Origin of the sequence: Ruegeria atlantica (genome assembly GCF_013032505.1) — a bacterium.
Lineage (GTDB): Bacteria > Pseudomonadota > Alphaproteobacteria > Rhodobacterales > Rhodobacteraceae > Ruegeria > Ruegeria atlantica_F.
Genome location: NZ_WQCG01000012.1, coordinates 1 through 57,671 on the forward strand (window position 1 = coordinate 1; position 57,671 = coordinate 57,671).

The 57,671-nt window shown below is 53.4% G+C and carries 57 protein-coding genes and 1 pseudogene (1 of these 58 running past the window's edge); 20 read left to right on the forward strand and 38 right to left on the reverse strand.

Annotated elements, in window-relative coordinates; genetic code table 11:
• Positions 1-590 (forward strand): calcium-binding protein (locus GOW92_RS23230; protein ID WP_368040320.1); only part of this gene is annotated, 590 nt, incomplete at its 5' end.
• 82 nt (positions 591-672) lie between these two features.
• On the opposite strand, the gene GOW92_RS25230 is transcribed toward GOW92_RS23230, so the two are convergent.
• The 3 genes from GOW92_RS25230 to GOW92_RS25040 all read right to left on the reverse strand — a co-directional run bounded on the left by GOW92_RS25230 (position 673) and on the right by GOW92_RS25040 (position 1,669).
• Entirely contained in the window at positions 673-798 is a 126-nt protein-coding gene (locus tag GOW92_RS25230; protein ID WP_302477328.1) for a hypothetical protein, read from the reverse strand.
• 356 nt (positions 799-1,154) lie between these two features.
• Entirely contained in the window at positions 1,155-1,280 is a 126-nt protein-coding gene (locus GOW92_RS25235; RefSeq protein ID WP_302477329.1) for a hypothetical protein, read from the reverse strand.
• A gap of 14 nt (positions 1,281-1,294) precedes the next feature.
• The gene (locus GOW92_RS25040; RefSeq protein WP_368040321.1) at positions 1,295-1,669 is read right to left on the reverse strand and encodes a DNA-processing protein DprA; all 375 of its coding nucleotides are present in this window, start codon (positions 1,667-1,669) and stop codon (positions 1,295-1,297) included.
• A 786-nt stretch (positions 1,670-2,455) separates the two neighbouring features.
• Between GOW92_RS25040 and GOW92_RS23240 the strand changes: the two genes are divergently transcribed.
• From GOW92_RS23240 to repC, 4 genes are all read left to right on the forward strand, one after another.
• Positions 2,456-4,333, forward strand: coding sequence for a calcium-binding protein (locus GOW92_RS23240; RefSeq protein ID WP_170565742.1), 1,878 nt, complete (start codon positions 2,456-2,458; stop codon positions 4,331-4,333).
• A gap of 317 nt (positions 4,334-4,650) precedes the next feature.
• Positions 4,651-4,896, forward strand: a complete 246-nt coding sequence (locus GOW92_RS24745; protein ID WP_174822606.1) for a ParB/RepB/Spo0J family partition protein — start codon at positions 4,651-4,653, stop codon at positions 4,894-4,896.
• Positions 4,881-5,093 carry a helix-turn-helix domain-containing protein gene (locus GOW92_RS24750; RefSeq protein ID WP_368040322.1) on the forward strand — a complete coding sequence of 71 codons (213 nt, stop codon included), beginning with the start codon at positions 4,881-4,883 and terminating at the stop codon, positions 5,091-5,093. Before GOW92_RS24745 ends, GOW92_RS24750 begins: the two co-directional genes overlap by 16 nt.
• A 43-nt stretch (positions 5,094-5,136) precedes the next feature.
• Positions 5,137-5,427, forward strand: a complete 291-nt coding sequence (gene repC, locus GOW92_RS23250; RefSeq protein WP_170565745.1) for a replication initiation protein RepC — start codon at positions 5,137-5,139, stop codon at positions 5,425-5,427.
• Positions 5,428-5,887: 460 nt separating this feature from the next.
• Here the strand turns inward: repC and GOW92_RS23255 are convergent, their stop codons facing one another.
• On the reverse strand, positions 5,888-6,694 hold the full coding sequence (locus GOW92_RS23255) for a hypothetical protein (protein WP_170565748.1): 807 nt from the start codon (positions 6,692-6,694) through the stop codon (positions 5,888-5,890).
• A gap of 312 nt (positions 6,695-7,006) precedes the next feature.
• Between GOW92_RS23255 and GOW92_RS23260 the strand changes: the two genes are divergently transcribed.
• Positions 7,007-8,479, forward strand: a complete 1,473-nt coding sequence (locus tag GOW92_RS23260; protein ID WP_170565751.1) for a restriction endonuclease — start codon at positions 7,007-7,009, stop codon at positions 8,477-8,479.
• Positions 8,480-8,892: 413 nt separating this feature from the next.
• On the opposite strand, the gene GOW92_RS23265 is transcribed toward GOW92_RS23260, so the two are convergent.
• Together GOW92_RS23265 and GOW92_RS25480 are read right to left on the reverse strand one after the other, a co-directional pair.
• Entirely contained in the window at positions 8,893-9,942 is a 1,050-nt protein-coding gene (locus tag GOW92_RS23265) for a hypothetical protein (protein WP_170565754.1), read from the reverse strand.
• A 155-nt stretch (positions 9,943-10,097) separates the two neighbouring features.
• On the reverse strand, positions 10,098-10,307 hold the full coding sequence (locus GOW92_RS25480) for a hypothetical protein (RefSeq protein ID WP_170565757.1): 210 nt from the start codon (positions 10,305-10,307) through the stop codon (positions 10,098-10,100).
• A 335-nt stretch (positions 10,308-10,642) separates the two neighbouring features.
• Between GOW92_RS25480 and GOW92_RS23275 the strand changes: the two genes are divergently transcribed.
• Both GOW92_RS23275 and GOW92_RS23280 read left to right on the forward strand, forming a co-directional pair.
• Entirely contained in the window at positions 10,643-11,383 is a 741-nt protein-coding gene (locus GOW92_RS23275; protein WP_254453129.1) for an ATP-grasp domain-containing protein, read from the forward strand.
• Positions 11,384-11,715: 332 nt separating this feature from the next.
• Positions 11,716-12,264, forward strand: coding sequence for a hypothetical protein (locus tag GOW92_RS23280; RefSeq protein ID WP_170565763.1), 549 nt, complete (start codon positions 11,716-11,718; stop codon positions 12,262-12,264).
• 454 nt (positions 12,265-12,718) lie between these two features.
• Here GOW92_RS23280 and GOW92_RS23285 read toward each other — a convergent pair whose 3' ends face one another.
• Entirely contained in the window at positions 12,719-13,354 is a 636-nt protein-coding gene (locus GOW92_RS23285) for a tyrosine-type recombinase/integrase (protein ID WP_170565766.1), read from the reverse strand.
• A gap of 122 nt (positions 13,355-13,476) precedes the next feature.
• Here GOW92_RS23285 and GOW92_RS23290 point away from each other — a divergent pair, with 122 nt between their 5' ends.
• From GOW92_RS23290 to GOW92_RS23310, 5 genes are all read left to right on the forward strand, one after another.
• Positions 13,477-13,722, forward strand: a complete 246-nt coding sequence (locus GOW92_RS23290; RefSeq protein ID WP_170499169.1) for a type II toxin-antitoxin system ParD family antitoxin — start codon at positions 13,477-13,479, stop codon at positions 13,720-13,722.
• On the forward strand, positions 13,722-14,012 hold the full coding sequence (locus GOW92_RS23295; RefSeq protein WP_170565769.1) for a type II toxin-antitoxin system RelE/ParE family toxin: 291 nt from the start codon (positions 13,722-13,724) through the stop codon (positions 14,010-14,012). The genes GOW92_RS23290 and GOW92_RS23295 overlap by 1 nt, the downstream gene beginning before the upstream one ends.
• 306 nt (positions 14,013-14,318) lie before the next feature.
• A complete protein-coding gene (locus tag GOW92_RS23300; protein ID WP_170565772.1) occupies positions 14,319-15,551 on the forward strand; it encodes an alpha/beta hydrolase family protein in 1,233 nt (410 codons plus the stop codon).
• Positions 15,552-15,798: 247 nt separating this feature from the next.
• The gene (locus GOW92_RS23305) at positions 15,799-16,932 is read left to right on the forward strand and encodes a thymidylate synthase (RefSeq protein ID WP_170565774.1); all 1,134 of its coding nucleotides are present in this window, start codon (positions 15,799-15,801) and stop codon (positions 16,930-16,932) included.
• Positions 16,933-16,956: 24 nt separating this feature from the next.
• Positions 16,957-17,892: a hypothetical protein gene (locus GOW92_RS23310; RefSeq protein ID WP_170565776.1), complete on the forward strand. Its 936-nt coding sequence runs from the start codon at positions 16,957-16,959 to the stop codon at positions 17,890-17,892.
• 1 nt (position 17,893) lies between these two features.
• Here the strand turns inward: GOW92_RS23310 and GOW92_RS23315 are convergent, their stop codons facing one another.
• From GOW92_RS23315 to GOW92_RS23350, 8 genes are all read right to left on the reverse strand, one after another.
• Entirely contained in the window at positions 17,894-18,997 is a 1,104-nt protein-coding gene (locus GOW92_RS23315) for an ImmA/IrrE family metallo-endopeptidase (RefSeq protein ID WP_170565778.1), read from the reverse strand.
• Between the two features lie 731 nt (positions 18,998-19,728).
• Complete coding sequence (locus tag GOW92_RS23320) at positions 19,729-20,751, reverse strand: hypothetical protein (RefSeq protein ID WP_170565780.1); 1,023 nt, start codon at positions 20,749-20,751, stop codon at positions 19,729-19,731.
• A 646-nt stretch (positions 20,752-21,397) separates the two neighbouring features.
• Entirely contained in the window at positions 21,398-22,351 is a 954-nt protein-coding gene (locus GOW92_RS23325) for an esterase/lipase family protein (RefSeq protein WP_170565782.1), read from the reverse strand.
• Entirely contained in the window at positions 22,348-23,679 is a 1,332-nt protein-coding gene (locus GOW92_RS23330; protein WP_170565784.1) for a hypothetical protein, read from the reverse strand. Before GOW92_RS23330 ends, GOW92_RS23325 begins: the two co-directional genes overlap by 4 nt.
• A 653-nt stretch (positions 23,680-24,332) precedes the next feature.
• A complete protein-coding gene (locus tag GOW92_RS23335; protein WP_170565786.1) occupies positions 24,333-24,860 on the reverse strand; it encodes a hypothetical protein in 528 nt (175 codons plus the stop codon).
• 7 nt (positions 24,861-24,867) lie between these two features.
• Positions 24,868-25,266, reverse strand: a complete 399-nt coding sequence (locus tag GOW92_RS23340; RefSeq protein ID WP_170565788.1) for a hypothetical protein — start codon at positions 25,264-25,266, stop codon at positions 24,868-24,870.
• Between the two features lie 961 nt (positions 25,267-26,227).
• The gene (locus GOW92_RS23345) at positions 26,228-26,965 is read right to left on the reverse strand and encodes a hypothetical protein (protein WP_170477049.1); all 738 of its coding nucleotides are present in this window, start codon (positions 26,963-26,965) and stop codon (positions 26,228-26,230) included.
• A gap of 95 nt (positions 26,966-27,060) precedes the next feature.
• A complete protein-coding gene (locus GOW92_RS23350) occupies positions 27,061-28,734 on the reverse strand; it encodes a sulfatase-like hydrolase/transferase (protein WP_170386664.1) in 1,674 nt (557 codons plus the stop codon).
• A 276-nt stretch (positions 28,735-29,010) separates the two neighbouring features.
• Here GOW92_RS23350 and GOW92_RS23355 point away from each other — a divergent pair, with 276 nt between their 5' ends.
• The 7 genes from GOW92_RS23355 to GOW92_RS23385 all read left to right on the forward strand — a co-directional run bounded on the left by GOW92_RS23355 (position 29,011) and on the right by GOW92_RS23385 (position 36,910).
• A complete protein-coding gene (locus tag GOW92_RS23355) occupies positions 29,011-29,967 on the forward strand; it encodes a helix-turn-helix domain-containing protein (RefSeq protein ID WP_170565790.1) in 957 nt (318 codons plus the stop codon).
• An 818-nt stretch (positions 29,968-30,785) separates the two neighbouring features.
• Positions 30,786-30,983, forward strand: a complete 198-nt coding sequence (locus GOW92_RS23360; RefSeq protein ID WP_170565793.1) for a hypothetical protein — start codon at positions 30,786-30,788, stop codon at positions 30,981-30,983.
• Between the two features lie 819 nt (positions 30,984-31,802).
• Entirely contained in the window at positions 31,803-32,150 is a 348-nt protein-coding gene (locus GOW92_RS23365; protein WP_170565796.1) for a hypothetical protein, read from the forward strand.
• A gap of 104 nt (positions 32,151-32,254) precedes the next feature.
• Positions 32,255-33,133, forward strand: coding sequence for an ArdC family protein (locus GOW92_RS23370; RefSeq protein ID WP_170565799.1), 879 nt, complete (start codon positions 32,255-32,257; stop codon positions 33,131-33,133).
• A gap of 67 nt (positions 33,134-33,200) precedes the next feature.
• Positions 33,201-33,737, forward strand: a complete 537-nt coding sequence (locus tag GOW92_RS23375) for a hypothetical protein (protein WP_170565802.1) — start codon at positions 33,201-33,203, stop codon at positions 33,735-33,737.
• Between the two features lie 930 nt (positions 33,738-34,667).
• A complete protein-coding gene (locus GOW92_RS23380) occupies positions 34,668-35,105 on the forward strand; it encodes a hypothetical protein (protein WP_170565805.1) in 438 nt (145 codons plus the stop codon).
• Positions 35,102-36,910 (forward strand): relaxase/mobilization nuclease domain-containing protein, encoded by a 1,809-nt coding sequence (locus tag GOW92_RS23385; RefSeq protein WP_170565807.1) that lies wholly within the window; start codon positions 35,102-35,104, stop codon positions 36,908-36,910. Before GOW92_RS23380 ends, GOW92_RS23385 begins: the two co-directional genes overlap by 4 nt.
• A gap of 155 nt (positions 36,911-37,065) precedes the next feature.
• Here GOW92_RS23385 and GOW92_RS23390 read toward each other — a convergent pair whose 3' ends face one another.
• The 23 genes and pseudogenes from GOW92_RS23390 to GOW92_RS23500 form a co-directional block, all read right to left on the reverse strand.
• On the reverse strand, positions 37,066-38,277 hold the full coding sequence (locus tag GOW92_RS23390; protein WP_170565810.1) for a hypothetical protein: 1,212 nt from the start codon (positions 38,275-38,277) through the stop codon (positions 37,066-37,068).
• A gap of 20 nt (positions 38,278-38,297) precedes the next feature.
• Positions 38,298-39,341: a BtrH N-terminal domain-containing protein gene (locus GOW92_RS23395; RefSeq protein WP_170565813.1), complete on the reverse strand. Its 1,044-nt coding sequence runs from the start codon at positions 39,339-39,341 to the stop codon at positions 38,298-38,300.
• Positions 39,338-40,000: a hypothetical protein gene (locus tag GOW92_RS23400; protein ID WP_170565816.1), complete on the reverse strand. Its 663-nt coding sequence runs from the start codon at positions 39,998-40,000 to the stop codon at positions 39,338-39,340. Before GOW92_RS23400 ends, GOW92_RS23395 begins: the two co-directional genes overlap by 4 nt.
• A gap of 6 nt (positions 40,001-40,006) precedes the next feature.
• Positions 40,007-40,972, reverse strand: coding sequence for a transketolase family protein (locus GOW92_RS23405; protein WP_170565819.1), 966 nt, complete (start codon positions 40,970-40,972; stop codon positions 40,007-40,009).
• Positions 40,962-41,834 carry a transketolase gene (locus GOW92_RS23410; protein ID WP_170565821.1) on the reverse strand — a complete coding sequence of 291 codons (873 nt, stop codon included), beginning with the start codon at positions 41,832-41,834 and terminating at the stop codon, positions 40,962-40,964. The genes GOW92_RS23405 and GOW92_RS23410 overlap by 11 nt, the downstream gene beginning before the upstream one ends.
• A 13-nt stretch (positions 41,835-41,847) precedes the next feature.
• Positions 41,848-43,161: a DegT/DnrJ/EryC1/StrS family aminotransferase gene (locus tag GOW92_RS23415; RefSeq protein ID WP_170565824.1), complete on the reverse strand. Its 1,314-nt coding sequence runs from the start codon at positions 43,159-43,161 to the stop codon at positions 41,848-41,850.
• Complete coding sequence (locus tag GOW92_RS23420; protein WP_170565827.1) at positions 43,158-44,339, reverse strand: MFS transporter; 1,182 nt, start codon at positions 44,337-44,339, stop codon at positions 43,158-43,160. The genes GOW92_RS23415 and GOW92_RS23420 overlap by 4 nt, the downstream gene beginning before the upstream one ends.
• Entirely contained in the window at positions 44,336-45,325 is a 990-nt protein-coding gene (locus GOW92_RS23425; RefSeq protein ID WP_170565830.1) for an L-histidine N(alpha)-methyltransferase, read from the reverse strand. The genes GOW92_RS23420 and GOW92_RS23425 overlap by 4 nt, the downstream gene beginning before the upstream one ends.
• A 17-nt stretch (positions 45,326-45,342) precedes the next feature.
• Positions 45,343-46,095 carry an SDR family NAD(P)-dependent oxidoreductase gene (locus tag GOW92_RS23430; RefSeq protein ID WP_170565833.1) on the reverse strand — a complete coding sequence of 251 codons (753 nt, stop codon included), beginning with the start codon at positions 46,093-46,095 and terminating at the stop codon, positions 45,343-45,345.
• Entirely contained in the window at positions 46,076-47,185 is a 1,110-nt protein-coding gene (locus tag GOW92_RS23435) for a M20/M25/M40 family metallo-hydrolase (protein WP_170565836.1), read from the reverse strand. Before GOW92_RS23435 ends, GOW92_RS23430 begins: the two co-directional genes overlap by 20 nt.
• Positions 47,175-48,041, reverse strand: coding sequence for a [LysW]-aminoadipate kinase (locus GOW92_RS23440; protein ID WP_170565839.1), 867 nt, complete (start codon positions 48,039-48,041; stop codon positions 47,175-47,177). The genes GOW92_RS23435 and GOW92_RS23440 overlap by 11 nt, the downstream gene beginning before the upstream one ends.
• 2 nt (positions 48,042-48,043) lie before the next feature.
• A complete protein-coding gene (argC, locus tag GOW92_RS23445) occupies positions 48,044-49,072 on the reverse strand; it encodes an N-acetyl-gamma-glutamyl-phosphate reductase (protein WP_170565842.1) in 1,029 nt (342 codons plus the stop codon).
• A 2-nt stretch (positions 49,073-49,074) separates the two neighbouring features.
• Complete coding sequence (lysX, locus tag GOW92_RS23450; RefSeq protein WP_170565845.1) at positions 49,075-49,914, reverse strand: lysine biosynthesis protein LysX; 840 nt, start codon at positions 49,912-49,914, stop codon at positions 49,075-49,077.
• Between the two features lie 80 nt (positions 49,915-49,994).
• Positions 49,995-50,165 (reverse strand): lysine biosynthesis protein LysW, encoded by a 171-nt coding sequence (locus tag GOW92_RS23455; RefSeq protein WP_217356579.1) that lies wholly within the window; start codon positions 50,163-50,165, stop codon positions 49,995-49,997.
• Positions 50,166-50,367: 202 nt separating this feature from the next.
• Positions 50,368-50,559 (reverse strand): annotated as a pseudogene (locus GOW92_RS25485) (IS30 family transposase); the annotation flags it as partial.
• A gap of 264 nt (positions 50,560-50,823) precedes the next feature.
• Positions 50,824-51,879: a hypothetical protein gene (locus GOW92_RS23465; protein WP_170565851.1), complete on the reverse strand. Its 1,056-nt coding sequence runs from the start codon at positions 51,877-51,879 to the stop codon at positions 50,824-50,826.
• A 17-nt stretch (positions 51,880-51,896) separates the two neighbouring features.
• The gene (locus tag GOW92_RS23470; RefSeq protein ID WP_170565854.1) at positions 51,897-53,561 is read right to left on the reverse strand and encodes a type IV secretory system conjugative DNA transfer family protein; all 1,665 of its coding nucleotides are present in this window, start codon (positions 53,559-53,561) and stop codon (positions 51,897-51,899) included.
• Between the two features lie 208 nt (positions 53,562-53,769).
• Positions 53,770-53,934, reverse strand: a complete 165-nt coding sequence (locus tag GOW92_RS23475) for a DUF4177 domain-containing protein (RefSeq protein WP_170565856.1) — start codon at positions 53,932-53,934, stop codon at positions 53,770-53,772.
• 11 nt (positions 53,935-53,945) lie between these two features.
• The gene (locus GOW92_RS23480) at positions 53,946-54,959 is read right to left on the reverse strand and encodes an ATPase, T2SS/T4P/T4SS family (RefSeq protein WP_170565859.1); all 1,014 of its coding nucleotides are present in this window, start codon (positions 54,957-54,959) and stop codon (positions 53,946-53,948) included.
• A gap of 355 nt (positions 54,960-55,314) precedes the next feature.
• On the reverse strand, positions 55,315-56,148 hold the full coding sequence (locus GOW92_RS23485; protein ID WP_170565861.1) for a TrbI/VirB10 family protein: 834 nt from the start codon (positions 56,146-56,148) through the stop codon (positions 55,315-55,317).
• Between the two features lie 11 nt (positions 56,149-56,159).
• Positions 56,160-56,858 carry a hypothetical protein gene (locus tag GOW92_RS23490; RefSeq protein WP_170565864.1) on the reverse strand — a complete coding sequence of 233 codons (699 nt, stop codon included), beginning with the start codon at positions 56,856-56,858 and terminating at the stop codon, positions 56,160-56,162.
• Entirely contained in the window at positions 56,855-57,670 is an 816-nt protein-coding gene (locus tag GOW92_RS23495) for a TrbG/VirB9 family P-type conjugative transfer protein (RefSeq protein WP_170565866.1), read from the reverse strand. The genes GOW92_RS23490 and GOW92_RS23495 overlap by 4 nt, the downstream gene beginning before the upstream one ends.
• Positions 57,670-57,671, reverse strand: partial view of a virB8 family protein gene (locus GOW92_RS23500; protein WP_170565870.1) — a 2-nt sliver only. Its footprint extends 643 nt past the window's final position; a 2-nt sliver of its 645-nt coding sequence is all that appears in the window; its start codon lies beyond the right edge, outside the window — the gene reads right to left on this strand; its stop codon straddles the right edge of the window (only 2 of its three bases are visible, at positions 57,670-57,671). Before GOW92_RS23500 ends, GOW92_RS23495 begins: the two co-directional genes overlap by 1 nt.

A 57,671-nucleotide genomic window follows, 5' to 3' on the forward strand; every position in this document is an offset into this window, starting at 1 on the left:
AACTCCGAGACACGGACGGGGATATTTTCCATATCTACAACGCTCACAAGATCGAACTCTTCGAATTCGAGACGGAGAATCTGGTCTTCAACTCGTTCTGGGTTGGAACATCGGCGATGTCGAATGACGTGATTAATCTGCCTGGTTCGGGCAATGACATTGTTCTGGGCGGCGGCGGTAATGATACTATTTTCGGCAACGCCGGAAATGATGTCCTGCGCGGAGATGACGGTGATGATCATCTTCACGGCGGCAATGGTAATGACATTCTGGTGGGCGGAAACGGTGACGACCGCCTATATGGTGGCTCAGGGCGTGACAGGTTGGATGGAAACAACGCCAGCGACGTTCTCACTGGAGGTTCTGATGCCGACGTGTTCGTCTTCCATACGCAATGGGATACCGGCAATGATATTATCACGGATTTCGAATTGGGTGTTGATGAACTAGAAATGCGAGGCCTTACCTTTGTCGAACTCGATTTCGAAAATACCGGTTCAGGTTCTCGGGTTAACTGGACCAATGGCTCAGTTGAACTCGAAGGAATCAGCATTAGCTACCTGACGGAAGACCAGTTTACATTCATTTAACGCCCGTTCACGCTCTATGCCTAACTAGGAGCAAGACTCATAGCCAGTGTTTTGTAAGCGGCGGCTGAAGACCGTTGGGTTTTTATGCCTTTTTGAAGACCAACAGGCAGGCAAGCCCTGTGCGTCCGAGCGTGACAACGTCATCAACAAGCGTGATCTTAGGTGCTGTAACCGGCAACACGTCCTTGTTCACGCGTAGGCTGTCCATGTGTTCGGGTATGAGTGGGCGTTCGTCCGCGCTCTTACATGTAGATGACTTTCGAACGGCCGTATGCCGCATCAGGCAGGGTATCATGTCGACCGCCAAACCTTCGGACAGAAGCGCTTCAGCGATTGTCTTTGCCGGCCAGGGAACACCCCGTCTCTGTGGCCTGCTTCGCGGAATCGGCACAAGGGCGTCTTCGCTGTTCAAAAGCGGCACAACGGTATCCCTGTAATGTCTGATCAGGCGGAGAATCCAGTCTTGGCGCGCGGACTTCAGGTTGCCCCGAATTCTTCGGGACTCTCCGGCTTTTTTTGAAGAGCCGTTTGGCGAATAATTAATGAGGCTGGAGTAACGCAGTTTCACGCGGATTCGCGAAACGTGAATAAGCTGTCAGGCAATGCCGCAGCATGGGTCACGGGCTCGATCATGTCGAGCATGTCTCCGAGTGTCTTGCGGTTCAAAACTTCGGCACCATATTCGAGCATCTCTGCGGGCCATGTCAGGTCTGGATTGGCGGCGACGTTTTCCAGCAAAAAAAGGAGCGGTTCAAACGCAGGGCTTCCCAGGCCTGATGCCGTGTTCCACTGGTCTCGGAGGCATCCACAACGATCGTGGCGTCAGTCAGGAGCGCCATAGTCCGGTTTCGGCGCGGGAAATTGTCCTTCCGAACGGGGTGATCCTCGGAAAACTGGCTCACTGCGAGGTGATCTCGTTTGATGGTGTCGAGCAGCGCGGCGTTGTTGGCGGGGTAAGGTTTCGATAGGGGCGTTCCAAGCACGGCCACCGTGTGGCCTCCCGCCTCGATAGCGGTTCTGTGTGCTGCCGTGTCAATGCCTTCAGCCAATCCGCTGACAACAATAATGTCTCGCGCCACAAGCTCGCGGGTGATAGCGCGCGCGGGAAAGCGCTTCCTGGGACGCTTTGCGGGAACCTGCCACGGCCACTCTGCGATGCTCGGTCAGAAGTGTCTGATCGCCTGCCAGCCAGAGCGTGTCAGGAGCATGCTTGAGTTCGTTCTCTTCAAACCCGGGAAGTAGTGCCGTGATCGAGTGTTCGCGCATCAACTACAGGTAAGGTAACCCAAAGCACAGCTTCTGCTCGGCTGGGCGACATCTTCGTTGTTCAGCTCGCGGCGAAACACGGCCCGGATACCCGGATGCGGGAGGCTCTCACCGAGGTGCGCTGTCATCAATGCGGTCGTGCTGCGGATATGGACAGGGTTTCGGTGGTGAGCTGACGCCGGTCCCCATCCAGGCCTGATCGCAAGATGGATTGACATTAATGTCGTGACTTGCAAAGGTTGAGTCTTAATCGAAAGTTAAAAGACAGGTCGGATGAAACGCCGCGAGGCGAGACTTATTCAAGACCAGTGGCATTTTCAGTGACAGAAATCCGACCCCAAGCCTGCCTCTGCGTGTGAACCGGTAAGATCATCCGGCAATGGAGAGGATTGGCACCTCGACACGGCCAGAGGCGTCCTGAGGAGTTTCGTTCAACAGGGCAATCCCTGACACCTTGCCTGATGGCGGAAACGCTTTTTCAGGACAGGTCTGAATGTATGTGATCTGTGGCTGCGCGATAGCCCCAATAAAGCGTCAGCCCCGTTTACCACGCCTTTTGCCGAAACCAGCCAGACATCACCCAGCGGAGGGCTTCACACATGACAACCCCTGTACCCATCGGCTCCGAATTTCGGATCAATTCAACCACGTACGGCACCCAGACTGTTTCCTCTGTGACGGCCCTTGAGGACGGCGGCTTTGTTGTCACGTGGCTCTCTTTCGGTCAGGACGGGAGCGGCTGGGGCATTTACGGCCAGCGCTACGCTGCCAATGGCATTGCACAAGGAGCTGAATTCCGGGTCAATACAACCACCCAGGACTTTCCCTGGTACTCCTCCGCGACGGCCCTGGCGGATGGCGACTTTGTTGTGACGTGGGAGTCCTTCAGCTGGGACGGGAGCCGCTGGGACGTTTACGGCCAGCGCTACGCGGCCGATGGCTCCAAACAGGGGACCGAATTCCAGGTCAATACACACACGACAAATGATCAAGGGGACCCCTCTGTCACGGGCCTTACGGGCGGCGGCTTTGTTGTGACGTGGGACTCCTTCGGCCAGGACGGGAGTGGCTATGGCGTTTACGGCCAGCTGTACACTGCCGATGGCACCAAACAAGGCTCCGAGTTTCGGGTCAACAAGACCGCGCAGGACAGTCAAATAAACCCCTCTGTGAACGCCCTGGCGGATGGCGGCTTTGTTGTGACGTGGGACTCCGACGGTCAGGACGGGAGCGGCTTCGGCGTTTACGGCCAGCGCTACGCGGCCGATGGCTCAAAACAGGGTTCCGAATTCCAGATCAATACACATACGAAAAATGATCAGAGGTTCGCCTCCGTGACCGCCCTGGCGGATGGCGGCTTTGTTGTGACATGGAATTCCTGGGGCCAGGACGGGAGTGGTTTCGGCGTTTACGGCCAGCTCTACACTGCCGATGGCACCAAACAAGGCTCCGAATTCCGGGTCAATGCATATACGCTGGGCCTTCAGTGGTTCTCCTCTGTAACGGCCCTTGAGGACGGCGGCTTTGTTGTGACGTGGCAGTCCCACGGCCAGGACGGGAGTGGCGACGGCATTTACGGCCAGCGCTACGCTTCCGATGGCACCAAACAAGGCTCTGAATTCCTCGTCAATACAACCCTGACAAGCAATCAATTCGACCCCTCTGTCACGGGCCTTGCGGACGGCGACTTTGTTGTTTCGTGGCAGTCCTGGCACCAGTATGGGAGTGGCTGGGGCGTTTACGGCGAGCGTTTTGCAGTACCGCTTGCCTCTGAGGTGGGAACGGAAGGCAATGACACCTGGAACGGGAATGAAGAGCCCAACCGTTTTTTTGGACTTGGCGGAGATGATATCCTCACTGGCCGTGGTGGCGATGACAGGCTTTATGGGGGTGCGGGCAACGACGTGCTGGAAGGGGGAGCGGGCGCGGACGTGCTGGATGGCGGCGCGGGCAGCGACACGGCGCGCTACACGTCCTCTGACGCAGGGGTGATGGTGAGCCTGGCTGACGGCGCTGGCATTGGCGGCCACGCCCGGGGCGACAGGCTGCGCCATATCGAAAACCTCGAGGGCTCGAGATATGATGATTGGCTGTTCGGGGATGCGGGAAACAATATCTTATCCGGAGCCGGGGGTGACGATACCCTCTTCGGCGGTGATGGAGAGGATACCCTCAAAGGGGGTGCGGGCGATGACAGGCTCATATGCGGCCGGGGAAACGATATACTGAGCGGTGGAGCAGGCGCGGATGAATTCTTGTTCTATGCTTCCAATCAGGGAGACAATCGGATCATGGATTTTGCGGATGGCGAAGATAGAATCCAGTTTTTAAGCAGCACTTCAGGCAGCCTGTCGTTTGATGATCTGACCATCGCGGACGACGGGCAGAACACCACGGTGACGTGGCAAGGCGGCAGTATCACACTTGAAAACGTGCTATCGAGCTACATCACAGAGGATGACTTTCTGTTCCACTAACAGCAAAAGAGGCTCTTGTTACGGGGATGACGGAGGCGTTTGGCACCATTTCTGAGCATTTCCGCAGGCCATCTCAGGTCGGGATTGGCGATGAGGTTGTCCATCAGAAAAAGCGGCCGGTTCAATCGCTGGGTTTTTCCGGAAATCGGCCTGGTGCCGCTGAACGAACTTGCCGCCCGGCGCGGCGCGGAATTGTGGCCTGAAGGCGGTCTGTTCAACCGGTTCGTGTTTGTCAGCGCCTCTCTCCGAAAGTGGGAGGGAGGCGTTTTGTCGTGTGATTTCGATTGTGAAATCAAAGTCATGACAAGGAGTTAGATATGACCACGACGACGAAATTCGAAATGATCCAGGTTCCGCTGGGCCGGTTGGTGCCGCATCCGGAGAATGTGCGGACGGGCAGCGAGACGGCCTATACGGAGACATCCATTGCCGCGCTTGCCGCCAATATCCGCGAGGTGGGGTTGTTGCAGCCGCTGCTGGTAAAAGCCACGGACAAGAAGAGTTATGGCGTGCTGGCCGGGGGTCGCCGCCTGTCGACAAGTGGGAAGTGCTGTCCGCGCTGACCACGGCATCAGCGGATTTCGACATCTCTCATCGCACATTGACCGTACTGAAAGCCTTGCTGACCTTTCTACCGGACCGGGACATTCCGACCGAGCCGGGCATGGCGGTTGTGTTCCCCGCAAACCGCACCCTGTCCGAACGTCTGAACGGGATGCCCGAAAGCACCCTGCGCCGCCATCTGGCGCGGCTGGTGTAGCTGGGTCTTGTCAACCGTCACGACAGCCACAATCGCAAGCGGTATGCCCGTCGGATGCCCTGCCCCGCGGGACTTCGTGATCGCCGCGATCGACAGGCTTGTGCCCCTTGGCATTCATCCCTCGGCCTGGCAGGAGGCCGTAGACCAGATGGGAGACTTCGCAGCCGCCCTGTGCGTCCTCATCATCGACAACAATGTCGATCACCCCGATACCCCAATCCAATCCCCCGGCGGGGTCCTGCGCGCCATGACCGCGCGGCATCAAGCCGGACAGCTCAGGCTCAACCAGAGCCTCGTCGCCATCAGGAAAAGGAAGAGAAAACGGGTTGAGTAAACCAAGATGGCGCCGCCGATCACCCAGATAGGGGTGTTCGCATCACGTCATTCTTGGCAACCTTCGCCTTCGTAGGTGGCTGCAAGTTTCGGGAAAAGGCGCCACCAAGCGGCCATTCGCTGCGGTTGCGGCACTGTTTCCAATTGGCGGCAGCTTTGCGGACAAAGCGGCCAGGCGCAAGGTCGGGGCACACGGGTTGCGGCGTAAGCTGGTCAATGCCGCGCAGCGGGAGTTTGATATTGAGAGGTTTCGCATCAAACTGCTGGTCGGGCACAAGCCCGATGCGAACGACATGACGGCGCGAAATTAAATCGACCTATCCAACCTAACTTTCCTTCACCCCGTCATTGAGACCTTGGGTGAACGAATCCTGCAGAAAGGCCGGATCGCTGCAGGCGAGAACGTTGTGTCGCAATGGGCGTGAATGGCAGAGTGAATAATTTGAGCGCTGTCGGTGCGATCACTCGCACTTCTGATCGGAAAATCCCTCTGGTCTACCAATATAGCGGGTCTTTGTATCCAACAACGGAAGTTCGACTGCGTCAAAGGCGTTTATCATCTTGGTTTCTACAAACGTCTTTCCGGCATCTCCCATAGGACCGTGATAGTAGTAGGTTAGGGACTTGGTCTCCTTCGGTTCGACGCCGCCAGAAACAGAAAAGGAGCTACCATCTTTGTTAATTGGCACTGACCTGCCTTCTTGCTTCACAACGTATTCGAACTGAACCCCGCTGATTGCAAATGGCAGATTGTTTGTTATATCGAAGGCTAAATTATTGGAGAAGTCTCCTTCTTCTACACGAATGTTCGAAATAACAATCCGCTCATCCAAACACTTCTGTTGGGCAAAAAGCGCCTCTGCATCCTTTTGTTCCTCAGCTTCGGCTTTCGCAGCAACGCCCGCCTGATCTGCTTTTCGCGTAGCAATTTCAGCTGCTTTCACTTTCACGTCGTCGACCGTAACCCCGGACATCCAGACGCCCATGCCATTGTAGAATTTGTCGCCAAGCTGTCCCATTGCCATGAGTTGAGGCAGGCCGGGTTCGACTGCACTCGTAACTGGATTGTTCTCCAATAGTATCGCAATCAGCGCTTGCCCAAATGCCTTCTTGTCGTCGGGCGACATGCTCTCAGTCACTTCTTCGAGTGATTTCTGCATCGTTTCAACCGAGGAAAAATCTAGCTCGTTATCGTTACCCCAAGGCCAAGCGATGGCGGGGCCGACGAGGGTCAAAGATGCAATAAGCGTGAGTGCAACAAATTTCATTAGAATCTCCGGCTGATCATATCTTTCAAAATGGGTGACTACTTAGCGTCGTGCTTCGGCGGTTGGAATGGCGGAAAGCGCGACTCGGATCTCGACCTGTAAGAGTTGAATAAGGCTGGATTAGGGCAAAGAACTTCCATGCGTAGAAAGAGCTTGCTCGACCTACGTGAGGCAACGAATAGCGGACTTTGCAAGGTTTGGCGAACGTCCCAAGCCGAAAATTAAAGCAGCGATTGTGTGTAACTCCGCGGCACCTGCAATGCGGGCATTGGCCGTTTCTAGATTTCGCAGAGACTGCTATTGCTTCTGGCTATGAGCAAAGCAAAACCTACGAGAACAACAAACCCGATACACTTTGAGGACCTGGACCCGAAGAGATTTGAGGACTTGGTACGTGAGCTAATCTACGACTTCCGTGATTGGCAGACGATTGAAGCAACCGGCAAGGGTGGCGATGATGACGGCTTCGATATCAGGGCCTATGAGCGCGTAACAACGACCACGGTAGATGACGAAGGCAAGGAGGTCATCCGACCAATGGATGGCAACCTTTGGATGATTCAATGTAAGCGGGAAAAAAGGGTGCCGCCGAGCAAGATAAAGCAAATCCTAGCTGACATTGATCCGGATAACCCCCCTTACGGATACATCTTGGCGGCGGCGACGAATTTTTCGAAGAAAACTTACGATACTTTCCGCGATCAGCTTACAGAGCTTGGCGTTTTGGAGTTCTACCTTTGGGGCAACTCCACCTTAGAAACCGAACTCCACCAACCAAAAAACGATAGAATTCTATTCACCTTCTTCGGGATATCGAATGTTCGGCTACGCCGATCACGCTCGACAGAAATTCGAACTGAAGTCACGAACAAGAACCGCGTAATGAGGCTGCTTGACGACAATTCTAGGCATTCTTGGATTCTGGTGAGGGACTCCAAGGATCGGCACTATCCCTACAAATCTGAGTATGCTGATTTTGACGAAAGACCCCGTTGGAAGAGCTATGAGGTTACTGAACTTCACCCGCGTGGTGTAATCATTTTACTCAAGAGGTGCTATGCATTTGTTGATGAAATCGGGAAGACTTTTGATTTAGCCGACCCCCCGCATCCGCTTCAAAACCCCTACGACCATCACAGACAAGAAACGCAAAGTGAACGTGAAATACGTGAGAAGCTTGGACTGGCTAGAGACTATTGGGAACGGCTGCCTCTAAAGAACCAGGCCATGTTTACCCTCGACGGCATCATTCGCTACGAAGACATGCTGGTGATTGATGACAAGGGTGATAAGTGGAATGATCTACCGCACATTTATGTAGACTTCAAAGACGGGTCTCCTGTGTCAGGTACGCTTGCTCTTTTGGAAAAGGACGAGCGGCAGATAGAACTGGACGAATTCAAGCGCGAGGCCGTTTTCCCGAAGTCATTTTCGGAACCAAAATTTGGAACAGTCTACGACGATGAAACGTTACCTCTCCCAGGCACCATCAGTGAGCAGTATGTGAACTTTCGAGGAGGCGACCTCAAAACTCTCTACGATGTAGACGGGCGGCTTGACCACCTTGAGGTGGATGACGTTGGTGTGGTTCGGTTCGGCAACAAAGACGAACGTTTCCTTCAGGTAACGCATCGATACAAGTTGGCTGGTGAAGATGTGCTCAGAGATCAGCCTCAATTGGCTTGGCAGGTGAGTCTGCAGATCGGACGGGAGCCAACATCTGACGACATGATTGAAGTACTTGAGGTGCGCGAGTGCTACAAGCATCAATGGAAAGAGCGCTAGCGTTACGCAAACGGTCTCAGGTATTCCGGCAATCGCACAAATGTCCACTTTGTCCTGCGACCTGCCGAAGTACTCGCAGCGCCCCAATTGCGCGGGGAAGGCCGGTACGGGCTCTTTCGATATGTTGATGCCTACTGCAGAAAACGACCGCATCGAGCCCAGACTTCTAGTTTTCGGCAGCGCGGCGAACGGCAGCTTTCTAAAACCAAACGGTTGGATCGGCGCAACGCATGGGTGTTGACCCCGCGTTCCGGCGATCGCGTCGAGATCGACGGCGAGGCCTTCCTCATCCAGGGCTAGACGATCGGCGGTCGCGAGCGGCTCGACCGCGACGCAGAGCAGGCGCGTGACAGCGTACCGGGGTTGATCGTGGCGAACTGGGTGGTGGGGAGGCAACAGCCACTTGGTGCCGATTATCCCTGCGAAAACTCACGACCGGCAGGGCCCGCCAACAGGAGCAGCGGCCACGCCACCCTAGCGAGCAGTATGACGGTCACTGTCAATCCGCTTCCGAAAGGTGCTGCTTGTGTTGCCTCGACGTACACCGTCCAAAATATTTCTGGCCCGCCAGCATAGCCGAGCGCAGCGGCGCCCGTGACGATCAGTATCGCCTTGTAGACCATGCCGACCATAGCAATTGGAAGTGAAACACCTGCTGCCCACGCAAGCTGCTTGCTTTCGCCTACGCGGCGGAGGAGAGCGTGGAATGTCAGCAGGGTGGCTGCATCTGCAAGCCCCAATAGAAGTGGAATGAAATATAAAACTGACACGGTCGGTCCGCTAACTCCAAAGCCTAACCCAATGAAGAACGAAGCGCCAAATACGAAGAGCAGGCCGCCATGTGCTCCGCTGCCGGAAATCGCGGCGACAAAGCCGAGCGCCTTCTCCATTATCCGTCCGATTCCCTTACCTGTTTCGTTCCAGATTTTTTCTGTTTCCGCGGCCGCCTCGTCAGGATCAACGCCCAACTCGACAGCTCTTTTCCGCGCAATTTCCTGCTGTTTCGCAAGAATTCGCTTGTCACGTTCGCTGTGCGGATTCGGCTTGACCGCCGCAGACATCAACTGAAGAAAACCACCGGTCAGAACTCCAACCAACGCGATGGACGAAAGGTCTTGAAGGAACGAATTGCAACCTGTCCCCAAGAAGGCGGCCAAAAAGAGCCCACATACAACAGCGGCCGTGCCGACAAGCGCGAACAATCCCACAAAGATCCCTCGCCTCTGTGTTATTCGGGTTAGCCAGGCTTCCGGTTTGGGGGCCAGCGAGGAAAGTAGGAATAGCATCAGCAAGAACGACAAATAGATGATTGCGCCAATGGCTACGTTTGATGCCGTTATTGGGGCACACCGGAAAGAGAGGACGCTGCTCCCGTCGACCGTATCTGGTCCGCCCATAGCCCAGCCAAGCAAAAAGGCCGCGAGAAAGTACAGTAGGGCGGGCAATACAGATGCCTGAAACACTCGGAGAAAGAATTTCGCCGAGCTTGTTGTGGGCGCGGGGGATGCATCAGAATTTGACATCAAAATGCTCTATCTCGACTATCCCGCATTCGTTGCGGTGCCACCGGTGTCATGAATACTCTAGCTTTTTGGCGATCCAGACAAGATTCTAATGCTCACTTCTCGTGAAACCATTCTTGCCGCGCAGCACGCACGGCTCTCGGTGCTGCCCGCCACAGCCCTACGCGGCGAGGTGCTGTCAGAGCCTCTCCATCGAGACCGGCATGCCGGAAGTGCCGCGCTACGCGATGTATTTGCGCTTCGTACTCGACCAGCTGCCCTGTCAGATGCGGCGTCCGCAGCCCACAAGCGAAGGAGTATTTCATCGATAGCTGCCGTTCGGCCAACGTAAGCTTTGTCCGCCTACCTGCCATCCGAAACTGGGATCTGAACGTCCGGAATGGGCGGTTTTGCGTCTTGCTGCACAAGCGAGACTTTGGGTGTTGTCAAATGTCCGGTAAGGGCTCTTACGCACCAGTTTGGGCACGGCGCAGAGAAAGTTGGCAGTGAGCCTAAACCTAACGGGTTCCCCAAAGTTCAAATGTCTGCTGTTGAGCATTTGGCAGGATGGTGTTCTCTATGTGCAGAACAACGCTTTCGGATTTGAGCCAAAACAATGCAATGGATACTTCAGGATTTTGAAGACACTCGGAAAATGGCCATGGCACTTGATCGGCTGGATATTCCGTACACATGGCACAAAGTCGTTCCGTTCATCGGCGAACTGACACCAACACCGACCATCAACGATCCGAACGACGTGGTGATGTTCGGTTCTTATACGCTATGGCGATACGCGCAGGCCAACGACCTAAAACCCGGGGTATTCAAGATAAGACCCTTTGTTCATGAAGAGCCTTGGCAACCGTTTCTTCTCAATGGCGCGGATGCTCTTTTCTTAACGCTGCGAGACGTTCCCGAACAACTTCACGATGATGGAAAAGACTGGTTCCTACGCCCAGTAGAAGACAGCAAGGAAGAGCCGGGAAACGTAAAATCTACTGGCGAAATCATTGAGCTGGCAAACAAGGTTCTCGCCCTAGAAGAACACGAGATACCTAGAGGCTCACTTCATCATGATACAGAAATGATGTTCACGAAGCCCGTTCGCATTCAAAAAGAGTGGCGATTGTGGGTGGTCAGAGATGAGATTGTAACTTTCTCTCTCTACAAGGAAGGCTCGCGCGTCGTTTACCGGCATGAAATCGATGACGATGTCTTAGAATTTGCCAAGAGGCTGGTGGAGGCAAACCCAGATTACGCACCCGCTTACGTTATCGATATATGTCGCACGGACGACGGGCTGAAGATGCTTGAAACGAATTGCATCAATGCCGCAGGTTTTTACGAGGCCGACCTATTAAAGCTTGTTTCTTCAATCGACGAGTTTTCAGTCGGCTAGCTAAAGCTGACATTTGCACGAGCGCAGAGTTCTGTCGCTTTGCCCGCTCACCAACCATCTGAAACTTGATTTTGCACGTCTGGAATGAGCGGTTCGCGACTTGCTGCACGAGCGAGACCTTGGGTGTTGTCGAAGGTCTGCTCAGGGCTCGACGCAACGGAAGTTGCAGGGGCACCAAGCCGCTGTTCGCTGCCCTTTCAGTACCTAATAACTTTAACGACAGGTTTGCGCAGGAGTTTGGATTTGCGATGTCTGCGAACCCAAGCGTTGAGGCCCCTTCGAAACCTGCTAACGTGATGCGAAGCAACTGACTTGAAGGAATAATTTTAGATATGAGCGACGAGCAGAACGAAACAAAATACGATATTGTCCGCCAGCAATTTGCGGAACGCGAAGATGCAAAGCGAAAGTATATTCAAGAAAACACCCAATTCGCAGCGATGGTAGCGGATGGATTCCGGGACTTTTTGGGGATGCCCACGAATTACGAACACACGAAAGACGGCACCACGACATTCCGTAGTTACGTGCCGCTCTACAGCTTAGAAGAAGACGGCTCATTTTCAGAGCAAACCATTTGGAGCGATGCAATTGGCCATTACAGCGATGGCGATTTCAAATTCGGACTGGGCATCGTTCTTGAGCTGAAGCCAAATTCATACCCCAAGCAAATTGTGCAGGTGAAGGTTGAGTGCACTCGCAAACCTGGCGCCGTGGAAGTGACGATTGCGGGAGAAGCCGTCACGTGCGCCTTTGACGGCATGAAGTCCTCCGACATCTCGACGGTTCACGATCTGCTTTACCGGCTTTTGAACAAATGGCTAACGTCGCGTTGGGGCGATCCTGAGTCCAAACGCTCAATCGGCTTCAATCTCGGTTAGGCGCCCCATTTAGCACAATCATCGACGCTTTAGGATGTGTTGAATACCCGATCGGGTCTCTTCGGTTAGGCAACTGACCGACCCCCGATGAATGTCCGGTTCCGGCTGTTTGAGGCTTGCTGCACGAGCGAAGCGTCAAAGCATCGTGAAGGTCTGGTAAGGGCTCATTCGACTAATTGGGGACGTCGCAGAGAATGGCTGCACCGAGGATAACTCGGATTAACCAAAGTTCTAGCTTTGGTGGTACACGAACAGATTTGCCTTGGTTTAGGATCGAGCTTTGAGCTGAAAACCCAAGTCGGTACCGCGCGCTTCGCGGCCTATGATTTCGAATGTCTGCTTCGCAGAAGCTGCATTGCAGCACCACATGTCGCGGCGAAGGTCCGCAAGGGGCCGTTCCCTGAAAGTCGTCAATTGTAGGGCAATGGGCCGTCCGCGACGACGGCCCGCTGGACTAGATTTCAATGGCTTCCGCGATGGCAAGAGCATCTTCAAGTTCGACGCCCAGATAGCGAACAGTGCTGTCCATCTTGGTGTGTCCGAGTAATAGTTGGACTGCTCGAAGGTTGCCCGTCTTTTTGTATATCTGCGTAACCTTCGTCCGCCGCATCGAGTGGGTTCCGTAGGCGCTTGCTTCCAGTCCGATAGACGTGACCCAATCGCGGACAATCCGTGCGTACTGCCTTGTTGAAATGTGTAACCGCTCATGGCATCGCCCTGGCCAAAGAAATTCCGAGCCGACCATCAAAGGATCTTGAATCCACTTCTTGACCGAAGCTCGAGTTCCCTGCGAGATTTCAAACCGCACTGGTTTTTGCGTCTTGGATTGGAGAACAGAAGCGCGTTCCTTGATCTGCCCAGACGCCATGATGTCGACCACTTTCATCTTCACTAGATCACAGCCACGTAGCTTGCTGTCTATGGCCATGTTGAACAAAGCGAGGTCGCGATAGTTCTCGGCTAGTTCAAGTCGCACCCTGATTGCCCAAACGTGTTTTGGTTTCAAAGGACGCTTCTGACCGACGATGCGCCCCTTGTTCCACGCCGGGCGCAGAGCGCGAATGGCGGGTAGCTTGTGTGTGGTTTCCATGACTGATCCTCCGATCCGCCACGGTCCACTCCATCGTCAGTTTGCTGACGTATCACCCTATCACCCCTTGTGATATTGAAAAATACCTAATCTTGGTATATATGGGCGATAGGAGGCAAAGCATGGCAAAAAACACATCAATGTCCCTCGGCGATCACTTCGCAGGGTTCATCGAAACACAGGTCAGCAACGGTCGCTACGGCTCCGCAAGTGAGGTCGTGCGGGCAGGACTGCGACTTCTCGAAGAGCAGGAAGCCAAGGTGCAGGCTTTGAAGGACGCCTTGATTGCAGGAGAAAATTCCGGCGAGCCGCGCCCCTTTGATCGGGAAGCCTTTCAGGCCAGGATGCATAAGAAGCATCATTCCTGATGACCCCAACCTATCTGCTCTCGCCACTGGCAGAAACGGACCTCGAAGAGATCTGGCTCTACACGGCGCGTGAATGGTCGGTGGAACAAGCCCAGATCTACACTGATGATATCATCGCAACTTGCGAAGATCTCGCAAGCGGTAGGAAGGAGGGCCGCCGGGTGAATATCCGTGGCGGCTATCTGAAGGCATTGGTTGGTCGACACATGATCTACGCACAGCAACGTTCTGCCGGCCTCGTGGTCGTTCGCATTCTCCATCAAAGCATGGACGTTGACCGCCATTTGTAACGCTGGCGAACGGCGGCTTTCGGAAATGCTGCGCCGCAGCGCTCGACTATATCGGCAAGGTCAACTCTTGGACCTCCATCATGCCGCACCTGCAAATAGGTGAATTTGCAGCAATGGCCGGTAAGGGCTCATTCGACTAATTGGGGACGTCGCAGAGAAAGGCTGCACCGAGCCCAAAGTCCCGAGTTTCTGCAAGATGGGGAATGTCAGTTGTCAGTGGCTCAAACACTTAATATATGCCCGTGCCCACGTTCTGTGCTCTAATGGGAATGCCTTGTATCGGGCCGCGATATTCGGAAACCAGCCATGCGCGTCATCTTTGCCATCGCCACACTTTTTATTTTGACCAGTCAGTCACTGGCACAGGAATCGATCCTCGTGGGGGACGCACCCCTGCCCGACGATATCGAAATCACCGCCCACGACAATTCGCCCTTCCTCGGAGTTTGGACGGGAAGATGGGACAATTGGAGAAGTCACATTCTCGTCGTGGAAAGCCAAGGCGAAGACGGGTTATTCAGCGTCATCTATTCAGTGGGACGCGGCCAGCATGGCATTCGGAATTGGTTCCGCAGCCAAGCACGTTTGGACGGCGACACTCTGGTGTTCACCGATAGCGACTTCGCTGCGCGATATTCAATTTCAGCTACTGGACGATTGCGCGGTATCTATCCGACTGAGGATCGTTTTGCCATATTGGAGCGGCAATCCCTCACAACTTTATTGGCAGCGCCGACCAGCGAGTGGTTCCAGCTCGGTACGCGCGAATTCCTTGCAACAGACCTGCAAGAAGACAGTTCGAAAGTTGAGCTTGCGGTCGCGGTCTATACGCCTGCTGGTGATGGTCCCTTCCCGCTGGCTCTCGTTCATCACGGGTCAACGGGTTATGGGACTGATCCACAAGCTTTTAATCGGTTCTTTGCCAACGATTGGCTTGCAGATGTTCTAAACGCCCACGGTTGGATCGCCGCATTCCCTCAGCGTCGTGGTCGGGGTGGGTCTGATGGTTTGTACGATGAGGGCTTTGCTGAAGATCGGTCGCAAGGATATTCGCCGGATACGCAGATATCCCTGGCAGGGGCGGAACGCGCTCTGATCGATGCAAACGCTGCCTTGCGGGCGTTGCAGCAGCAACCCAATGTAAGTTCGGAACCCGTCCTTCTTTCAGGGTTTTCGCGAGGGGGCGTCGTAGCCCTCATGCAAGCAGGAGACGATCCAGAGAATACTGCCGGTGTGATTAACTTCGTTGGAGGTTGGATGGGAGAAGGTTTCGGAGACCCCGAAATCAACCCGTCACTCTTCCGGCGGGTTGGAAGCTTTGATGGACCGGTATTGTCAATTTATGGCGAGGACGACGCGTTTTACAGCATTGAACACTCGCTATCGAACCTTGCGGCAATGGAAGAGATGGGCGCTGAGAGTGAAGTTCATGTCGTGTCTGTTTCCGGCCACAATAGAGGCCATTGGTTGATGTTTCAGCCAAAACTCTGGGAAGAAATAGTAGGCGACTACTTAATGCGTATCGAAAGCCGCCGTTGAACCAAGTGCAACGAACGGCTGCAATGGTCCACACCGCCGACGTTTGCAAAGTTCGCCGAGTGGCTAGTAGCCAATCAATCGGTTTGGACTCTGTTGCCTTGCAACTTGTCAAGCCACCTGATCTCCACGTATGCGAATTACAGGTCGCTGAGTTCACGAACTTCGGTTTTGGGCTCTTTGGTAGAACATCGCCGACCCTTTGTCGCAGGGGTTCAAAAACTCAATATGAGCAACAACCTTTAGTGGTATGACTAAAGGTACGAATCCTCTTAAAGGGAAAAAGAAGCCCTCAACTTGTTTCATTCCTCCACAAACAAAAAACTGTGAGAATTACGACCGCAAGAATTTGAAGAATAGGTTTTTTGCAATGCATACTGGGAATTTTGACACACTTGATGACCTACTCAGAGCGACATATCTAGATCTTTTGAACGGAGATAACCTAAATCGAGTTTTGTCGAAAAAGGGATTGAGCACAGAACGCTTCGGTGCCCTTCTAGAACTCAATAATCCCAGAGCTAGACTTAGCAGATCAGTCGGGCGCGCACGGATATTTAGCGCGCTAGGTGAACTCATCTGGTATTTGTCTGCCTCCAACTCGATCCAGCAGATTGAATATTATATCAAAGGTTATGGCGAGTTTTCCGACGACAATGGAGAAACTGCAAACGGTGCATATGGGCCCAGGTTATTCGGATCCGGTTCAGGCGATTCTGAATGGGGTCGAGTTATTGGATTATTAAGCAGAAGAGATCGACAAGGTTCCCGAAATGCCGTCATTCAAATCCTGCGCAATTCCGATCTTTCTAAGCCCACAAAAGATCGCCCCTGCACCACTACACTGCAATTTGTTGTCCGAGACGGAAGACTATTTCTTCACGTCCACATGAGATCAAATGATGCATACCTTGGACTTCCCCATGACATTTTCTCATTCTCAATGCTACAAGAGATTGCGGCGAAACAACTGAATCTGGAGTTGGGTTCTTATTTTCATTCTGTAGGGAGTCTTCATCTGTACGATGATACAGATGAGGAAGGTGATCCCAAACCAACTACTAATGCCAAGGAATATGTGGACGAGAAGTACATGGGCGTAAAACCCATGCCAGCTATGCCAGACGCTGATCCGTGGGCTTGGATACAACGGCTCGTTCAGGCTGAAGCAGGCTATCGGCAGGGGTCACTTGAAACTCCGTTGGATGTCTCTGCCCCCACATACTGGAAAGATTTGGACTGCCTACTTAGGGCATATTCAGGCATCAAGCATCTATATGGATCAGAGCGTCTTAAATTCCTGCATGAGTGCTTGTATCAACTGGAAGAAGAGTCCTATCACCTGTTCTTGCTGGACCGAATTGAGTTCTTTGAGCAAAAGTAGTCGAAATTAAGGGAACATACTCAGATGCGTGCACCTGCCCATAGGGACAAATCTAACCAACTATTGGCATCCCTAGCGAATTTTGAGGTCACTCACGGCAAACTTCCTGGGATCGTACCTCAAGCTGCGCGTGATACCTTTGTGGCGCAGATCATCTCTAGCTTAAGGAGAATAGATTTTGTTCGAAGGCTGTCGGGGGCTGGTATTTCTGATCGCAGGCTAGACCCGCACGACGAGTTCTTTGACCCCATTAAGGGTGCCGCCCTTCTGCTTCGCAAAGGTGAAATAGACGAAGCCATTTGGTTGACGTTCGTGGGCACCCAATTTGGCAAGCACGTAACCGACGGCTGGAAACTAGCCGCCAACGTGATGGGCTCGTTTTCACAGGGGCCGGTATGGACTGAGGCTCAATATCGCAACGACCGGGCTGGCTTCGATGCTATGCTCGAAAACAACGCGCCAGCACTTGACGACTGGAAAACTGCCGGACGCTATTCAAACCACCGCCAGTACGAGAGCAGGAAACCGAAGCATCTTTCGAAAGTCTTCAACTCATTCAGCAATTGGCAGAATGAACTGGGGGGATTTAGAGAGCGGCTCCAATTTGTTCATCAAGAAAGGGGTCAAAACCCTGAAGAAGCCTTCGATGGGCTGTACAAAAGCTTTAGCACTGTTCACGGTTTTGGCCGCCTTGGGACGTTTGATTTCCTGACAATGGTTGGAAAATTAGAGCTGGCGCCAATCTCTCCCGGAAGCGTTTACTTGCGCGGCGCCACAGGTCCGTTTGCCGGCGCCAAATTTTTGTTTTTTGGCGACCGCGAGTATTCCATTTCAGCAACGAAGCTGGAACCCCAAGTTGATGAACTGGACAACTACCTAATGGTGGGCAAGCAAGTTATCGAAGATAGCCTGTGCAATTGGCAAAAAAGCCCAGAGTCCTTTATCTACTTTAAGGGTTAACTCATTTCACTTCTGGTACAAACGGGTCCGAATTCCAACGGTATCGGTGTTTTAAGAATGAAAAACGGCCATACTTGACGATGCCTTTTTTCTCTAATTGCCCAGCTAGAATTCCCGGCGCAATATCGAACTCTCTGGCAGTTCTGATCAGAGATTTCGGTGACAGGCTTCTGCTATATATTCGGTCCCACCCTGACTCAGGTATCAATTGGGCCGAAGAGAATGAGTTGGCTTCGTTTTCTATCCTGTCATAGACACCACCTTCGCCATCGTGATCGATATCTACAAAGTCTCCCTGATGCAGCAATACGTGGCCGCATTCATGATAGAAAGTGAACCAAAAATGGTCGTTTGAAAGGTGCCGGAAGCTCAGGTGGATAATAGGGTTCCCACTATCACTCCACCAAGCGGCACCGCTTGCCCTACATCCCTTGGGCGCTCTTGCAGTGGTCACGGCCACACCCGCTTCCTTACATTGAGCACGAAGTTTTCGCACCATGGTGTCAGGATTCTTGAACGCCGAAAGTTTCTTTAACTCCGGAAGCATAGCGCTAAAAAGTTTTGGGTCGTAAGGAGGTAAGTTCATTTTCTCGAACTGAATTTCTCCCATACGCCGCCATACAAGTATGGCCATATCATCTGATTGGAATGCACTCGAAGTTCGAAAGGCTACATCGGTCACGCCAGCGCGATACCTAGCATTCCAATCTGCGAATGTTTTGCATCCGAAGAATCCAAGAATCTCCTTCGCCGCGACCTCCGCGCGAAGACCTTTGGTTGTGAAACCAAATTCCTTAAGTGAACTGACGGGCAAACTCTTTACCCATTCGATAAGTTCATCCGCTTGGTCGGTTGTGACCCGCCGCAATTCACATTCAAATTTCCTATCCCTATCGATCCAAAACCGGGCTGTTGAACCCACGACGTCGGAAAGGAGCTCTGCTAATTCCTCGTCAATTCGTACGTCACCCGCGATGAGATCGCTGATTTCTGATCGAGTGATATTTAGGGCGTCTGCGAGGTCATCGTAGCTAATCTCCCGGGAGCTCATAATCCGTTCGATGGTGGCTCCGGGCGGCGATGCCCAGTTTGGTTCGAGCGTCATATCATTACCTCCCCGTTCACAATGATATTCTCAAATCGAAGTCTGTGGCATCGCTGCCAATTCTTGGGGTCCGTCTCCTTATGAAGAATCGGAGCCGTGCGCAAATGGGTTCTGGACCCGATATCGAAATCCAACCGAAGATTGGGAACTTCTCCAGAGGCTTCAGGTGGAATCGGCAAGTCCTCAACGCGCATCGCTGTATCTATATCCGAAACGACACTAAAGAAGTTTCGCGCTATTTGGTCACCAAGCCGTTGGCTCGCGACGCTGTCGATCAGCGTCACGCGACGCATGAGATCTGTCTTAAAAGAAATTTCCAATGCCAAGTCGCCACTTGCTTAGCCATATATTGAATGCTCTGCTCTGCCCGCAACCAAATGTGGGGATTTTATCTGAATTTGACACTACGGTAAGCGATCTACTAACGCAAGAAATTCTCAGGATAGGACGTGAGTTTGAGTGGTGAATAAAACCTGCCGTATGTCTGTTTAGATTGGCAGCAAACCAGCCTCGCAAGCGAAACCGTAGTGCTTGGCAAACACCGGTCTGCTCGGTTTCACGCTGTAATGGAAAATTCAGAAACGGTCATCGGACTTAGAGAGCCAAGATCTGTCCTGCGCCAGAAACACATCGTTTTCAACACCATCTCCGCATGGCGGACGTTCAGCGATTTTCTCCTATTGACTGCTCTGCGGACAAAGCAGGTGATTGGAGTTCCTGTTCGTTCGACATCAAAGGGCACCAAGCAATTTCTTCGCAGCTTCTATCACCGCTTCTAGTTTCTCTGGGTTGAGCGCGAGGTAGCCTCCGACCGTCGGAATTGCCCACTTAATCGCGGTATCAACAATCAGGTCGCATTTCTTCAGACACCATGCGAAGCCTTTTTTTAATGCAGTGACCAGCGCCTCAATGATCTTTTGCAGACGTGTTGGGTCAGGATCGTCTTTGGCGACTTCGTCTTTGAGCTCTTCCAATGGCTGCCAAACGATAACCAATTCCTGCGCGATAGGAGCATCGTGGAGCGGTTCGGGTGGCATGTTGCCACCAATGCCGTGCCGGTTGACAGTGGCGTGGCGCAGCTCGGCCTCAAGCTCTTCGACGCGCATTTCGAGGTCGAATTTGGTACGGATCTTCTCGATTTCCTCGGCTACGGCTTCGAGCCCGGTTTCCCAGATCGCCTCGTCGATTAGAGCCACGCGCCGCTGCAAATCCCATGGCATTGGTTGCCCGTTCAACATTCCAGAATACCACTCGAGAAAGAAATCAAGGAAATCACCCCACTGTTCGTTTTGGCTCGAACAGTACGCCGTCAATTTGTCGTAGCTGGTTGCCAGCGTTACCGGCATAGACGCGCTCAGCCAAAGCGGTTGCTGAAACAACTGTGCGGGACGACTGTTCTCAAGTAATCTGGCATCCGAGTCTGCTTGGCGGTACGCGAGTTCGCTCCATTCCACTGTCTTTTCGCCCGCCTCGTCGCTGTCATCGTCATCGTAGCCCGCAGCACGCAACAGCACCGAAGAACTCAACACATCTACAGCGATTTCCGGGTTGCTTTCGTCAAGAGCGGCGTAGTGTGCAGAGAACACGGCGTCAGCAAAGGCTGACCACGTATCAGCCGCTGTTGAGTAGAAGGCGGATTTCAGGAACTCTTCTTCTCCATCCAAAACCTCCGCTGCTGCAACGGTGGAGATTATTGAAGAGCGGAAAACACGCCCCAAAAGCTTGGAAATCTGAATTTCGCTTTCATCACCCAATCTTGGAAGAGCCCGCAACGCTGCACGTGCCGAAAACGCGACCAATGCCGAGTGCGATTGGGTCTTTAGCCACGCTCGGGCGCTGTCTTCATCCGATATTACCAACTACGGGTTCCTCCAAAAAACAAAAACATTGCAGTCATGGGGTTAACCAGTCCAATAGTTTATTGATAGAGAATGCGTAACTCGGGCCATAGAGTGCAGCAACGGTTTGATAAGACCCTCTGTTCTGGCTTAGGGTAGGTAGCAGGTCATAAGCACTGACCAACAAAGCCAGTTTTCTATACCCTCGGTGACTTCTGGTGGTTTTGTACAAAGATGCTAGAAACCGCCAAAGTCTCGGTCATTGACCATAGGCTGCGATAGCAGACATTGCTTTTGCTGGACTGAACGGCAGTTTCGTCCGCTCACCTGTCTTTGCCATCTGACGATGGACGTCCGGAATCTGCGGTTCGCGACTTGCTGCACTCGCGATAGACCGAAGCGTGACCAAAGGCGGCTTTGGGCTCTTCGGGCGCAACTGCAGCAGAAGACACGAACGGCGGTTTTCGCCTTCTTTAAGCCACTGCACCGTCCGGCATTCGACCCCTATGACTTGCTTGCCGGATACTACTGATACAGCGGCAGGTTTAACACGTCATCGACCTCATGGATGCAAATCGATGCGAATGCGATTGTAGTGCGGGGAACGGGGGTTTTTTAGCTCCTGCCAGTCTGGCTCCTGCAGGAGAATCCACACAAGCTCTGCGACTTTATCTGATTCTTGTGGATCCGAAACGACAGAACAATGATCGTTATCCGAACAGGCTGGTATAACGGCATGGCACCGGCTTGGTTCGTCATTGGGTCCAGGAACCGAGAGGTGAAACTCCGCCCATTCGTGAGTGTCCTGCCGGGTAATTTCGTTGGATTTCTCTGTCACGATTCCGTCGTGGGACTTTTCCATCTCGATTAGTCGTTTCCTCAAGTTGAGTGCAGCGATTGCAGCCTGCACAGCATTCATCTGGATTGAAGGTCCAAACGTGAAAGAGCTTCGATTAACGTTATAATAAAGCGCCGGAATGCTCGCATAACGCGCTGCGGGGCTCATCTTATTTTGCTCCATTTGTTCGCGGCGGTTTCGCATTAACTCGGGCACCCTGGTCAAGTCATTGACGCCGTTCGTGCGCGGCGCAAGCGGTGAGATCAGATTATTGAGAACGCCTTTGGTAAATTGACCCAGGTTGGTCAGCTGAGCATTGCTTAACGCCCCTCGATTGGGAGTGGCGAGTGTTACTATTGTGTGGACCTCTACATCGGGTCCGTCGGTCGCTGCCATTCGGGCAACTAGCCCACCCATTGAATATCCGACCAAATCAATCCTGCCGTCCGGCAGGTCTTTCAGTTCTCGAGCAAGTTTACTGCCGCTGCTGTCCAGATGCTGCGTATGATCGTATCCAAACGTATAGATGGTTGCGTCCGTTCCGGCGGTGGCGACCAGAGCGTCGGCGAATGGACTTTGTATGTCGTCGCGAGTCTGCCGAATCCCATGAAGAACAACAACTGAGTGATCCAATATCTGCGGCGAGATCCGCTTCAAGCCGTAAGAACTGAAGGTCATTTTTCCTGCCCCGGCGGCACCTGCAGTATGAGTATGGCCACCTTAACAGCTTTTCCACTAGGTCCGTGTTGGATCAGGTCATCGAGTCGAATGCGTACCCACGGGCGATGACCTGGAAACACTCCCCCGACCGCTGGCAAGTCGAATGTGTAGGGCAATTCGAAAGGACCAGGATGGGGGATTACGCAAGCGGTGATCCCATTCGGATTCAACACTTCTGTGCCATCGGGCACCCAAGCGAGCTCGAAGAACTCTTCGTCGGCAGCGCTATAGTACGGGTCGAAGTCGTCGCGTTCGGAAGGGGCTTGCTGGTTGGGTTCGATCTCGATTGATGGAACAGCGGCAATGAGATCAAATGCCGGATCTAACTGAACCGGCCGCGACTCCCCATCTGAATGTCGCGAGGCAGGAAGGGATGCAAGAAACTCTTCGGTAAAGCTTTGCGCCTCATCGCCGACAAGTACGTTGGGAATTTTCGAAGGAACGCGAAGATCACCTACAGTGTTGTTTCTACTAGTTGCCAATCCGCGTTCATTTCCCAGGGATGAGACAAGACTTGCCAATTGCGGCGACTCTGATGCGGCACCCAATATACTATTCAAAACGGGGTATTCCTCGGCCAATTCGAAACCCGCCCTCGTCCACAAGTTGACCAACATGTTCCAGAATCGCGCCGCAAGCAGAGGGTTATCCTCAAACAGCGCCAGTTGCCGTTTCAGACTGCTCGACGACATCCAGCCTTGGGAATCACCTTCTTCTATCGTGAGGCTACCGCTTCCAAATATTTCTCTCATATCCAACAGCGCATAAAACGCTAGCATCATTCCAAAGAACTCTACATCACGTCCCTTTCGTGCCATTTCACTTTGCTCGAACGCTGGATTTCGTCGAAAACTGACCCTCTTTTCCTCGATATCGTCCATTGCCTCTGGTGTGACACGCGTGCTCCCGCGATTTCCGATTTCGATCCGCCGTAGGGGAACGATCGTGCTCTTGGAGCGGGCAAGATTTGCAACTTTGGATTGCTCGGCGTCCAATGCGGACCATCGAAACCAACTGGCAAATGGTATTTCTTCTGCGATGCGCTTCTTCAACTCAAATGTCTTTTCCCGGTTGCCGTCATGTCTGAGGTCAAAGTCCGATGAGAATGGTGCGAGATCAAACAGCGTTGCTCTGTCTGGGGAGCAATTGGCGATCTTTAGCATCATAGCCCTTGAAGCGGCGCCTCCATACAATACGAGGCGAATATCCAAGTCATCTGCAATCAGCTCTAGGGGCGCAAGCGCAGGAAAGTCTTCAAAACCGTGTCCACTAGGATCAAAAAACATAGCAGTAACTCAAAATAATGAATCGAGAGTAGCCAGCGTTTACTTCAATCTCAAGCTTTTTGGGTGTTCCTTTTCGTTGGTATCAAAAAATCAAATCAAAAGAGGCTTATTTCTAGCTAGTTAGCGTTTAGTGTTTACCTTGAACCAATGGCAACCTGGGTGTCCTTGTTTTCCCTAAGAATTGGCTCCGCTGCTCCAATTGACGGCTATCGTTAGCCACTGCATTAGCAACGTCGCTTTCGGATTTCTTACGAACTTGCATGTCCTTTCTGGCAAAAAACACGGCCTTGCTGCCCAAAATCGGTGGCAGACCTCGGGTGAGGATCAGCGATCCGATCTTAGGAAGCTTGGACAGGTTTGACTGGGACAACAGGGGCAGTTCCTTGACTTGGTCACTGGCGCCCTCCGCAACGACAACCCTACGCTGTCGGGCGCATTTTACCACTGGGTGTTGGCTTCATTTCTTCCGACAACTGATGCGCGCGCCAACGTGGCGATTGTCCGGTTAGTGCGGTTCGCGACGCGCCGCATGGGCAAAAAGCTGGTGAGTGATCAAAGGCAGCTCAGGGCTCACACGGGTCCATAACTGCGACAAGCTTTGATTGGTGGAATGAACGCCATCCGCCTTTGGGTGCGTCAATTGTCAACATGGCTTATTGGTTCCAGAAACACAAAGGCCATACACCTGTCAGTGATGATAGTGCCTCCCACAGGCTGCTATCTACTGTGTATGAAATAGCCGCGTATGCAGATAAATATGACAACATCTGATCCGAGGAAATATTACTAAGTCCAACGCCAAATTTGACGCTGTCAAAATAGTTCTCAAAATCTGTTTGTTGCTGATCAAAGGCAGCCAGCATCTGCGTCAGTTGTTCATCAGGCAGAGGAGTAATCTCGTCGAGAGAGATTGATTTTGAATTGATGTCAAACAGCAGCGGTCGAACCTGGTTGTCGAACCAATCAGATTGTTCATACCCAGCCGGACTATTCTCAATCCTTGCCCGATTGTAACGAAAAACGATCGACTGAAGACCTTCCAGTTTAAGAGGATCGCTTATTATTTCTTGAGCTAATGCCGAGGCCTCACCAAGTGCACTGCTGGGATCGTCAGAAAAGCTCTGTCCATATACAGGGGAGCATAGCAAAAAAGCAAAAAAGCCCAATAAGATCCGTTTCACGGTACAATCACCTCTTTAGTTGAATAAATCCTACAGCAGTTAAGAGTGCTCCAAATATGAAGCTAAAAAACTGCAAATTGGCCATGAGGGTTAGTGCTGTCGCTTGCTTGATCTGCTCTATTTCCGAAAACTCTTTCCCTTCGAACGTTAGCGACATGATCACTGGGGTCTTGTCAATTAAGGCTCCCAAAACAGCCCACGATGACAAGCAGGAAACACCAAGTAACACGATGCCAAAAATGAAAAACCAATTGAGCTTTAGCGGGAGAATTTGACCTTCCCGAATTTTGAGCTGTACAGCTAAAGCTGCCGCCCCACCCAGCAATGCAGTGGTCAACGAAAGCAAAAGACTGGATTGACCTTGAATGCTGGCTATCAGTGATTGGGCGGTGTCAACGTCTGTCATGGTGAACTCATAAATCAACGAATAATATGCCCTATCGTGCTGTAGTGCCAAGTTCTCTGTCAAGTCGTCCAACCACTGTTCACGTGCAGTGCGAGATCACGGAAATCGGCACCACTCTAGCGTACCCGCCCGACCTGACTGCTGCGGTCGACCACCTAGACACCTGCTTGGTCGAGCTCAGGCTACAGCAGAAAGTACCAGAAATGGCACGTGATGTCTGGCTTCTTCGTCATATCAACCCGCGTGGCAAAGAGTGTTTCGATGCCATCACCAAGTAGTTGGTCGAGGCAGACTTGTTTTGCTAGCCAAATCGGAGAAAACAGTCCTTGGAGCAGCCACAGTGAGGGGTGCGATGTCCTTGTCCGCACCATGGCCTTCTGTGACACGCGCAGGCAAGGTCCGGTTTGTCCACTCACCCAAGATTCGTTACCTGGCACCGAACGTCCGGAATGCGTGGTTCGCGACGCTCCGCACATGCAAAGAATGGAAGTCTAGTCGGCGGCAGGTATGGGCTCATTCGACTAATTGGGGACGTCGCAGAGAATGGCTGCACCGAGCCCATTTTGACCGATGCTGCGCGATGCCCGAATGACTGCAATGCGCAGACAGCGGACTTTGCAAAGTCTTGGGTACAGATCGTAATAGAAGTCTCTTTTCTCAGAACTCTGGGCCTAAGCATCGCTGGCTGGGAATTAGAAGCGCGAACGACGGATTCAGTTTCAAGGTTCAAATCCAACTCAGCGGATCGCCCAGAAACTGTTGATCTTCCCCGAGTTCATAGCGGAGTGAACAGATAGAATGATGCGGCGTGACGCCAATTTATTTCCTACCGACCCGGAGCGGGCAGGGATTGGCTCAAGGCAGTTCCAGGAAGGGTCAAGATAGACGCAGAAAACAATTGGCTGAACAGAGTTCTGGCCTGTGACATAGATGATCTTCGCCGAGGTTGGGTGTGGGTGAACTAGTAGTTGAAACGCAAACCTAAGCCGGCACCTTTATCGTAGGGGCGGTCGGAACCTATACCGATGAGGAAATCAGCATAAATTGCGATGCCAGGACTGAGGTTCTTGCCAATCTGGAACTCAGCGGTCGCTGGCCAAGCATCGTTCTCCCAGTCATATGGTGCTTTGATATCAGCCTTGGCCCAGTACCCATCGCCAAACGGTTGTAGCGCAATCAACCGCATCGCGGTTTGGTTTATGTCCGTCGGGCCATTGTATGAAGCAAAATGCTGGAGCAGTGGGATCAGCGTCAGCCCTGATTTTGTGTTTGCAAAGGCGAACCCGCCAAAAGGCGCAATTTGATCGGACCCGGTTCCGATCCCTTTTTCCGGGTCGCCAAAGTCCAGTATCCACTCCAGGCCAATGGCCGACTTGATGGCCCACGTTTCGTTGAGCGGTCTCTGAGAAGGGAAATAGATCGCTTTGAGGCTCAATTTCTCAAAGTCAGTGAACCGAGTTCCAGTCACATCCGTTGAGTTGTAGTGCAACTCATATTTCAGTTTCAGATCAGGCCGCAGCATGTATGCGCCATCTATAAAGGCGTCCTGCTTGTCAGCACCGTTGCCCAAATCAAAATACTGATACCGGATGTCCGTGTTATTGACTGCGGCCAAAGGGTTTGAAGCGTTTTCATCGGCGATTGCTGGGGCCGCAACAATGCCAGTCGCCAATGCAAGGACAAGCGCTTGGATTTTCATATTGCTTCCAGAATTTTTGTTGTGGATGCCAAGCCCCACATCAAGCATATCATTATCTGATGCGGGGCTTGCATTACTTTTATCAGCTTCACCTTTTAGTCGGGCTGAATGTCCCGCTTGGCGACAAAGGCATCCACCGCTGCGACGGTTTCAGGGCGAAGGTTCACGATACCTTCATAGGGACGTCCAGTCGCGGCCGGTTGATCGGGGTACATTTCCTTGAATTTCAGGTGGCGGGCAATAATGCGGTTAAACTCATGTCCAGCCCATGCTCCGATCTCGGTCGATACGCTCTGTTCTTCGCGGGGGTCGCGGAACAGGTTGTAGAACTTGGCCACGATAGCATTTTCACCTTTGGCCGGAACTTTGAGTTTGATGTGTTCCTTTACCACCTCTTTCAGCGAATTGATCGAGTAGATCAGTACATGATCCCTGCGCCCATGCGTATCGCCAATAAACATCAGGGACGTCTGATCGACACCGTCAATGATCCGGTCGCGGGGGATGGCATCCATCGCTCCACCGATACGCGCAATTGACGTGAACAAATCAGAAATATGAATAATGTCAGATACAATCGAGTCTCCCTCGATCAAGCCGGGCAGGCGGGCAAACGCGTCCACCCGAACGCCTCCTTCAGACGTATCGGCCTTGCCGCCGCGGAAGACCAGCGGCGAAAACCCACTGCCGGGGGCATATTTGGTGAAGTGACCGTTGTCGCCCATCAAAACGATTAGGGTATTGTCCCTGAGCCCCAGCGCATCGACTTCGTTCAGAATGACCCCTATCCATTCATCCAGCTCTTCCATGCTTTCAACGAATGTACCGCCGTTGGGTGTCGTGAACGCCTCTCTCGTCGTGCGCGTTGTCGACAGAGGGACAAGCGGCCAGTATTGCAGGAAGAACGGTTCATCCCGTTCTGCTAGCAGGCGCAACTGTTCCATCGCCTGTGCCTGATAGCGGATGTTCATTTCATTATATTTGTCCTGGGTCCATTTCTCACCCGGTTCCATATGGACTTCGCGGACCTCCCCGCCAATAACAGCTTCAAGGCCGGTAATCATGTGTCCCGGATCAGGGCGAAACCAATCATCCAGCGTGTATTTGGAGTTGTAGTTGTCTTCCCCAATGGCCATGGTGATTTCTTCTTTGGCTGCATCTTCGTTGAAGATGGCCAGCTGGCCCTGTTGATGGATGGGGAACGCGGCGTAGTCAAAGCCCTGATAAGTAGGCCAGGATTCCTGAATGTCGCCCATGTGCCATTTGCCAACATGCGAGGTGTTGTAGCCTACGGATTTCAGAACTTCGGCAATTGTGACTTCTTCATCGGCAAGGCCAAAACCCGAAATATCAACGGCGGTATCGCCCATCCCATTACGATACGGCTGGCGACCCGTCATGAAGGCGACCCGAGACGGTGTGCAGGAAGGCTCGGTGTACATGCGCGCAAACCGCATGCTTTCCTCTGCTAGCGCGTTGATATTGGGCGTCGAATACCCGCGTATCGCGTTCATCTCGGGCATGCCCATGTCGCCAAAACCCATATCGTCAATAAGGATGTAGAAGATGTTTGGTGGGTTCCCTCCGTTCTTCTCACGAAAATCGGCCAGCAGTTGGTCAACTTGTGCGTCGTTCTCGACCCAAACGGCTTCGTTTTGCTGCTTCAGCACATAATATTCCGCATCATGCACGATATTGCTGTCCTGAGCTGCCGCCGTGATAGCGGAGCCGGCAAAGACCAGCGCGGAGAGGAACAGTTTTGATTTCATGAGATACCCCTGTTTCATGATTTACTTGTTTTCAGACCTTCAAGGATCAGATGATGGCAAAAGGTTGAAAGGGAGAGTTCGCTATCTTCAGCCTGTGAGCGCAACAACTCTTTTTCGCTTTTGGTTAGCAGCGTTACGACGCGTTCGGTGCGCGCAGTATCGTCAGGCAACGATGGGCGTCCGAACCTCTTCCCTCTCGATTTGTGTGCTTTGTCTTGCAATTGTCCAAGCCTACATATTCGAATAACATTTCATGAAAACTACCTGCGAGGCGGAATGGACGACATCAAAAAACGATCAGCCTCCAAAAAAACCTACGCCCCAAACACACTTTTTTTGCAGGACCCTTCGCAATTCCGCGAACTGTCCCAATGGGATGTCGAGCTACGCCAAATTGAAGAGGGAACTATGAACTCTTCGGTATCCGTTTGGGCAGGTCTTAACCTTCAAATGATTGATTTGTCGTTTGACAAGGCTGTGTACCAAACCGGTGTTTCTCGCCCTGACATTCTAGCGTTTGGCTTACCAGACAAAGGGAGTGTACGGACTTGGCTTAACGGCTCCCCCTCAGACACCGCTCTGATGAATTTTGGTAGCGGAGACCCTTTTGAAGGCGTGAGCAATTCAACGCTCACAGGCCTGACCTTTGGCATCGACATCCGAAGGGCTCAACGGATCGCCGACGATTGCGGTCTTGATATCAGCACCGTGCGAAATGACGCTTTGAGATCTTTCGTTAGCGACGCTGGCAAGCTCCATTCCTTAGTCAAAAACAAAGCGCGCTTTCTAATTGGATCAGCGGCCGGACCAAGCTCTGATAGTGAAGAGAGTGATATGATCTTAGAGCTTCTGGAAATGCTGGTGGTAGGCGAAAAATGGGGTGATCGGCGAAACAGTAAAAATAGAACCCGTTTAGCGCAACAAGCCGTTGAGTTCATGCGGGCCCATTTGATGGATAACGTTTCAATCGGTGAAGTATGTGCAGATATACAGGTATCCGCATGCACTCTTCGTCGCGCGTTTCAGGAAACATATGGGGTGAGCCCCAAGCAGTTTTATCTAAGAGCCCGTCTCGGTGCTGTGCGCCATGAACTGGTATCCTGCTCGCCAGAGGAGAGTATATCGGACATCGCAAACGCCTACGGATTTTGGCACATGGGTCAGTTCGCGCGAGACTACAGAGCACTCTTTGGACAACTGCCGACACAAACGTTGTCAGATAAAATGAACTGAAACAGAGCTTGGCAACAGTCTTTGGCGCAAGGTTTATGTCAAGCTATGGTAATTGCGGAGCCAATGTCAGAGTTCAGTGGCTAGCGACGCTGAGACCTTGGCAATACGAGGCCTAACTTGTCCGCAACACGAGAATTGCAAAGTCGGATTTTGAAGGTCCGCTTCGGGCTGCTTGCGGTCCAATGCATCCGCAGCGCCCAAGCAGCGCTGTAATGACCGCAAGGGGCTCCAAACTGCTATCCTTGGCGCAACGACTGCATTGAGTTGCTCTCGGGCGCACAGTCGAATGGGGTTCAGTTCGAATTTGGGCTGATCTAGCGCTCTACCACCCGTTCCACTTCACTTTCAGTTTTTACAGATGACGCCAGGCGCTGCCTTGAGGAAAAGGGCGGTTTTGCACCGCCTCGTAACCTGATCCGGCGTTGCGTATGTGAACCCGTGTCGGGAAAGCTGCCCGCAGTTCGTCCATCAGATCGTGCCGCCCCTGGTTGGATCGAGGTGACGTTGCCGTGAAAACGCGGTTTTCTGATTAAGCGTCTCGCGCGCATCAGCCCCAGAAGTTTTTGCCTTTCTTCGGTTGCGACAGGTTTCACCCCGTTGCCAGTGAAGAACCTCGCAGGCGTGTTTCCTCATTAATGAACATAAGCGGGCAGTCGGAAAAGCCGCTCCTGATCTGCGTGAAGATCAGAAGCTTCAACGACTATTTTCCGCCGCCGGGCAAGCCCGGCTTTGCATCGCGAAGCAAAATAGCCGCTGACATCCCCTTAGTACCCGCTTTGGGCATGTTCATCGAAACACGCAAAAGCGAGGATCAAACAATGGCAACTCAAACTCTGAAACTGAACGTCAAAACCGGCGAGAAAGATGGCAAAAACTTCTGGGACCGTTGCGGTGTCGCTTTCGTAAACACCGACGAACAAGGCAACATCACCTCGATCCAGGTTAAGCACAACATGTTCCCCGGTGTCGAAATGGTCGCTTTCCCGAAACGGGAGAACGACGACACCCAAAGCTGAGGACGGGGCAGGGCGGCGCAAAACCGCCCTTTTCCCATGCTCCGGTTCCGGTCGCGCGGCAAACGCCAGCTCGATCTTTGCCCCGGACAGCAAGCTGCAGCACCGTCAAAAACGTTGGTATGTATAACGGATTGCACTTATCCGGTGCTCGGACTTAGAGAGCATCAGCTGGGCAAATCCCGAGCCTGCAGCTCGGGACCGCGCCCTATTCGGCTGCCGGCTGCGCCGCCATCCTCACCTAACCAAACACGCCCTGCTGCCCTTTGGCTTGGGTAGCGATGAATCCTGTCTCTCCGAGCCAGCATGTCATCGTGGCCAAATGGGTCGGCCTAACATCTTTGTTTCGGCCCTGAAGGGTGGCGACTGGCTTTTGCAAGAGACAGGAGAGATCCGCGCGCCAGGCGCGGCTCACTCTATTCATGCGATCGCAGCCCGCCATAGGCGGTCTGCGGCGCTTGTTTTTCCCGAACGTCAGGGGGCCGAAAATCTCTCGTATCTGATCCCGTCGTGGTGGAAGGCGCAAAGAGAGACCCGCGCCACGGGCGCGGATCACATTTCTCTTTTTGTGCGCCTCAAGCAGAAAAACGGCTTTTACCCGCAAGCGGGCAAACTTTCCGTTTTTCAGCCTGACCCCCTCGCCCTGGATCAGAAACGGATCTTTTCCATCGGCCCCCCTCCTCACCGGGAAAAAACGCGGAGGGGAGCGGGGGGAGAGGACAGTCCAGCAGGCCGTTTCCGTGGCCTGCTGTGTTCACAGCAAACCGCAAGCGGACAGGTCGGGATCATCGGCCATCGTACCACCACGAAAGGAAAAGGACCATGACGACCATCTTCTGCGATAACCCAGGCTCCTGCATCGAACCCGGTGGCTACACTCTTGATGACGAAAGTTGGGAGACCGAATGCCGGGACTGTGGAAAGGCGGCGCGGGAATCCTGTTGGGAAGAAGTCGAAGGCGGCAGCATCAATCGATACTCAGCAATCCGCTGCGGCCATTGCGGCCACCTGAGCGGCAACGGCATCCAGGACGACGAGACCGAGTATCAAGACTACGGCCCTGAGGGATTGGATTTTATGCCGCCATCGATCCAGAACCCGAACGACCCGGACTACTGGCGGGACGTCAAGCGCCAGGCAGAGGCACGCGATTGGATGGGATGGCAATAGTCGCGCCATTTTCAAATTCAACAGAGCGGGTCGGTCCATCGGCCTGCATCACCCCGAAAGAAAAAAGAGGCAGCTCTTCGGGGCAGCTTTCAAGGAGAGAAGAGATGGCCACGAAATTCGATATCTACCAGCACGTCACCGACCAGATCATCGCCGCGATCGAGGCGGGAACGCCGCCCTGGCGCCAGCCGTGGACCGGATCGGCAGGCGGTCTTGTGTTTCCGCTGCGTTCGAACGACGAACCCTATCGCGGGATCAATGTCCTGATGCTCTGGCTGGCGGCCGAGGTGAACGGGTACACATCCGCCCACTGGTTCACCTACCGCCAGGCGCAGGAGATGGGCGGGCAGGTTCGCAAGGGCGAGAAATCCTCTCAGGTTGTCAAATACGGAACTTTCGAGCGCGAGAACGACAGCGGCGATCCGGAGCAAATCCCTTATGCGAGAGCTTATCGCGTATTCAATGCGGATCAGATCGACGACCTACCAGAGCGGTTCTACATCAAGCCCGAAGATCAGCGCGATATGGGCACCACGGCCGAGCCCGGGCTTCAGGCATTCTTCGAAGCCACGGGCGCCCGGATCAAAACCAGCGACCAGCCGCGTGCTTTCTATAGCGTCACGGAAGATTACATCCATATGCCACCCGTGGGGACCTTCCACAGCGCGGAGGATTATTTTGGGACACTGGCACACGAAGCCGTGCACTGTACCGGTCACAAGTCCCGGCTCGACCGCTTCAAGGTGGGCATGGCAAAGCAGGACCGGGCGCAGGAAGAGCTCGTGGCCGAGATCGGCTCTGCCATGGTCTGCGCCCGCCTCGGACTGGTCCCGGATTTCGAGCAGAACGCGGCCTATGTTGAAAGCTGGCTGAAAGCCCTGAAGGAGGACAAACGCGCCATCTTCAAAGCGGCCAGTGCCGCACAGAAAGCCGCAGATTTCCTCTTCGAGACGGCTCCGGAGGACCTGAAGCAGGCTGCGTAAGCGGCCTGCCTGTCAAGACAATTGTTTTCTTGAACTTAACGCAAACCAATTCAAACTGGATAGTGTCATGACCAACCCAAGCACATCAAACGCGATCACCAAAGTTGCTCGCCGCGTCTGGAAGTCGGCACAGCTTTACGTCGGGTTTCACAAGGACAAGCAGGGCCGGTCCCGCGACAAGGCCCATGTCTGGCCGCCGAAAAATGCATCCGCCACGATCCACGCTGATCCAAGTGAGCAGGAGGCGTTTCTGGTCGTCAAATGCGCTGACAAAGATGCCGGAGAGGATGTGCAGATCAAGTTGCGCCCGGATCAGATCATCGTGCGGCGCAGCAGCGGTGTCTACTGGCAGGGCATCCAGATCACCGAGAACTGTGTCGTTATTCGGACCGCCGATGACGCACTGATCAAACTCAACTCCGATGGGTCGGTCACGCGCCAGACCGAAGGTGACGAGACCACCGTTGAAATCAACGGCTCAGTCTTCAAGCGCACCGAATACACCGAAGCCTTCATGTCCGGCGATGGCGTCGAGATGTCCCGGAAGACGCCAAACCATATTGCCGCCATTTCTGAGGATGGTGTTATCAGCAAGGCGCGTTAACTCGGAAAAAACGCCCTTACCTCTTCCAACTATGGAAGCAATTGGCCCGCTTTGGCGGGCCTTTTTGCGTGCGTTGGCACGGTGTCCTGATTCCCGCTCGGGGGTTCAAAATCCAGGCCCGGCAGATCTGGCGGCATTCACAGGCGGGCCAGATCTGAATAGCCCGCACCACAGCGGTTATGCAGCACCAACCCGCTCTTTTCGCGCGGACAATCCCGCGCGACAATCTTTAAAGCGTCCGGCAGGGTCGTGTCCGCGCCCGCCAATTCGACAAATCGCTTTTTTGAGTACCTTCCAAACCGACTGCACGTCGCGCAGTCGATCCGGACGGTTGCGAACGGAAAATCCCAAACTCTCACCAGCTGACCCCGGTTGGTGGTTATTGTGCGCGGCCTCAAAATCCGCTGCTGCGTTTCGTAGCATTATGTCGAAGGTTTCAACTTGCGGGTAGGCCAAAAGGGTGTGCTGTCCCATCCGCTTGCGGCGGCTGGGTAACCCCCAGCCCGGTCGCCTCGCGACCGCCCATTCCTGATCCTTCGAGCTGGCCGTGAGGTCCGGCTTTTGGTGCCGGGGGCTGCAAGGGGCGGACCCCCCACAGCCCCCGGCTGACGTTCCCACTAGGGGGGCCGCCAAGGCGGCCGAAAATGCGCGCGCCCGCAGGCGCGCCGAAAATGCTGAGTTGCAATTTTTGTGCCGGAATGTGAGGGGCGCTGTTCGGGCAGCCCACGCGTTGCGTGATTGCCCTGCGCCGGTCCACCGGCACCGCGCCTGTTGTTGGGAAAAGGGGCGGGACCCTTTTCCCCGGCGCGGAACATAGCCACCAGATCGCGAAGTGACTCCGCCGCAAATCCTCGGAAAACGGTTCCTCGGATTCGCTGCGGTTCGCTTTTGGTGCTTTGACAGGATAAGGTGGTTGTGTTACAAAACTCGATGAGTTATCGTAAGACCATGAACAAAACTGCCGACACCTCCGTGTTTTCCGTCCGCCTCCCGTCCGATGCGATTGCGCTTCTAGAAAGCGCGGTGATGTCCTTAGGTGCCAAAAGCCGGAACCAGATCATCCAGCGATTAATCTACAAATTGATCGGGTACCTCGATCCGGACCCGGAAGTGGTGGGCCTGTGGCAGAAGCATTTGCGTCAGGTTCAGGGTGGATACACCAACCTCAACCAACTCGCGAAATCGGCCAAGAAAGGGGCCGTGATCTGGACGGATGACGACCGCCGTGACGTCGAAAACCTGCATCGTTCGATCGTCGAAATGCGTCGCGACCTAAAGGCGCTGGTCACCGCCGCCCAGCGAAACCGGGAACCTGAATCCGTCATTCGTCGGTTGTTGCAGGACGAGTACCAGGAGGATGCGGCGTGACGGCTCATGCGCTAGATCTTACAGCGGCCGAGCTGATTGAGCTTGCGTTCCGATCCGCCGAGAAGGGCAGGGACCTTACGCAGCGTGCGGCGCTTCAGCTGCAGGCCGCGCGCCGGATGAAGTTTCTTATGTCTCGCGCCTCGCCGATCAAGACCCGCCTCGGCGCTTGCTTTGGGCGCCCCGAAGCCGTTGTCAAATTTGTCCGAAAGGGCGGGGTTCAGAACGGCAAGGAGCTGCGCCGCCAGATCGACTACCTGGTCAAACGTGCAGAGGGAGTTCTCGATATCCGTGAAAACGGTGTGTCCCCCCTAAACGCCCAGGAGATCGAGGACACCATCTCCGAGTGGCATGACGGTTTCACCGGTAAGACAAACTTCGGATACACCCGCCACATGATCGTTTCCTTTCCTTCCGACACCCCGCCTGATTTTGCGCATTCAGCTGGTCTGGAGTTCGCAGATCGCGTGTTCGGTAGCGGGAAGTTTGGCGACACCTGGGACTACCTGAGTGTCTTTCACAACGACACCGACAACCCCCATGTCCACCTGATCGTGAATTGCCGTGGCGTCGAAAACGGGCATTGGCTCAAGACTGGCATGACCGGCGAAATGAATATCGATGTGCTGCGCTCGATCCAGGCCGAAGTGGCGAACGAGTTTGGCATCGACATGACAGCAACAACCCGTTTCGAGCGCGGGCTGGTCAAGGAAGTACCCACGGACACGTGGCAGGTTCAGGCCGGAATGACGACCGTTGACGGGGTGCCGGAGGTCGAGATCAGAGCGCAGGAGGCGGCGCGGGATATGTCAGCTTTGTCCCTTGCCAGTATATCCGAGCAGTTCGCCGAAACTTCGACGCTTATTTCTGACCGCATTCAGCAATACGCCATTCAGCTTATTGAAGGAGAAACGATCATGGTTTCGCAACTGGACTATCTGTTGACGCAGGCGGATTACTTTGGCGACAACAGAAATCCTTCTTATGTGTCTCAGCCGATCATGCGGGAGTTGTGGGACCTGCGCGATGCCGGCGGAACAATAGACATGGTTGGCGCGGATCTGAAGGCGCGGATCACAGATCATATCAACGACACCAGAGACACCGAACAAAGCCACCCGCATCTCTCCGCACTTGCGGAAATTGCCGGTTACAGGGACTTCCGGAAGTCCGGTGCGTATGTGACCGGATCGGAACGCTACGTTCAGTTCATGAATGATCATTTGGGCGAAGACGTCTTCAAGGTGCTGGATGAGCAGACAACAGGTATCCTTCAGTCCATTGCAGACATGGAGCGGTTGCCCGGCAAGGTCGAAAACCCCGAATTGCGCACGACGATGGAGCTTCAGATCGGCGACTTGAAAGCCCAGGTCGCGGTTCTGCGCCCCTACGATGCCAAGCTGCAGACGTATATGGTGGATGACAATCGCTACAACAACGCATTTGGAACCGACCGGATGGACGCGCTGGAAGGTCCAGAGGCCAGCAAATGGGAGGCCGTCAAATCAGCAATTGTCGAGCGCGCCGAGGGTACAGGCCTCGACGCCGATCTCTTCCTGGCCCGCTTTTCCAGCCACGAGAACGTGTCGCTTGGAACGTCAATCGATTGGCGCAATACAGACGAAGCCGTTGCGAGCGCCTTCTTCAAGGCCAAGGGGGTTGGGGATTGCGACGTGCAGGCCAAGACGGCCGTGGACGAACTGCACCAGTTCGCCGCCACCAAGATCAGGGAGGTCGCCCAGGAGATCAGCCACACACACGAGCAGGCAGTGTCTCGTGGACATGAAGATGATGGGCATAGCTTGTAACTGTGGCGGATTGCACTTATCCGGCGCTCGGAATGCAAACATCGTGATTTTTCGCTCGAATTAACTGCGACTATCTGGGGTGCCTTACAGGTGGTCAGCTTCTTCCGGTATTGAGGAAAAGCCTGATCTAAGGTCAAGTTATGCGGTAACGCTGATTAGATCCAATCTTCAACGTTACCTTCATATCCAAGCTGTGCACTTAAGTCTTTTATATGTGCGGTTGAAATTAAGGGGAGTATGTTTGCAGCGCGATCGCGCCAGGCAGCTTTCCGCGGAGCCACAGAAGCATTCATCAACCGAGTTTCGGTAAGTTGAAAACGTGGCACCTGAAGCCAATCACAAAGGCCTTCGACCATTTCAGATCGGCTTTCGGATGAGGAGGTCATATCTTCATAATGGGCCTTAAACGGTTGATGCCGTTCTTTCTCGCACCAGTTAAGCACAGATGTCTGCGCCGTGGCCCACTGTGCAGCACACAAAGTGGGCAAATCACTGTTTCGATAGTCTATCCAACCAGGAAATAAGTCTAACTTCCACCATTCTTTCCGCCAACTAGCAAGATCTGAATATCCTTTAATATTGAGATCGCCTACGCGAAAGCTTTGGTACTTCTTTGATAACCAAGCGTTCATCAAGCCATTAATTGATGCGGCTGGATTACGCTGCAAATGCAGTACTCGGACCTGTGCATTCTTGAATAGAGCTTTGTAGAATTCTAGCCGGTATACATCCCCGGCACTTTTGATGATGATAGGCTTTGTTTGAATATCAGCGCGATCAGCTCTTTGCCATGGTTGGAACAGCACTAGTGGCGGGCTTTCTAGTGCATAGTCGAACGGATAGTTATGATCGGCCGAAGCACTTGGTTCCTTGCTGAAATCGTAAAAATCAGGATCAATTGGATAAATTACTGCCATTTTTGCGAGCAATGAAGCTGAAAACGCAACCGGGTCAAACGGCCGAAGCTGCTGCATTTCGTGGTCTACCGCTTGAGTTACGATATCCACAGCACGGTTGTCGAACGTGAGTGTTGGCCATTGAAGCGCTAAGCGCCGTAGAATATCTGAACAGAATTGGTTGGCATCTATGATTCGATCTAATGGATGCCCTGTTTCAAGGCTAAGATCGCTGCGAAATCCGTCATCGGCTTTCTCAACATCACCTGCGTTTAGGGCTTCGCTTGATAGGTTTCCTTTGGGTGGGGTAAGGCCATGCCGTCGAAGAAACGTTGTCAACTCGCCACGAAAATGGACGAAATCCCGGGATTGCTTTAGTTGTTCGACCAGCCAGCTGGAGCCGGAGCGTGCTGACATTGCAACGATTACGACTGTTCGTGCATCCCGTGTAACATCAAAATCCAACTTCACTTTGTACACTTCCTTAGCAGTTACAGATTTTTAATCGCAGTTTCGATGGAATCGAGAGCCAGTTCATGATCAAGAGCGAATTGCGGGGTCCGACGCGCAATCTCGGAGATCGCGACACTCGTGCCAATGTCACCATGCGCTCCGTGTGCACCGAACAACCGAAATGCAGTCCATTTCGCTGCCAAGCTGTCGACCCTGCGTGCCGCTTCACACAACTCAGCGCTTGAAAACGCGTGACTGGCCTTCTTGAGATATTCCGCGTGCAATGCGGTTTGGGCTAGGTGTGCCCATCCGATCGTATAGATCTCTGATAACCGCTGCTGAGCAGCTTGTTCGGACTGGCGCGCTTGCAAAACTACGTCTTCCAAATACTGCCGCAGGCCGGTTAGCCCCTTCAACGTGGCATCTGACAGATCTGGGTCTCGGAAATCCCGAAGGTTCTGGACCAGAACATCCTTAACAAAGGCGATGTCAAGAGGGGGTGGGGAGCTGGGCGGGTGTATATCAATCCACTGAAAACTCAGTTCCGCACCGGCAAAAAAGTAATCGCGCCATTCTTCGCGGATTTCGTTTTCTGAACCGATGGCCTTCAGCAATTGTTCCCGTGAAATCGAACCGTGATATAGTGGGGGGGTAGGTTCCATAATTCGATACGTCTCGTTTAACATATCGTAGCCTGTGACTAAGACCAAATGGGCTGCATGGACATCGTGCCATGCTGGGCGATTTGGCATGAAATAGTTGTCTTCGACCAACATTACAGGTCGCCCATCAAGAAGCGCTTTTTCAACATCTACCAGCATGGCATTGGCGTCGGGTGCGCTGTGCCAGCGGGCGCTCAGGTTGTGAAAAGGGGCAAGGTCCCTGCCAAGATCACCATATGGCGAGGGGTAATAGAATTCCTGCTGTGAGACTTGGGCCGGATCGTGAAAGAAGGACCAACGCGCGCCCAGAATCGTGATCGGGTCTTCACCATAGTATTTTAACGCCATCGCCATACAATCTTGCAGGCAACTAACGCTTTCGTGGAACCAGAAATCTAATCTATCCGTGGCAATACTCATTGGTCAATATCCTCTGAACGTAGGCAGGTTACAGCGAACAAGTGGGCTGCAACGTTGCGTGGCAGACGAATGGCGGAAAGCGGTGTCTCGCGGGCAACCGGGATTCGTGATCGCCAAATAGCAGGCTCGATGCGTACCTGCCGGTGGCGAGGAAAATTTAGACTGTCAAAACGTAGCGCTTCAATTTCGCCGTTTCGGCCCTTGGCTCCAGGCCAAAAATCAGAAACACAGAAAGGCACAAAATCGACGCTGCCGTCAGAAAAAAACAGTGTTGCCTCATCTTCTACACGGCGTTCTGCGCTGCATAGCATGTAAATCCAATCATATTGATCCACAGGTAGGACGATCCGTTGCCCATCGCAGCGGATATTGTCTGGAGTTTCGCCGTCGGTCTGCGGAAAGCTGAATTTCACCCTTCCCACATCAATGTAACCTGGTAAATTGGCGACTGCCTCTTGCGGGTAAGAGTTGCGCCATATATTCAATTGCCCTTTTGACAGATCATTCAGTCCTGCAAACGCAATATTATTAAAATAGGATAGGAGCGGCACAGTCACCATTCGTCGCGACCGGTCGGTTTGTGGATCCTCCCAAGAACCCGGTTGCGATAGAGCGGTATAATAGCTCGAAAAATCATTTGCTTTCATTACAAACTCCATCTTTTTTCATTGTGGAAGGGCTAGGTGGCGCAGAATTGCATCTCTCAATCTAGGAGCGCTGATACCGCATTGTTCCAGAAGTGTTTTCTCATCCCCAACACGGCTTGGAACATGCTCAGGCACGCCAACACAGGTGACAGGGCAAGGTTGTTTTTGGGCCACCACTTCGCATATGGCGCCGCCAAGCCCGCCTTGAATCGTGTGTTCTTCAACTGTTATCAAAGCCTTGGTTTCTCTAGCCGCTGCGACAATTGCTGCAGTGTCCAATGGTTTGATTGTATGCATGTTGATAACGCGAACAGACGCCTGCGAGAGCGACAATTCGGCCGCCTCAAGCGCAGCTGCAATTGCGTGTGGTCCACAACCGATAATCGTGATATCTGCTCCGTCCCTTAGGATTTGTGCCCGTCCAAATTCAAACGGATTCGGTTGCCTGTGGAGGATTGGGGTCGGATTGCGTCCCAACCGAATGTAAATAGGCCCGTCGTGCTGCGTCGCTGCAACAAGGGCCTTTTCTGCTTCATAGGCGTCACAGGGCACCACTACGGTAAGGTTAGGAAAGCTACGTAGGATTGCTAGATCTTCCACACAGAAATGCGTCATACCATAGTGTCCGGCGGAAAGCCCACCGTGTGACCCAATGATAACAACCGGCAAATCATGATAGGCGATATCAAGTTTGACCTGTTCACAGGCCCGTGTCGACGCAAAACCGGCCATGGTATGAGCTACTGGTCGACAGCCTCCCTTGGCCAAGCCCGCCGCGATCGACATCATGTTTGCTTCGGCGATTCCGACATCAAAGTACTGCTCTGGCAGCACATCCCCAAAGCAGCTATCAAGCCCCCCAATATCGCTGTCCAAGCACAAAATATCGCGGTTCTCTTGGGCAAGACGCAGCAACGTCTGTCGACAATGTTCACGCGCCGAAACCAGTTGACCGTCGGGGTTTGAAAGAGGCTCAATAGGCATCGGTTGTCTCAGGATTCTGGTTGTTTTTTGTGGCGTTCAATTGGCCGCGTGCGCGATGATAAAGCCGGTCACTTAAGGCGACTGAATGACTCTTTCTGTTGTTCTCCATAAAAGCCACGCCTTTAGCCTTTGTCGTGTTTGCGATGATCAGGCGAGGGCAACCACTCTCTTGGGGAGAGGGCGACAAAGTGCTTACTAGAGTGCCAATATCATGGCCGTCGATTTCGAACACTTGCCAACCATAGCTTTTCCAACGCTCGGTCAGCGCGCCCTTAGGCAACCAGGGCTCCACGCTTCCGTTGATTTGAAGATCGTTGCGGTCGATTATCGCGGTCAAAGTACTGAGGTTGAACCTGGGCGCGGCGCTTGCGGCTTCATAGACGCTGCCCTCCTGTAGTTCGCCATCGCCCATCAGGACAAAAGTGCGATTTTCACGTTTTTTCTTGCGGGCGGCAAGCGCCAATCCAATGCCCAGCGACAGACCGTGCCCTAATGAACCAGTGGTGAATTCTACTCCTGGCAAACTGTGCGATGGATGACCGCCAAGATAGCTGCCATTCTGGCAGTAAGTCTTGTGATCACCCTCTGGCAGAATGCCGCGTCGCATCAACGCCGCATATAGCCCTGCAGCGATGTGACCTTTACTTAGGACAAAGTGGTCGCGATTTTGACAATCGGGATTGTCCGGGTTCAGTCGCAAGATCCGATGATACAAAACAGATAAAATGTCAGCAGCCGACAGAGCTCCTCCCAGATGGGCCCCGTGAGGCTGATGCGCCATTTCCAATACCAAACGTCTAATTTCGAAGGCTTCGTGTGCCAAGAACTCATGACTGCGGGAAGTGACGGCGGCGATTGTCATTTGGTCTACCCTCCTATGCGGTTCGCGCAGCGATGGATTGAGCGATCCGGGCTACCTGTTCACGATGCACACCAAAAACTTTTTCGAAGCCATCCGCGCACGCCTGCAGAAAGGCATCCGCGCCGGAATTCAGATGCACTCTTTGCAAGGTGAAGCTATCGTCAATCACGCGGCTGGTGATAGGATAGCTTTCCGCGGAAAACGGCTTGACAGGTAGTTCCCGGCCCGATCGACACATGGCTGTGCGGTCCTCCTCGGCAAAGATCGGTTGAGCTGGTAAGGGGCGTTGTTGATAGGGTTCAACCGGAACACCTTCCGCTCGCAATGCCCTTTGTGTGGCTAGCCGGAACGCCTTGTTGGTTAGATGCGGGAAGCCCGCGTATTCGGCATCAACAAGAAATCGCAATATGTGCCATACATGGGATCGATCCGGCAGCGTTTCGGGCACAATCAGGCCGGGCAAATCCCGCAAACGATCTAGGAACCTGCGAACCGTGGATTCGCGCAGGGCGTTGCTGGTTCCAAAGCGATCTAATTGACTCAGGGTATAGGCGGCTGGAATGCCGCCCAGCTTATTGTTCCAGCCAATATCTTCATGCAGATAAAGGCGTCGTTCGCCGCGTTTCAGTCGTTCTCCGAACTGGCGCAACTTTTGCAGACGATCAGCCAAAGTGTCGTCATCGGTGGTGATGAGGCCGCCTTCTCCACACGTGGGCAGATTTTTTGAGGCATTCAAACTGAAGACACCTATCTCGGACAATGTACCAACGTGCTTGTCCTGGTAGGTGGCCCCATGTGCCTGCGCGGCATCTTCAATGACGTGCAGACTGTTTTGCCGAGCAAATGCCGTAATTTCGGACATATCAGCAGGCAGACCATGCAGATGAACAACGATGATGGCTTTGGTTCGCGGGGTTAGGAGAGCCGGTAGCACCTTCGGATCTAGATTGAAACTCCTAGGATTAATATCTGCAAAGACTGGTCGCGCCCCAATGTGCAGCGGTGCGATAGCCGAAGCAATAAAACTTAGCGCAGGCACGATCACTTCGTCACCTGGGCCGACATCGAGCGCTGCCAGCGCCAATTTCAGCGCAGACGTCCCATTTGAGACGGTGATGCAATGTTTCGTGCCGATCCATTCTGACCAAGCAGCTTCGAGCATCTCCACCGCTCCGCCAGCATAAAGGCTGGTCAGATCGTTCTTGCGCAAAGCTTCAACAACGGCAGTTTCATCCTGCGGCAATGTCTCTGGCCAGATGGGTTTGGCAAGTGTTTTGTCAATGGCGGGTGCGCCACCCGACAATGCGAGCATGTCAGACGGTCTCATTGGAAATTTCTCTCCGGGGCGGAAAGCGGTACCATCAGCATACTGAGAGCTGCCAAGGCAACAAAAATGGACGTACTCCCCATCAGCGGCAGCAGAGCGCTGAAGAGTGTTGGGCCGACTATTGTCGTTGAAGAGAACAGAAAAAAGACCGCACCGGATCCCAAGGATGGACGTTCTTTGAACTTACTGATACTCCAGACCAGAAGCCCACTTCCTATAGCAATGGATGTATAGCCAAACAAAACGGCTGACACCAAAACTGCGCCCAGATGGGTAGGTGCTAGCGCAAGCAATGCATATGACAAAGCACAGGCAGTGAATATCAGGCGCAGGAACCAGCGAAGACCGACCGAGGAAATTGCAAGTCCGTTGAAGATTGCTGGCAGGCCAGCAACTCCGAGCAAGGCCCAGAACAACCGGTCATGAGGTGGCACCATATTGCCAACCTGTTTCAGCAAATCGACCGAGAAGGTCAGGTAGACGCTGAAGAGAATACCATAAACCAACAAGGCAAAATATAGTCGAAGATGCTCTCGCTTGACAAAAAGGCCCCAGCTGATTGGAACTTTGGTGACCACGGAGGAGCGAGATATGGAGTCTCGTGGCAAGATCATGAGAGAAAACATGATAACCACTAGCCCAACGATCGCCATTGTAATCCAAGCCATTCGCCATGTATCAGCGGCAATATATGCGGCCAAAGCCGTAATAATCATTCCCGGTGTAGCGCCCGCGCTCACTGCGCCGATAGCCTTGACCTTCCATGCTTCCGGCAACCAATGCTCGATTGCTTCGAACAAAGCAGGCGATAGAATCCCTCCTCCTATCCCTGCGGTGATGATCCCGCAGGCGACACCCGAGAATTCCGGCGATAACCCGGCGATGAATAGGCCAATCACTGTGATGGCGCTGGCCATGGTCATCATGATTGTTGGGCGGAAGTAGATCGCGACTGCCGACGCCAAAAGTGTAGAGATCAGATAGGTCGCAGCGTTGACACTGGCGATGGCTCCCAATTCGAAAGTTGTTGCAGCAAAATCATCACGCAATACTGGCAGAAATAGGCCGAAAGCATATCGGCCAAAACCATAGGTCACACTGGTCATGCCGATCGTCAAGATCAAGAAAACGACCGGGTGAACGGGCCGGTGCGTTGCAAATTGAGACGCTTCCATCATACTGCCTCCAGCAGGGTTGTGGCATACCAGCCATCTGCGTCGGTAAATGTCTTCACCTCTTGGAATCCGATGTTTTCTAGGCGACTCCGCATCTCAACGCGGTCAAATTTACGTTGCGTACCGGTCCGGACCGTTTCATCGGCATCAAAATGGACCGTCAATTCCAAACCCCGGAACAAGATGTCCTGGTCAGTCTTGCTGCGCAGATGCGTTTCACAACCTTTGTGCTCAGGATTGAACTGCACTTCGAATTCGAAACTCCCTTGATCGAAATTGGAGCCAAACGTATCGTTTAGGTGATCGAGAACATTCAGGCTGCACAGTGAGGCTTCGTAATTCTGGTAGGCACTGCGAAGCAGTTCTGGGTCCTTCTGCAGGTCATACGAGATCATGAACATATCGCCGATATCGAGCTGCTTGCGGATATTTCTGAGCAAAGTGTCATCGGATTCCTGACTGATAGAGCTGCCGATTAGCAAGAACAGACTTGGAGTTCCTGCAGGTTTGATCTTGCTCGCAAAGACATCGCTGTAAGCGCCTGCAATACAATTCGTATAGACGTTGGGTAGTTTTGGCAGATAATTCCGAGCTCCGGCCATCATGATCGCGGCATTGATGTCAATCGGGTAGAAGCAGACCGGGTTATACCGCTTGTTGTAGGCCTCTAGTAAGATGGCAACCTTCTTTGAACTGCCGGCACCGACTTCAAAGATCGCGCGATTACCGGTCAGTTCGACCAGATCATCCTTGTAGGTTCTGAATATCTCGATCTCTTTCTGGGGCAGGTAATACTCTGACGTCTCAACAAAACGATCAAAATAAACGGATCCTTTATCATCGTATGAAAACTCGGGTGGAAAGAACTTTTTTTGAGCCGTTAGCCCAGTAATCAATTTCTTGATTGATGCCTCAGGATATCCGCTCGGCAATCCGTCGGCTAGATTCTTCAAAGTGATTCGATCATCAATGGATATTTCCGTTTTCATGACTTAATGCTCCGAATTCACAACGCAGTGGTGCCGCCATCGACGGCCAGTTCTGCTCCGGTGACATAAGAAGACTCATCGGAGGCAAAATAAACGACTGCATAGCCAACATCCTCAGGCTCACCGACGCGACCAATCGGTAATGTTCTAAGTCGCTCTTTCCAGTTTTCGGGCTCCAGCATGTCATCAATCATCGCGGTACGTACCGGGCCGGGGAAGATCGTATTTGAGCGGATTTTGTCCGCTGCGCATTCCACGGCAATGTTGCGTGACATCAATCGGATTGCCCCTTTGCTCATGGCATATGCGGTATACCCGCCGGTCGCACCAATCAGCCCGGACGTTGACGAAATGTTCACAATGGATCCACCGCCTGCTTCCCGCATTTGTGGGATGCAATGTTTACAACCCAACAGCGCGCCAGTGGCATTGACATTTAGTGAGGTCTGAATTTGGTCAAGCGTCAGGTTTTCTGTATAGTCGCGCTCCAAGGTGCCGGCATTGTTCACTAGGACGGTTATCGGACCATATGTTTCACGCGCAATTTCCGTCGCCGCCTTCCAATCGGCCTCATTTGCGACGTCAAGTGGAACAAAGATGGCATCTTGACCAGCTTCATGGATTTCTTCTGCCACCATCCTTGCCTTGTCGACTAAAACATCGGTGACTATTACCTTTGCTTCCTCCTTCGCGCACATAATTGCTTGGACACGACCTTGTCCCTGCGCGGCTCCGGTGATTAGGGTAACCTTACCTGACAAGCGTGCCATAATGTGATCCTTTCTTGGAGGTTGCATCCGTGATCTCAGATTGCGGGCAAAGCTCGTCGATCACCCGTGACAGAGCATCGCGCAATACATCAATTGCGGTTAAATACTCGGCAAAGCTCAGATGCTCGTCTATGGTATGGTCCAGGCGAGAATCGCCCGGACCATACGCGACAGCCGGGGCGGACCAGAATTCGCGGACGACATTCATGTCGCAGGTACCTGATTTGATCTTGATCTTCGGCTTCAAGTGCGCAGCGCGGATGCTAGCCGAAAGCGCGCGGACCGGAAGGCATGAGCGCGGCGTGCGAACCGCCTTTGTTGCCTCATCCAGCCGCAGGTTGCCTCCGACTGCCTGTTCAGATGTGAATGTCAGGAAGGCGCTGATATCAAAGCCTTCTGGAATTCGGATATCAAAGTCGATCTCAGCACTGGCAGCATCTCCAGCCATTCGAGTGACCGTAGCTTCCGGTCGGTCAAACAGGCGAGTGTCTTGTGATCGATCTTCGCAATACTGTACAATCTTTGACCAATAGCGCACTGCAGCAACACTTGCATTATCCTGTGGGCCGGCAGCATGCCCTTGCGACGTGTGGTGCGAAATGCGGCCGCCAATACGACCCTTATATCCTATCGTGATCCCATCAGAACCGGACGGTTCTCCAATAAATACAATCGCCGGATCATAAGTTCCCCGCAGTGCCCAAGCCCCTCGCGATGTTGTTTCTTCTTCGACCGCACCGATGACGATGAACCGCACCGGCGCATCATGAAATGCCGCAGCTGCACAAATGAAACAGCATAGCGATCCGGTTGCGTCGGCGGTACCACGACCTGCGATCTGGCTATCCGTCAATGTTGTAGGTAGCAACGTAGAGATGGTATCCATATGGCCCAGAAGAACTACTTGAGGCCCAGCTTGGTCACCAATTTCGCCAATGACGTTCCCGGCGTTGTCGATGTGACTGTCAAAGCCAAGTGCCGTCATGCGTTCTGCGAGAAACACAGCTACTTCAGTTTCGTGTCCAGAGGGGGACGGAATGCGAACCGCATCAATCAGCAGGTCAAGAGCTTGTTGTGAATTAGGTTGCATATCGGTCAGTGTCCTGCTTTTTCGATACTATCGAAGGTGAGGCTCCAGCTGAGGCCGTAAAAGTGGTGCCATGGCCAGCCAAGGCTTTTTGAATTGGTTTTGTGATATTGCCGTTGGCGATGACAACTTTTTCTACGCCTCCTGCCAACGCCTCCTGCACGGCAAGTACTTTGAGACGCATGCGCCCATGAGCTATCGCGAGTGCCTCTTCGAACTGGTCCGCGTCAAACGACGATATCAACGAAGTCGGATCGTCCTTATCCTGCTGTAAACCGGCAACATTGGTCATCAAAAACAACAAACTTGGTGTAATATGCGCGCAGATCGCTGCCGCGAGCCGATCTGCATCTACGTTGACAGGTCCATCCTGCAGATCAAAGGCCGGAGGAGAGATCACCGGCGTCAACCCCTGATCCAGGAATGCAAGCAGATGTGCAGGGTTAACATGATTGATCCGTGCCGAATGATCATCGCGAATCAAATGAACCCGCCCGTCTTGCAACGACCGCAAAGCAGCCTTCCGCTTACCCTCGACCAAACCACCATCCATTGCAGATAGGCCAAGCGCTGAAACCCCCAAATGCCGTAACTGCGACACAATCTCTCGGTTAACACGATCAAAAGCCATCAATGTGACTTCCAGAACCGCAAGGTCGGTATAGCGTGATCGTATGCCAGAAGGAGATGTGAAGAATTTTTCGGGCTGCCCTAACCGTTCGCTCAGCGTCCTGATCTCGTGAGATGCTCCATGAACGATAACAACTCGTTCTCCGGCCTGGATCAAATCAACGGCATCCTGGAGGATCGAACCGATGTCAACGCCTTCGCCACCACCAATCTTTATGAGATAGATCATGACTACACCGGATGTAAGCTAATGCTGGTCAATCCAGCTGTTTCTGGAAACTGCATGCGAATGTTCATGCAGTGGATGGCATTGCCGACAGCACCTTTCATCAGGTTGTCCAAGGCTGATATCGCGATGAGCCCGCTCCCATCATCCGTTAGGGCATAGCCGATATCACAATAGTTCGTTCCAGTTAGAATCTTCGGTTCAGGTAGGGTATAACCAGCTTGTCCTTGACGCTTGACCAGTCGGGTGAATGGTTCATCAGCATAAGCTTCACGGAATATTTTTCGTATATCTCGGTCGGAGACCGGGTGCGACAGCGTACAAAAAGCTGTCAATAAAATTCCGCGAACCATATCAACACTGTTGACGGTGACGTGGGGGATCACGTCACACTGGGTGACGATCTCTGCTTCATGTCTGTGACCTGTCGGCTTGAAAACGCGAGTGACTCCTGATCTTAGCGGATGATGCGTGCCCAAGCCCACCCGCGCGCCTGAACCGCTGGAGCCAACTTTTGAATCTACATAAACACGTGGCTCAATCACGCCAGACGCCCGTAGTGGTCGAAGAGCCAGAATTCCTGCAATTGCAGTACAGCCCGGTCCAGCAATGCGATCTGCAGATCGAAGTTCGTTCCGATAAAATTCTGGAATCCCTGGTGTGAATTGGGAGCATAGGTGTGTTGCTGTATGCAAACCACCATAATATCTCTCATAGAGAGCCATATCATTTAGGCGGAAATCAGAGCTAAGGTCGATTACTACGGTGGCCTTATTCTGCCAGATCGAGACTTCGGATGCGGCGGCACCATGAGGCATTGCAAGAAATATAACGTCACAAGGGTTCAAGTCTTCTTTGCGTATAAAAGCTTGATCCGTGTGATGGCGTAGATTGGGATGAACCGTGCCCAACGGCTTGCCCGCGCGGCTTTCTGAGGTAACTTGCAGTTTGGTAACCTCGGGATGTGCCAGCAAGAGCCGCGACAATTCACCGCCCACAAATCCAGATCCGCCAACAATAGCCACATGCACCATGGTTAAAGTCTCGCCTTAAGGTAATTAACAATTTCGGAGGCGATATTCACGCCAGTAACATCTGTAGCCAGGGCGAATTCGGTAGTATGATTGACTTCATTGACCAGTAGCCCAGACTGATCAGTCTCAAACAAATCGATGGACAAGATACCTCCGCCAGCTACTTCCGAGGTGGCGCGACACAACTCCTCCAAGTCAGTGGAAATAGAAATCTTTTCCCCCGTCGCTCCGCGTGAGGCGTTGGTAATCCAATGATTCGACCGCCGCCTGTATGCAGCAATAATGCGCCCGTCCAATGTGATTGCGCGCAGGTCTGAATTGCCTGTCTCGATGAATTTTTGGATATAATGCAGACGATGCTGGGGACCGGTAAGCTGTTCGCGCAAATCAAGAACTGCTTCTGCGGCGTTCCTATCATGTGCTTTAACGACCAGCCTACCCCAAGACCCGGTTGTTGGCTTCAGTACAACAGGGTACCCCATTTGTTCTGTAGCCTGCAGAGCCGTTTTTGTGTCAAGTGCAAATATTGTGGATGGCGTTGGAATTCGCGCAGCCTGCAAAGCCAAAGTCATTGCTTGCTTATCGCCGCTCAGTGCAATGGTTGAAGAGCTGTTCACGCAGGTCAACCCCAAGCTTTCAAAATAGCGAACACTGGCAAGCGACTGTGTTTGCGAAATGCATCGGTTTAACACCAAGTCTGCATTCAAACCAGACTCATGCGTGCGATCAAAGATCTTCTTGCGTACATCAATCGTTGAGAACGCCAGCCCAGCACTGTTCAATGCGTTCAAGAGAAGCTTTTCTTCGGTTCTAATAATGCTCGATAGAAACAACAAGTCCACGCGAGATCACTCCCTTGCTACGGCCGGCAAGTCATTAGATGTTGTTGAAATAGACTAACCCCAAGCCCTAGCGCGAGTAATTACTCGCCCCAGTCTTCCTCAATCTCGGGTGCCGCGATAAGTTCAATGGGATTGGAATTTATAACCTCGTGTTCGGCACCGCATTCCAGGCACGTGACAATTTCCGCTAATTTAACGTCTGTTGGAATCGAAATCATATTGTCGCAACTGATGCAGCGAGCTGTAGTCATCTTCGTGTTTCTCCGTTGTAACTCACTACCTTTTATTCACCATTGGCTATCGTCCTTAGCTGGATGCTGTCAACCTATGAGGGAAATTGGTGGGCTAAAAATCGCTTATAGGTTGAGTCAGAATCGTGCTTGGATGCTCTCGGTTCTGCAAGGATATTCTGAGTGATCTGGCAACGATTGTTTTGTGCGGATTCTATTTGTTTTCTATTAGAAGTCGCAATTGAAGGTAGCGCGCTCCTTGTCTGAACAAGACAAGATCAGCCTCCCGATGTCCAAACTGGCGGCGGTGAGCAACATCATCCGGGCGAAACAGAATGCTGACATCACGGTCAAACTTGGGGGCCTGGCGCTTACTGGCGCGGCGCGGACGACGCGCTTTGCGATGCTCGGGTATCTCTCGCAGCATCCAACAAAATGGGCTCACTGCCCGATTTCACCGCTATCCGTATGAATGGCTGTTGTCGCTATCGCGTCACAAAAGGGTAGACCCGTACAAGACATGCGAATGTGACGGATTATGCTGTCTCAAATGGGTCGATTTCTCCCTAATGTGACACTCTTCAAGCTTCGCAGACCCAAAAGTTACACATCACAGCTGCGTGTTCACGTCCTGTTCTTCATAGCGCCCAAATATGCAGCTTCGGGCCAGTTGGGCCAATTACAGGCTGTGTCCGGCGTCTCCATGACGGAGATAAAAGAACTGCCCGCCGCGTTCCTCAACCAGTTCCTTTGACATCTGGCATATTTTGGCAGAGGCAAATTCATGCAGCTCGTCGACGGCACGTACACCCAGTTTCTCCGCGTTACGGTTCCCCTCGCTAGCGAAGTGAATCTGTGCCTCGATATAGTCTTCGGCTTTCCACTCCATGGATGTTCCGAGAGAAACTGCGGTATTTATCGACAGGTGAGAAGCCTGGAAGCGCTCCAGGAACAGATCAGGGTTGATACCTATTGCCTGTGTCCGCTCAATGATCTCGGCCTTTGCGCCTTTCCATTCTTCCCCCACCCGTCCGGCGTCCCCGTCGAAATGAAACGGTGCAAACTCGTTGGTATAGCGGAAGTCCTCGACGGTAAACGGTTGCAACTCGGCATCATAGGGCCGAAGCTCGGCAACCTGGCCCATGAGTTCGCCTATTTCAATACTCATCCTTGCACGTAGATTAAAGTCTTCAACTCGGTCCACAAAACTACTCATTTTGTTGATCGTAGTCATGATGCCTTGCGTTTGGCGGTCAAGTTCGTTGAACGCTTCCTCACCGATGGTGTCTTTCATGTAGTGGGCGAAGCGATCCGCGGCAGGTACGTAGTCCTCCGATTTTTGGAACGCTGTGTGGTCTGCGAGATCGGCCAGGGCCGAAAAGTAAGGATGGTGGCTTTCCGTCTGCTTGATTTCGTTGATGTGCTCGGAAACCCAGATCCTCATCGCCTCGGTGTCAGGTCCTAGTTCTTTATCGGGGTAAGTGAATTGCTCCTTTATTGCCCCAACAAGCTGAACTTGTTTATCGTGTTCTGAAACACGCGCAGACGCGATATCTTCAATCTCCTGGCTCATTGAAGAAATAGCCGGGGTATCATACCCCATGCGCTCGTAGTCCTTGATCACCGCATCCACCTGTTGGGACAGCCGCTCGTCTCGAGGCGTGCTCTGATCAAACTTCGAATACGGCGCAAAATGCTCAACTTCCTTCAATAGATAGTCTTCTCTTGAAACCATGGCTTACGCTCCTTTTCTCATGTTGCGTTCTGTTGGCTGCCCGCCAGTGTTCGTTGCATGAGCTCACGCGCCTCTTGGGTTCGAACGCCGGCGTCAACGCGTGCCTTTTCGAACTGTTGGGCCAGAGTTTTGTCGCCATCCTTCAAACCTTCAGGGAGATCGGCCGTGTCAGACTTCGCGAGCTTGAGGTTTGTGTCCTTGGCCTGTACCCGGCTCAGGTCCACATGCCTGCCTTTGATTTCAGGGGCTTTTCGACCGGTGAACTGCAGGAAATATGGGTCTTCAAAGTAGCGGATCTTCTTCGCGATCACCGGCATTTTGCCCTCGCGGATCAGCACGAGCTCATCGTCCGGCAATCGGCCGACCTGTTCGGGGCGCATGAGCCTCAAGCCTTCCTCCCGAATGGACAGGCTGCCCATGTCCATTTTACTCATGCTGCGGGACCAGGACTTGGAGATGACCGTCTTGTCGCCGATCGACCTGGACACATGCTCGCGCACTTCGGGGTCTTCACTGGCGGCGAACACCTGCGTTCCGGCGTTCGCCAGCATCGCACGCACCCCTTCATGCCCGTAGATTTCCTGAAGGCGGGAGATCGACTGAGAAATCAACACGAGCCGCCCGCCAAATGACCGCATGGTGTCATAGGCTTCAACGACGCGCTCAAGGTTGCCAAGACGCTGGAACTCATCGAGCAGGATCAGCACCTTGAACGGCTCATCTTCTCCCGGTTCGTCGGTTTCTATGGTGTTGACCAGATCGAGAAAGAACAGGCGAATGAGTGTCTTGTATTCCTTCACCTTCTTTCCTGATATCGAAAAGTAGATCGCGGCAGGCTTGCGCCGCAAATCCTCGAAATTGATGTCATTTCCTTGTGTGACCCGCGCCACAGACGGGTTGCGCCAGAGCTGCAGGCCGGAATTGTTCATCACGGATCTTGTTGATTTGAAGATTTTTGGCTCATCATCCGCGATACTCAGAAATTCATCGGCGGCCAGCGGATAACCAACTTCCTTTGCCAGTTTTTCGTACTCGCTTTGCTTGGTGGTTTTGATCAGGTGAAGGACTTCCGAGATGTATGGCCGATCGCGTTTGATCACCAGCATCGCCATGGCGCAGAACATGCCTTCGACGCCGCCCAAAAAACTCTGGGCGTTCAAGCTGGGCGTCTCGAACATCTGGGTTGCCACCTGAATGACTTCTATCCAGCGCTCGGAAAGATCCTTGGCCAGCACGGCCCGGCGCAGTGGGTTATAGCTGTGGCTTCTGGACGGGTTTTCAGGGTTGAAGACATAGACCTCATCGCCCATTGCCCTGCGTCGGCCGCCAGTTGCTTTGAATATCTCGCCCTTGATATCCAGAACCACGCAAGATCCGTTGAACCTTTGCACGTTGGGAATGACCAATCCGCTGGTCTTGCCCGAACCGGTGGGGGCTATGAATGCGGCATGTGGTTTCTGGACCTTCGGGTCCGGCTTGTAAAAAAGTGCATTTTTCTGGTCCGGAGGGCCGAACTTGGCAAAGACAATCTCGCTGTCGAGTGGTGAACCGAGCTTCAGCCGGGTCGCGTATCCTTCCTTGACGAGCTGGCGCGGTTTCGCAAACACCGCGTCACCGTATTTCGTGGACGGGCCGCGGATCGCGGCGATGACAAAGAGGGTGGTGAGCGACAGGACGGCCACGGTTGCCAGCAGAAGAATGTGCTGCTGTGCCCCGACCGGTTGCAGGGCCAGCTTTGCAGGAATGGTCCAGAGATCCATCCCGGCAAACCGATATGTCATGATCCATTCGAGATAGAGACCGACAACCAGGTAGGTAACGGCAGCCGTTGCAAGCAGGCCCATCATGCCCGCCAATGCCATGCGAGCTGTGCGCGGCAGCTCCTGAAACTCAGTCATCGACCACCTCGCGTTTGAAGAAACAATGCAAACCGCTGAGTTCAACATCAACGACGCTCACCAGCTCCCAGCCGTTTTTTCCCATCTTGTTCAGGCGTTCATCGTATTCCTTGTCATAAACGTGGTATGTGCAGGTTGTGTATTCGAACTTTTTCATAGTTTCTCCAATCAGTTCAGTTGCTCGGGTTGCATTAGGGGAGGGAAAATCACGCCGTTCACCTTCCGCTCATCACCGATTTTTTTCATGTGAATGATCATGTGAATGGTGGCGCGTATGTCTTCGACCACCTCCGCCTTCTGCACGGTCGGAGATCCGCGCCGCACCATCTTGCTCAGACGGCCGACAGCATCGACGGGGGAATTTGCATGCATGGTGCAGACAGAGCCGTCGTGGCCGGTGTTGACCAGTTCCAGGAACATGTTCGCGTCATCGCCCCGGACTTCACCGCAGATCAGCCGGTCCGGGCGCAGGCGCAGAGCGGATTCGAGCAGCTTTGTCGGAGACCGGGGGCCGTTTTCCTCGGAGCGATCCGCCAACAGACTCACGGCGTTGGGCTGCTCGATGTCCAGCTCGGCAACCTCTTCGATGGTGACGACCCGCTCATCATGATCGACGCGTTTCAACATCGCGTTCAGAACCGTCGTCTTGCCTGACGATGTTCCGCCGGCAACGATCACGTTCCATTTATTTTCCATGGCAGTGCCCGCCAGGCGCCTGAAACTGATCTCTCCGAGGATCAGCGCATTGCGGGCCTCATTCAAAAGGCTGTGGTCGTTCATTTCCGTCAGGGCGGGTTTTCCGCTGGTGAAGCTGAACGTGCTCAGGTCGACGGATTTGACGCGGAGCAGGCGGATTGCCACGGAGCCAACGCCGGTTGTAGCCGGGGGAATGACCACCTGGACACGTGCCTTTCCCGTTGTCGTGGGTACATTGGCCGTGGCAATCGGCTTGTTTTCCCCAAATGTCACATCACTGAATCCAGCCACACAGCGGCCGACATTCTCAACCTCATCGCGGGTCATGGTGATCTCGGTTCGGGCCATACGAGTCGAGCCCATACGTTCGATCCAGACAGCCCCGTCTGGATTGATGGAGATCTCACTCAGGCTTTCATCTTGAAGCAGATGCGCAATCTTGCCGGTGTAATAGTCCAGCAATCCGGTGTCAGTTTGTCCGGTCATTATGTGAGCCTCAGAATTGCAGGCCATTTTGGAGGGGTTTGCGCCACCTCCAGGATCTTCAATGCCATCGCAATCTCGTGTGGTTGAAATTCTGGCCCACAAAGAACTTCCTGAAGCTTGTCAGGCCGCATATCGTTTTCAAACGCCCATGTGATCATCGAGCAGCAGTCGCGGAACCTCCATTCAAGAAATGGTTCAGTTTCAAATCCGCCGCTGTACAAGATCTGGCAGGGCAGCTCCGGATCGGTTGTGCGATACCCCACGGTTATGGTCGCAAAGGAACCGGGTTGGATTTCGACGCGGCGTATCTCCGCAATAGGGAGATCTGGGAGCGGGGTCTTTTTGTGTGCCATGATCAAAAGCTGTCAAACACAACGTCGCGCTGCAGAATGGCGCTGATGCGGCTGCCTTGATCCACATGTATTGTCGGCGTGATCCGAAGATAGTCTTCCAGCGCGGCCGCGGTGGCGTCCTGCGTGTTGGACCCTACCTGCGTTGCCAGATCCGTGCGCACCGTGTTGTTGCTGTCGCTATCAGAAACCAGCGCCACAGGGGCAATACCAATCAGGGAGAGCAGGGCGGCCGAGCCGAAGCGTTTCCCGAAATGCGTTCTGACAATGCCGGTGGCACCTGTGCGGCCTTGTGGGTCTGTACCGGCCGACCCAATCTGCGCGGAAAGCCCGTCAGGGGTCATGACACGGCTCCAGACAATCATGATACGGGTTTGCGCCAGTTCTGTGTCCGCGCGGTATTCTCCATAAAGTTTGGAACCGCGTGGCAACAGCAAACGAGTCCCATCCATCGAATAGACGCCACGCGTCAGTGTCGCTACGACGCTGCCCGGCAATTCCGAGCTGATCGCGCCGTCAAAAACCGCGTCCAGCACTGTGCCCTGCGTCAATGTCCGCGACGGATCATCGATCATGGAGGCGCCGACAATGGGCGGAAACTCTTCGACCATGTTGTTTTGCCATGTCGTGTTGGTGTTTTCCATAAAAGCACGCTGTTCTTCAGGCCGACGCGTATCCTCCTGTGTCCCTGCCTGGCGCGTTGCCGGATAGGGCTGAAAAATGATCGGCTGTGACGGCGTGTTGACCGGCTGATACTCCGGGCTGGTCCCGCCTGCGTTTTGTGCGGTAGCGGATGAGGCCAGGGTAAGAAGCGTGAGGGAAAGAGTAGTCTTGTTCATCGGTGTCTGTCCTATTTCTTTCTGCCAAAGGGGTTTTCATCGAACACAATGCCGTTCGACTGGTTTTGCGCTTTGCGCTGTTTCCTGAGTTCTTCGAGCCGGAGCCTTTCGCTTTCGGACAGGCCCTGTGCGTGTGAGCGCCCGGAGCCTGCCAGGGCGCGCGCCTCGGCATCGGCAACCGCCTTGCTCAACTCGGCTGCAAAGCGCTTTTCACGCTGGTCATATTGATCCTGCAGTTGGTCCAGGCTCCGTTTGGTGGTTGTGAGTTCGCTTTCCTTCTGGGTCAGGGCGATCTTTGCTTTTGTCAGCTCGCTCTGAAGCTCATCGATCCGGCCATTCAGCTTTTCGATCGAGGCAAGAGCCTTGTCCAAACTCCCGGTTTCCACCTGAACCGGGGTCTTCACGGGGGCAGGGGCCGGAGCGACCGATATCCGCTCCGCTTCCGGGTCGGAGTTCGGCTCATCGGTTTCCGGGCCGCGTGCCATCAGAAGCCCGTAGCGGTCTCCGCTGTCCTGTTGCAACGCATCGACCCGCACGCCACTGCGGCTGGCGTTGTCACTATCGCCGCTGACAACAATCCAGAGAAACCCGAAGAAGAGGACCGAGGCCGCAGCGGCAACGCCGAGTTTTTTCTGATCGATCCTTTTGCGGACACGCGGCGTCGGCTGCTCAGCCGCCGCCCGCGCCGCAATGACCTCTTCCTGTTTCATCTCTGGTCGCCCGGGCGGTTGAGCAGGGCGGTATGTATCGGTCTGGTGTTGTTCTGGTGGGCCTCATCGTTGCGGATGCAGATGGATGTATCCTCGATGCGCAACGTCCAGAGTTCTGAGAGCCCCTGGACCTGGATCACCCCGCGCGGCTTGACGGTGGTGTTCACCATCAGTTCCCGGCCATCCGGCAGCACCCGGAAGATCCCGGGCAATTCGGCATCCTGCGGGATTTGCATGTAGGTATGCACGCCATCGTCCCAGACGGCGGTGGGTACAAAACCCGCCTTGCCGGATTTCGAGTAGTTCGAGTTCACAAATTTGCCGGTGGGTTTTGGCTCGCTGCGCGCAACACGACCCAGCCAGCCGGATGACCTGGAGGCCCCGGTGTGTTTCTCATCCGGGTATATTGTGACGCGGAACGGGACTTTCGCACGCTCCGCATCCGTCGTGGCAGGGACAAGATAGAAATTATACATGCCCCGATTGGTCAGAACTGTGAGGTTTGAATCGGAGTTCAGGATTTCCGGTTTGAAGGCGATGACCCGGCCTTCCTGCAGGCGGGTGATCTGGTAGCTTTCCGTATCGCCGGACCCGATGCTGCGTACCGTCTCCCCTTGCGGAAAGTGAATATAGGTGATCAGCCGCTCACCCACGTTGATGCGATACACCTGGTTTTCCGCGTAGTGGAAATGCGCCACACGAGGATCCGCATTCTGGCCGTCCGGTGTTGGTGCGATTTCCGCAACGGTGGCCACAGCCAGGGCCACCAACAGTGCGGTCGTAATCGAAAGTGTCTTGAACAGTCTCTGCATC

Bases quoted from the DNA above. Each gene is read 5' to 3' on its own strand.
- GOW92_RS23435 (WP_170565836.1), bottom strand. From the start codon at position 47,185: ATGCAACCTAATTCACAACAAGCTCTTGACCTGCTGATTGATGCGGTT.
- GOW92_RS23485 (WP_170565861.1), bottom strand. From the start codon at position 56,148: ATGAACAAGACTACTCTTTCCCTCACGCTTCTTACCCTGGCCTCATCC.
- GOW92_RS23465 (WP_170565851.1), bottom strand. From the start codon at position 51,879: ATGGTTTCAAGAGAAGACTATCTATTGAAGGAAGTTGAGCATTTTGCG.
- GOW92_RS23360 (WP_170565793.1), top strand. From the start codon at position 30,786: ATGGCAACTCAAACTCTGAAACTGAACGTCAAAACCGGCGAGAAAGAT.
- GOW92_RS23410 (WP_170565821.1), bottom strand. From the start codon at position 41,834: ATGACAATCGCCGCCGTCACTTCCCGCAGTCATGAGTTCTTGGCACAC.
- GOW92_RS23395 (WP_170565813.1), bottom strand. From the start codon at position 39,341: ATGAGTATTGCCACGGATAGATTAGATTTCTGGTTCCACGAAAGCGTT.
- GOW92_RS23480 (WP_170565859.1), bottom strand. From the start codon at position 54,959: ATGACCGGACAAACTGACACCGGATTGCTGGACTATTACACCGGCAAG.
- GOW92_RS23285 (WP_170565766.1), bottom strand. From the start codon at position 13,354: ATGGAAACCACACACAAGCTACCCGCCATTCGCGCTCTGCGCCCGGCG.
- GOW92_RS25230 (WP_302477328.1), bottom strand. From the start codon at position 798: ATGGACAGCCTACGCGTGAACAAGGACGTGTTGCCGGTTACAGCACCT.
- GOW92_RS23295 (WP_170565769.1), top strand. From the start codon at position 13,722: ATGACCCCAACCTATCTGCTCTCGCCACTGGCAGAAACGGACCTCGAA.
- repC (WP_170565745.1), top strand. From the start codon at position 5,137: ATGCCCGTCGGATGCCCTGCCCCGCGGGACTTCGTGATCGCCGCGATC.
- GOW92_RS23375 (WP_170565802.1), top strand. From the start codon at position 33,201: ATGACCAACCCAAGCACATCAAACGCGATCACCAAAGTTGCTCGCCGC.
- GOW92_RS23440 (WP_170565839.1), bottom strand. From the start codon at position 48,041: ATGATCTATCTCATAAAGATTGGTGGTGGCGAAGGCGTTGACATCGGT.
- GOW92_RS23280 (WP_170565763.1), top strand. From the start codon at position 11,716: ATGAGCGACGAGCAGAACGAAACAAAATACGATATTGTCCGCCAGCAA.
- GOW92_RS23425 (WP_170565830.1), bottom strand. From the start codon at position 45,325: ATGAAAACGGAAATATCCATTGATGATCGAATCACTTTGAAGAATCTA.
- GOW92_RS23365 (WP_170565796.1), top strand. From the start codon at position 31,803: ATGACGACCATCTTCTGCGATAACCCAGGCTCCTGCATCGAACCCGGT.
- GOW92_RS23350 (WP_170386664.1), bottom strand. From the start codon at position 28,734: ATGAAATCAAAACTGTTCCTCTCCGCGCTGGTCTTTGCCGGCTCCGCT.
- GOW92_RS23240 (WP_170565742.1), top strand. From the start codon at position 2,456: ATGACAACCCCTGTACCCATCGGCTCCGAATTTCGGATCAATTCAACC.
- GOW92_RS23430 (WP_170565833.1), bottom strand. From the start codon at position 46,095: ATGGCACGCTTGTCAGGTAAGGTTACCCTAATCACCGGAGCCGCGCAG.
- GOW92_RS23330 (WP_170565784.1), bottom strand. From the start codon at position 23,679: ATGTTTTTTGATCCTAGTGGACACGGTTTTGAAGACTTTCCTGCGCTT.
- GOW92_RS23400 (WP_170565816.1), bottom strand. From the start codon at position 40,000: ATGGAGTTTGTAATGAAAGCAAATGATTTTTCGAGCTATTATACCGCT.
- GOW92_RS23455 (WP_217356579.1), bottom strand. From the start codon at position 50,165: ATGACTACAGCTCGCTGCATCAGTTGCGACAATATGATTTCGATTCCA.
- GOW92_RS23315 (WP_170565778.1), bottom strand. From the start codon at position 18,997: ATGACGCTCGAACCAAACTGGGCATCGCCGCCCGGAGCCACCATCGAA.
- GOW92_RS23475 (WP_170565856.1), bottom strand. From the start codon at position 53,934: ATGAAAAAGTTCGAATACACAACCTGCACATACCACGTTTATGACAAG.
- GOW92_RS23290 (WP_170499169.1), top strand. From the start codon at position 13,477: ATGGCAAAAAACACATCAATGTCCCTCGGCGATCACTTCGCAGGGTTC.
- GOW92_RS23370 (WP_170565799.1), top strand. From the start codon at position 32,255: ATGGCCACGAAATTCGATATCTACCAGCACGTCACCGACCAGATCATC.
- GOW92_RS23420 (WP_170565827.1), bottom strand. From the start codon at position 44,339: ATGATGGAAGCGTCTCAATTTGCAACGCACCGGCCCGTTCACCCGGTC.
- GOW92_RS25235 (WP_302477329.1), bottom strand. From the start codon at position 1,280: ATGCTCGAATATGGTGCCGAAGTTTTGAACCGCAAGACACTCGGAGAC.
- GOW92_RS23355 (WP_170565790.1), top strand. From the start codon at position 29,011: ATGGACGACATCAAAAAACGATCAGCCTCCAAAAAAACCTACGCCCCA.
- GOW92_RS23490 (WP_170565864.1), bottom strand. From the start codon at position 56,858: ATGAAACAGGAAGAGGTCATTGCGGCGCGGGCGGCGGCTGAGCAGCCG.
- argC (WP_170565842.1), bottom strand. From the start codon at position 49,072: ATGGTGCATGTGGCTATTGTTGGCGGATCTGGATTTGTGGGCGGTGAA.
- GOW92_RS23325 (WP_170565782.1), bottom strand. From the start codon at position 22,351: ATGACCTTCAGTTCTTACGGCTTGAAGCGGATCTCGCCGCAGATATTG.
- GOW92_RS24745 (WP_174822606.1), top strand. From the start codon at position 4,651: ATGACCACGACGACGAAATTCGAAATGATCCAGGTTCCGCTGGGCCGG.
- GOW92_RS23405 (WP_170565819.1), bottom strand. From the start codon at position 40,972: ATGCCTATTGAGCCTCTTTCAAACCCCGACGGTCAACTGGTTTCGGCG.
- GOW92_RS23255 (WP_170565748.1), bottom strand. From the start codon at position 6,694: ATGAAATTTGTTGCACTCACGCTTATTGCATCTTTGACCCTCGTCGGC.
- GOW92_RS23260 (WP_170565751.1), top strand. From the start codon at position 7,007: ATGAGCAAAGCAAAACCTACGAGAACAACAAACCCGATACACTTTGAG.
- GOW92_RS25480 (WP_170565757.1), bottom strand. From the start codon at position 10,307: ATGAAATACTCCTTCGCTTGTGGGCTGCGGACGCCGCATCTGACAGGG.
- GOW92_RS23310 (WP_170565776.1), top strand. From the start codon at position 16,957: ATGCGTGCACCTGCCCATAGGGACAAATCTAACCAACTATTGGCATCC.
- GOW92_RS23340 (WP_170565788.1), bottom strand. From the start codon at position 25,266: ATGACAGACGTTGACACCGCCCAATCACTGATAGCCAGCATTCAAGGT.
- GOW92_RS23275 (WP_254453129.1), top strand. From the start codon at position 10,643: ATGGCACTTGATCGGCTGGATATTCCGTACACATGGCACAAAGTCGTT.
- GOW92_RS23345 (WP_170477049.1), bottom strand. From the start codon at position 26,965: ATGAAAATCCAAGCGCTTGTCCTTGCATTGGCGACTGGCATTGTTGCG.
- GOW92_RS23415 (WP_170565824.1), bottom strand. From the start codon at position 43,161: ATGAGACCGTCTGACATGCTCGCATTGTCGGGTGGCGCACCCGCCATT.
- GOW92_RS23305 (WP_170565774.1), top strand. From the start codon at position 15,799: ATGACTAAAGGTACGAATCCTCTTAAAGGGAAAAAGAAGCCCTCAACT.
- GOW92_RS23300 (WP_170565772.1), top strand. From the start codon at position 14,319: ATGCGCGTCATCTTTGCCATCGCCACACTTTTTATTTTGACCAGTCAG.
- GOW92_RS23495 (WP_170565866.1), bottom strand. From the start codon at position 57,670: ATGCAGAGACTGTTCAAGACACTTTCGATTACGACCGCACTGTTGGTG.
- GOW92_RS23380 (WP_170565805.1), top strand. From the start codon at position 34,668: ATGAGTTATCGTAAGACCATGAACAAAACTGCCGACACCTCCGTGTTT.